This window comes from Pseudomonas sp. FW305-20 (genome assembly GCF_058788075.1).
The window spans coordinates 1-57,671 of the sequence record NZ_JBYTAJ010000010.1; the positions used below are offsets into that span (position 1 = coordinate 1).

Here is a 57,671-nt window from a genome sequence, read left to right on the forward strand (position 1 = left end):
TGCCTCTAGGGACGCTCCGCGTCCAGTGACGCGGAGCGTCACGGGCTGCATTCCCACGCAGAGCGTGGGAACGATCAGTGCTGAACTGATCCTTACTTATCCAGCTCATCGAGTGCTTCCTGCAATTCCTTGCGGGACTCGGCGAGTTTGTCTTTGCGCTTGTTGATCTTCTCGGCGTCGCCTTTCTTCATGGCCTTGTCCAGGTCAGCCTGACGCTGGTTGACTTCGTGCTTGGCGTCGAGCACCTTGTTCTCCCGTTCTTTCTTCAGGGAAGCATCGGTGCAATGAGCAGTGACTTCGCTCAAGGCTGTTTCAAGGCCTGCCTGCTGGTCGGCGTTACCGTGAGACTTGGCCAGTTCGATCTGATTGATGATGCCCTGCTTCTTTGCGGCGCAGCCGGTCAGGCCCGGAGCTTCTTCGGCGGCCATCAGCGGAGTGGCCAGCACGCTGCAAAGGGTCAACAGGGCGAGCGGTGAAAGAAATTTCATAAAAGCTCCGTGTGAAAAAGCGATCGGGTCGATATGGCGATGGGGTGTTTGAGCCCGGCGGTACCATTGGGTTCCCGGGGGCGGGCATCGCCGGCGGCTAAAATCCGTCAATCCCCGCAACCCGTAATGTTTCTCTCAAGGCCAGGACCTGCGGGTCGCGGAAAAATGCACTCAATTGCGCCGCGCGTCCTGGGCCGATGCCGGGTTCTGCCTGCCATTGTTCGATATCTCTTTGTGCCAGTTCCGGCCATGAATCGGCAAGCTGTGCCTGGCCGGTCGGCGGTAAACCCAGGGCCTTGAGCCAGCGCGGAAAAGGACGTTGTCGGGCGCTGTTGAAACTGTTCAAAAGGCGAGCGCTGCTGCGTTCGCCGAAGCCGGCAATGTTAGCAAGCTCTTGAGCATCGAGGGTCAACCAATCCAGCAGGCCATTCAGACGGCCTGTTTCGAAAAGTTTCTCCCAGGTGCCAGGGCCGACATGCGACAACGCGAGGCCCTGCTTGCCACTGAGCCAGGTCAGTCGGGCGAGGAATTGGCTTTCGCACCCTGGCGTCGGCTGCCAGCAGCTCAAATGATGAAAGTCCTCCGCCAGCGGAACGCTCAATTCAGCGCGTTCGGTACTGCGCAGCATGACGCTGTCTAACCTTGGAATGGTCAGGCCCGCCAAGCTGATGGCAACCTGGTCTCCGGGCCGGATATCCAGTGCTTCCCAGCGTTGCAGTGAGCTCACACTGACTCGCTTGATCTGCCGGTCGTCGAGCATGACCGGTGTCAGCTCCAGTACCGGGGTGATTCGTCCGGTTCGCCCTATCTTGAAGTGGACCTTGCGCACCTCGGCCAAGGCTTGGGCAAAAGGGTATTTCCAGGCGACGCTCCAATAAGGCGGTTTAGCCTGCCAGCGCTCGGCGGCTGGACGCTGATCCTGGCGTAGGACGATGCCATCACTGGTGAAGGGCAGGGGCGAGCGATACCAGTGATCGCGCCAACGTTCAGCGTCGGCAAATTCCTTGATCGAGTGACTGTAAGGGGCGGTGCTCGGAAAGCCCAGCTCATCCAGGGCTGCGATGCGCGCGGGCAAACTGGCCGGGCCTTGGGGCCAGTCCCAGACAAACAGGCCGATCCCCGCGGCTTGCTCCATGCTCAAGTTTTTGCGGGCCATCAAGCCGGCCACTGTGGCGCGTGCGTTGAGGCTGCCGGCGCGGGCCTGTACGTGATCGGTCAGGCGCCAATAGAGTTCGCCTTGCAGCAGCAGGTCCAGTGGCTGCGGCAGTTGTTGGGGGATGGCGGCGATCTGGCGCGCCGAAGCTGTCCAGTCCTGGCCATTTACGCCGTCACCGCGGCTGATGGCTTGAGTCAGCAGGCCTTTGCGGTAGATCAGCGTCACCGCCACGCCGTCGATCTTGGGCTGAATCCAGACATCGTTCCGTCCTTTTAGCCAGGCTTCGACGGCGCGACCATCGTGGAGTTTTTCCAGGCCTGTGTGGGCAATCGGATGAGGCATCGTGCCGCCCGCGGTGCGTAGCGGTTCTGCGGGTTGGCCCAGGTCGAAACAGGTGCGCCATTCGGTCAGCCGAGCACGGGACTGATCGTAGAGTTCATCGGCGACCAATGAACGGCCGCGCCGGTGATAGCTGTCGTCCCAGAGGTCGATTTGTTTCTGCAGTGACGTGATTTCGTCCAGGGCGCGCGCGGGTGGCCAGTCGGGACAATCGGTAGCGTTTGCGCTCAGGCAAGGAAAGGTCAGGAGAAAACAGAAAAACAGGCGCCGAAGCATCGTGAGCGTCCTTGCTCGGGGAGAATGCTTTCAAGGTTAGTCAGCTTTCGGGCGTCGTTAGCGAGGATGTTTTTCGGTGTGTTTCGATAGACAGGAAGATCAAGAGGTCGCAGCCTCGTTTCACTCGACAGCTGCTACACAAATCCCTGTAGCAGCTGTCGAGTGAAACGAGGCTGCGATCTTTCGATTTTCACGCAATAAAAAGCCCCGCACGGCGAACCGTGCAGGGCTTTTGGTACCGCCGGGGGAAGTCTTACAGGCCGGCAGCAGCGCGCAAGGATTCGGCGCGGTCGGTCTTTTCCCAGGTGAAGGTGGTGAAAGTGTCATCGCCCACAGTCTTGGTAGTCGGCGTGCGACCGAAGTGGCCGTACGCAGCGGTTTCCTGGTACATCGGGTGCAGCAGGTCGAGCATGGTGGTGATTGCGTATGGACGCAGGTCGAACACTTCGCGAACCAGCTTGACGATTTTTTCGTCGCTGATTTTGCCGGTGCCGAAGGTGTTCAGCGAGATCGACGTAGGCTGAGCAACACCGATGGCGTAGGAAACCTGAATCTCGCAGCGCTCGGCCAGGCCGGCCGCCACGATGTTCTTGGCCACGTAACGACCGGCGTAGGCGGCCGAACGGTCAACCTTTGATGGATCTTTACCGGAGAACGCGCCACCGCCGTGACGGGCCATGCCGCCGTAGCTGTCAACGATGATCTTGCGACCGGTCAGGCCGCAGTCGCCTACCGGGCCACCGATGATGAACTGGCCGGTCGGGTTGATGTGGAATTGGGTGTCCTTGGACAGCAGCTCGGCAGGCAGTACGTGCTTGACGATCAGCTCCATCACGCCTTCGCGCAGGTCTTTGTACGATACGTCAGGGTTGTGCTGGGTCGACAATACAACGGCGTCGATACCGACAACCTTGCCGCCTTCGTAACGGCAAGTCACTTGCGACTTGGCATCCGGGCGCAGCCAAGGCAGCAGGCCGGATTTACGGGCTTCGGCCTGACGCTGAACCAGCTGGTGCGAGAAGGTGATCGGTGCTGGCATCAGCACCTCGGTTTCGTTGCTGGCGTAGCCGAACATCAGGCCCTGGTCGCCGGCGCCCTGATCTTCAGGCTTGGCACGGTCGACACCCTGGTTGATGTCAGGAGACTGCTTGCCAATGATGTTCATCACGCCGCAAGTGGCGCCGTCGAAACCGACATCGGAGCTGTTGTAGCCGATGTCCAGAATCACGTTGCGCACGATTTCTTCCAGGTCGACCCAGGCCGACGTGGTGACTTCACCTGCGATGATTGCCACGCCGGTTTTTACCAGAGTCTCGACCGCTACACGGGCGAACTTGTCTTCAGCAATGATGGCGTCCAGCACAGCATCGGAAATCTGGTCGGCGATTTTGTCCGGGTGCCCTTCGGACACGGACTCGGAGGTGAAGAGGGAGTATTCGCTCATCTCGATTTTTTCCTGAATTTACCGATGGTGAGTGTCGCCAGCCGGTCGCTGAAAATGGCGGACCTGGATCTGGAAACCATTACGTAAGCCGATATAGAGGCTTTCCCCGGGAGCGAGTCCCGCAGCGGTGGCCCAACGGGCCAAATCGTCCTGTTCAAACCCCAACCATAGATCACCGCAGGCCTCCCTGGCCCAACTCTGGTTGTGGCTACATAACTCTGTCACGAGCAGACTGCCGCCCGGTTGCAGCAAGTTGGCCATGTGCTTGAGTGCTTCGGCCGGCGCGGCGAAATGGTGCAGCACCATGTTCAGTACAACGCAATCGGCCTGAAGGCTTACGCCATTCAATGCATCGGCCAGTTGCAGGCTGACGTTAGCCAGCGTTTCACGTTCGCAAACCTGGCGCGCCAGTTCGAGCATCGCCGGGCTGTTGTCCAGCGCTGTGACCTGGGTGAAGCGGCGCGCCAGTTCCGGCAGAAACGCACCGTCGCCGGGGCCGACTTCGATGGCTGTGGCGCCATCGCCGAAACTCAGCTTGTCGAGCAATGCCACCACGCTTTCGCGGTATTGCGGCAGGCCGGCGATCAAGTCTTGCTGGGCGCGAAACTTCTCCGCGACCCGTGAGAAAAAGTCCTGGCTGGCCGCCGCGCGTTGCCCATGGACCTGACCGATCCGCGACTGCACTTCGGCAGGCAGGGTCAGGTTGTCCACTTCTTCCAGTAGCGCGGCATGCAGCTTGCCGCCCAACAGGTCGGTGTGGGGCAGGGCGCGGCGGTAGAAAATCGCGTTGCCTTCACGGCGCGTCGCCACCAGATCGGCCTGGGCCAATACCTTGAGGTGGTGACTCATGCCGGACTGGCCGATGCCGAAGATCTGCGCCAGCTCCAGTACGCCAAACGAATCGTTGGCCAGCGCGCGCAATACATTCAGCCGCAGAGGATCGCCGCCGGCCTTGCACAGGGCCGCCAGCTCATCGCAATCGTCATGTCGAATGGAAGGCGCAGGTAAATTCATAAGGCCAGCAGTCTAGTGACGGTCAGAAAACACCGCAAGAGCAATATCAAAAAGTTTTGATATTGCTCGATAGATGGCACTTCTCAGGGAAAGGGTCACTCTACAAATCGTCAGCGGAAAGGTTTCATCAGGCGAATGCGACTTTATCCACCGGAAAAACGCCTTCAGATGACTATCTGTCATTGCCCCGAGGCGGGTGGGTGAGGGAAAATGCTCGCCTTTTTTCCGTTTCGTTTTATTCACTCTCGATTCAATATCCGCAGGAGAACAGCGATGCCCAGCCGTCGTGAGCGTGCCAACGCCATTCGTGCCCTCAGCATGGATGCCGTGCAAAAAGCCAACAGCGGCCATCCCGGTGCCCCTATGGGTATGGCGGATATCGCCGAAGTACTTTGGCGTGACTACCTGAAGCACAACCCGAGCAATCCATCGTTCGCCGACCGTGACCGCTTCGTGCTGTCCAACGGTCACGGCTCGATGTTGATCTACTCGCTGCTGCACCTGACCGGCTACGATCTGTCGATCGAAGACCTGAAGAACTTCCGCCAGCTGCACAGCCGTACCCCGGGTCACCCGGAATTCGGCTACACCCCAGGCGTTGAAACCACCACCGGTCCACTGGGCCAAGGCCTGGCCAACGCCGTGGGTTTTGCCCTGGCAGAAAAAGTCCTGGCGGCGCAGTTCAACCGTCCGGGCCACAACATTGTCGATCACCACACCTACGTGTTCCTGGGTGATGGCTGCATGATGGAAGGCATTTCCCACGAAGTCGGCTCCCTGGCCGGTACTTTGGGCTTGAACAAGCTGATCGCCTTCTACGACGACAACGGCATTTCCATCGACGGCGAAGTCGAAGGCTGGTTCACCGACGACACGCCCAAGCGTTTCGAAGCCTATAACTGGCTGGTGATCCGCAACGTCGACGGTCACGACCCTGAAGAGATCAAGATCGCGATCGAAACGGCGCGCAAAAGCGATCAGCCAACCCTGATCTGCTGCAAGACCACCATCGGTTTCGGTTCGCCGAACAAGCAAGGCAAGGAAGACTGCCACGGCGCCCCGTTGGGTGACGCGGAAATCGCTCTTACCCGTGCTGCGCTGAAATGGAATCACGGTCCGTTCGAAATCCCGGCCGATATCTACGCCGAGTGGGACGCCAAGGAAACCGGTCGCGCGGCCGAAGCCGAATGGGATCAGCGTTTCGCGGCCTACTCCGCTGCCTTCCCTGAACTGGCCAACGAGCTGATTCGTCGCCTGAGCGGCGAACTGCCGGAAGACTTCGCTGAACAAGCCGATGCTTATATTGCTGAAGTCGCCGCCAAGGGCGAAACCATCGCCAGCCGTAAGGCCAGCCAGAATGCATTGAATGCCTACGGCCCGCTGTTGCCTGAACTGCTGGGCGGCTCCGCTGACCTGGCCGGTTCCAACCTGACCCTGTGGAAAGGTTGCAAAGGTGTTACGGCTGAAGACGCCAGCGGCAACTACATGTACTACGGCGTTCGCGAGTTCGGCATGAGCGCGATCATGAACGGCGTGACCCTGCACGGCGGCCTGGTGCCTTACGGCGCGACCTTCCTGATGTTCATGGAATACGCCCGCAACGCCGTGCGCATGGCCTCGCTGATGAAGCAGCGTGTCGTGTTCGTCTACACCCACGACTCCATCGGTCTGGGCGAAGACGGCCCGACTCACCAGCCGATCGAGCAACTGACCAGCCTGCGCAGCACGCCGAACCTCGACACCTGGCGCCCAGCCGATGCCGTTGAATCGGCGGTGTGCTGGAAAATGGCGCTGGAACGCAAGGACGGCCCTTCGGCGCTGATCTTCTCGCGTCAGAACCTGCAGCACCAAACCCGCAATGCGTTCCAGATCGCCGACATCGCCCGTGGCGGTTACGTGTTGAAGGATTGCGAGGGCGAGCCTGAGCTGATCCTGATCTCCACCGGTTCGGAAGTCGGTCTGGCCGTTCAGGCCTACGACAAGCTGACTGAACAAGGTCGCAAAGTGCGGGTTGTTTCGATGCCTTGCACCAGCGTGTTCGATGCTCAGGACGCCGGTTACAAGCAAGCAGTCCTGCCGTTGCAAGTCAGCGCCCGTATCGCCATCGAAGCCGCCCACGCGGACTACTGGTACAAGTACGTGGGCCTGGAAGGCCGCGTGATCGGCATGACCACCTACGGCGAGTCGGCGCCTGCGCCAGCCTTGTTCGAAGAGTTCGGCTTCACCCTGGAAAACATCCTGGGTCAGGCTGAAGAGCTGCTGGAAGACTGATCCAGAAAATGTATCGTCTGATCTGACGCTATCGCGAGCAGGCTCGCTCCCACAGGGATCTACACCGTCCATGTGGGAGCGAGCCTGCTCGCGATCACGATGGAACATTCAACGCTGCAATGACGGATTCACCACGGTAATCGAGAACCCCATGCCTCAACCGCGTCCTTACAAAGTTGCACTCAACGGCTACGGCCGGATTGGTCGTTGCGTCTTGCGTGCGTTGTTTGAGCGAGGCGATAAGGCCGGGTTTGAAATTGTTGCGATCAACGATCTGGCGGACATGGCCAGCATCGAATACCTGACACGTTTCGACTCCACTCACGGGCGGTTTCCCGGGGAAGTGAGGGTCGAGGGCGATTGTCTGCATATTAATGGCGACTGCGTGAAGGTCTTGCGCAGTGCCACTCCTGAAGGCATCGATTGGGCGTCGCTGGGCGTCGATCTGGTGCTGGAATGCTCCGGCGCTTACCACACTCGCGAAGACGGCCAGCGTTTCCTCGACGCCGGTGCGCCGCGCGTGCTGTTTTCCCAGCCGATGGCCAGCGAAGCGGATGTCGACGCCACCATCGTCTACGGCGTGAATCAGGATTGCCTGACCGGCGACGAGTTGCTGGTGTCCAACGCGTCCTGCACCACCAATTGCGGCGTGCCGCTGTTGCGCCTGCTGGATCAGGCCATTGGTCTGGAATACGTGTCGATCACCACCATTCACTCGGCGATGAACGATCAGCCAGTGATCGATGCCTATCACCACGAAGACCTGCGCCGCACCCGTTCGGCGTTTCAGTCGGTAATTCCGGTGTCCACTGGTCTGGCGCGTGGCATCGAGCGCCTGTTGCCGGAACTTGCCGGCAGAATTCAGGCCAAAGCCGTGCGGGTGCCGACGGTTAACGTGTCTTGCCTCGACATTACGATGCAGACCGTAAGCGATACCGACGCCACCGAGGTCAACCGGATTCTGCGCGAGGCCGCCACCCATGGCCCGCTCAAAGGCCTTCTGGCCTACACCGAGTTGCCTCACGCCAGTTGTGATTTCAACCATGACCCACATTCGGCCATCGTCGATGCCAGTCAGACCCGAGTTTCCGGCCCACGGCTGGTGAACATCCTGGCCTGGTTCGACAACGAATGGGGTTTTGCCAACCGAATGCTGGATGTTGCAGAACATTATCTGCAAACAGCTGCCTCTCCAAAACAGTAGGAAATGCGACCCATGACCGTGTTGAAGATGACCGACCTCGATCTGCAAGGTAAGCGCGTACTGATCCGCGAAGACCTCAACGTCCCAGTCAAGGACGGTGTAGTCACCAGCGATGCGCGAATCCTGGCTTCGCTGCCGACCATCAAGCTGGCCCTGGAAAAAGGCGCGGCCGTGATGGTCTGCTCGCACCTTGGCCGTCCGACCGAAGGCGAGTTCTCGGCCGAGAACAGCCTCAAGCCAGTCGCTGACTACCTGAGCAAGGCTCTGGGGCGTGAAGTGCCACTGGTGGCCGATTACCTGAACGGCGTTGACGTGAAGGCCGGCGACATCGTGCTGTTCGAAAACGTGCGCTTCAACAAGGGCGAGAAAAAGAACGCTGACGAACTGGCCCAGCAATACGCCGCCCTGTGCGACGTGTTCGTGATGGATGCCTTCGGCACCGCTCACCGCGCCGAGGGTTCGACCCATGGCGTGGCCAAGTTCGCCAAAGTCGCCGCTGCTGGCCCATTGCTGGCTGCCGAACTGGACGCACTGGGCAAAGCCCTCGGCGCCCCGGCGCAGCCAATGGCGGCGATTGTTGCCGGCTCCAAGGTCTCGACCAAACTCGACGTGCTGAACAGCCTGAGCCAGATCTGCAACCAGCTGATCGTCGGCGGCGGCATTGCCAACACCTTCCTGGCCGCTGCCGGTCACCCGGTCGGCAAATCCCTGTACGAGCCGGACCTGCTGGACACCGCTCGCGCCATCGCCGCCAAGGTCAGCGTGCCGCTGCCGGTCGATGTCGTGGTTGCCAAGGAATTCGCTGAAACCGCCACCGCGACCGTCAAGCTGATTGCCGACGTGGCCGCAGACGACATGATCCTGGACATCGGCCCGCAGACCGCGGCGAATTTCGCCGAGTTGCTGAAGTCGTCCAAGACCATCCTGTGGAACGGCCCGGTGGGCGTGTTCGAATTCGACCAGTTCGGTAACGGCACCAAAGTCCTGGCCCAGGCCATCGCAGAAAGCTCGGCGTTCTCCATCGCTGGCGGCGGCGACACCCTGGCCGCCATCGATAAATATGGCGTTGCCGATCAGATCTCCTACATTTCTACCGGTGGCGGCGCGTTCCTCGAGTTCGTCGAAGGCAAGGTGCTGCCGGCCGTTGAAGTCCTGGAAAGCCGGGCCAAGGCCTGAGGCCGCCCATTTGACCAGGCAAAGGAGTGTTCAGATGGTCAAAACATTAGCGCTGTTGATGATCGCCGGGGCGCTGGCGGCTTGCGGGAGTAACCCGAAAGCCCCGAAGGTGCCCGAGACGCCTGAACAGGACAAAGGCTGCTACCAGGCCGACTGGCAGGCCGAAACCAATCCGGTGATCAACAAGCGTTCCGGGCCTGATGGCCTGGACAAATACGAGACACAGACCCCGGCCAAGGAACATGGCTGCCCTTGACGGGTCTGACACTTTACTCAGGGCTGGCGGCGTGCCGTCAGTCGAGGAACATGGATGAAAGGTTTTATCGCCGTTACGGCGCTGGCGCTGCTGGCAGGTTGCTCGAATTTCAATCTGTTCAAGCCTGCCGAATCGACGGACAGCTGGACCACCTGGACCTGCGACAGTCAGGCCAAAGTGCTCTGGCGCTACACCGACGAAAGCCGCAAGGAAGTCGACGTGCGCCTGGGCGGTGCCGATCAGGTCTATCGCTTGAAGCATGAGCCGGGCGCCGACGGTTCGCTGTACAGCAACGACATGCTGGCGTTTCACATAAAAGGTGAGGAAGGCCTGGTGTACTGGGTCGCCACCAATGATTTGATCGGCCGCGGTTGCAAAGCCGAGTAAGACGATTGATTTGATTCACAGAGATCCAAATGTGGGAGCGGGCTTTTGTGGCGAGGGGGCTTGCCCCCGTTGGAGTGCGAAGCGCTCCCGAGGCCAGCGGACGCGATGCTTCAATTAGACCGCGTCGCCCGATTTTGCGACTGCTTTGCAGCCGAACGGGGGCAAGCCCCCTCGCCACAAGGTTTCAGCGACACAGGTTTTTTGTTGTACCGAATTCGCAGCCCGGGCTGACCCCCGATCTGCAATAACTTGAATAGCCGCCGCCGCTACGGCAGGCTGGCACGATTAACGACCCTCAACCGGGAGATACACACACAATGGCACTTATCAGCATGCGCCAGATGCTGGACCACGCAGCCGAGTTCGGCTACGGCGTTCCAGCCTTCAACGTCAACAACCTTGAGCAGATGCGCGCCATCATGGAAGCCGCTGACAAGACTGACTCCCCGGTGATCGTCCAGGCTTCGGCCGGTGCTCGCAAATACGCCGGCGCACCGTTCCTGCGTCACCTGATCCTCGCGGCAATCGAAGAATTCCCGCACATCCCGGTGTGCATGCACCAGGATCACGGCACCAGTCCTGACGTCTGCCAGCGCTCCATTCAACTGGGCTTCAGCTCGGTGATGATGGACGGTTCCCTGGGCGAAGACGGCAAGACCCCGACCGACTACGACTACAACGTGCGTGTTACCCAACAAACCGTCGCCATGGCTCACGCCTGCGGCGTTTCGGTAGAAGGCGAGCTGGGCTGCCTGGGTTCGCTGGAAACCGGCATGGCCGGTGAAGAAGACGGCATTGGCGCCGAAGGCGTTCTGGATCACAGCCAAATGCTGACCGACCCGGAAGAAGCCGCTGACTTCGTCAAGCGCACCCAGGTCGACGCCTTGGCCATCGCCATCGGCACCAGCCACGGCGCGTACAAGTTCACCAAGCCGCCTACCGGCGACGTACTGGCCATCGACCGCATCAAAGAAATCCACAAACGCATCCCGAACACCCACCTGGTGATGCACGGTTCGTCTTCGGTTCCGCAAGAGTGGCTGGCGATCATCAACCAGTACGGCGGCGACATCAAAGAAACCTACGGCGTACCGGTTGAAGAAATCGTCGAAGGCATCAAGCACGGCGTACGCAAGGTCAACATCGACACCGACCTGCGCCTGGCATCCACCGGTGCGATGCGTCGCCTGATGGCCACCAACCCGAGCGAGTTTGATCCGCGTAAATTCTTCGGCGCGACTGTGACTGCCATGCGTGATGTGTGTATCGCACGTTATGAAGCGTTTGGTACTGCCGGTAATGCTTCGAAGATCAAGCCGATCTCGTTGGAAGGGATGTATCAGCGTTATTTGAAGGGTGAGTTGAACGCTAAGGTTAACTAAGCCGTAAGCGTTTGAGTTGCATTAAAAACCCGCCGTGAGGCGGGTTTTTTGTGGGTGGGACGTTTTGCATGAAATGCGCCGACATAAGGCGGATGGAATGTAACCTATAGCGGACATGTTTCTACCCAATCTGGAAAAAGTCCGTAATAGGTGACATCTTTATCCTGAGTGTTTATGGCTGATATTCCCTGTTTTATATGTTTTGCGCTCACCCAATCCGACCAAGCCCTACTTGTTGAGAGTACGAAATGCCGGTAGCTTCAGTGAAACTTCGGGTCCCATTCAGAGTGTTAAAGTCTGAAGTTGTAAGTGTCCAGTTTTCTGTGTTTCCACCCACCATCCCGCTGAGCGTAATAGTTGTGTAGTTTGCCCAGATGCTCTGCGTCCCGTTGATTGTTCCGGTTTGTCCATTAACATTCGCGGTCGCGTTAACCGGGCCTGCATAGTCATCACTGCTATGGACTGTCAGATAGACGTGATTTTCCGCAAGCGCACCATAAAAAGTTCCTACTAAAGCGCCCATACTTTATATCCTTATGATGTTGAAGATAAAAAATTAAAAAAGAACAGGGGGTATTTGTTTATGTGTCCTGTTCTTGTTTTTTTGTGTTTCGTCGATAAGGCTAGTTCTGTGAGGGTGCGCGGTCACCTGTAATAAGTGACAGTTTTTAATATCTTTTTGCTATAGGAAGACAGGTTTATTGCGGGGGACGTGAGGGGAAGGGGCAGATTTATTTAATCGTCCCCTTTTTCTCAAAGAACTTAGCTATTTGTTGGTTTATCAAGCCCGCGCTGCTCAATCACCCGAAACACATCGCTTACATCCTGGACCATGATCCGGGCGATGTTGGTGACGGTGTTGATGTCGTTCTCGGCATAGTCCGGCAGGCTGGTGCAGGCCATGAGGTGCAGGTATTTGAGGACGGCGCTGAGGCGTTCGCTGACGCAGTTGTGGAGTTCTTGGAGTGGGGCGTCGCTGTCGATGAGCAGGACGGGGTAGTCGGTGGCGAATTGGGACATGGGGGTGAAGCGGCGAGGCGGTTGTTAATTGCTCATGGAAATCCTTAACTCAAGAAAGAATTCGCCACCGTTTGCTGCGAAAAAAATGGGGTGGCAGCTGTGCGCGGGTTCGCAGACCGAGGAGTTAAGACCCGGCAGACCCGAAGGTCTCCCACGCACAGCCGCCATAAAGAACGAGTACGGGCATGCGCTGCCCGTGTCGTATTTTGACGGTTGTGGTTCTAACTCGGTAGGGCTGCGAAACCCTATCGCCGACTGCTGTCAGCGACGGGGCGAACTATAAGCGGCGACTTTGGTGGCTGCAACCGGGGTGTAGGATCGCGCTCGGTCATTGTGGCGAGGGGGCTTGCCCCCGTTCGGCGGCGCAGCCGTCGTAAAACCGGGCGCTATGGTGTGTCTGAGGAAATTGCGTAGCAGGGTTTGGGGCTGCTTCGCATCCCAACGGGGGCAAGCCCCCTCGCCACAGAGGGAGTGGTCCTACGAATTTTGCGGACGCTGGGATTTGTAGCCGCTGCCGGGCTTGCGAGGACGTTGTCCTCGGACGCAGCCTCGCAGGCTCGGCAGCTGCTACAGAGGTCAAGTTGTTCTTGGTGAGCGTCCCCGGCTGTATTCCCGGGTGAGAAAGTTACCTTTCGTGATCAATATCCAGCTTGCTGAACGTCACTTTTCCGCCTTCGGTGGTGTACCCGGTGTTGTCCTGTACATACGCCCCGGCCTTGAAGTACAACGGCTTGACGCTCCAGGTCCTGCTGATGTCGGTGTCCCACTGGTAGCCTGCCGCACTGATGCCCAACGCTCCGCCCGGGCTCAGGTGGATGAGGTAGGAAAACTCCCGATCCAGTTTCACCCCGGTAGCGATGGTGATTATCCGGGCGGTATCGTCATCAGGGCGCATACGGACCTTGGCGACGAGGTTGCCCGACTGTGTGCTGGTCGAGTACTGATACTCGAGCTTCACCATCGGTTTCTGGCTTTCATAGGCGTGGATCTGGCCAATGACGATCTTGCCCGAGGTCGGTACCTGATTTACCGCCAGGGTGGCGCGCAGGAAGTTGTCGGCGTCCGGGTAGAACCAGTTTTTCAGTGTGCCGTTGCTGTAGGTTTCGCGAAGCTCGGTGCGCGGATACTTGGCGTTTTCAGTGGTAGAACCGGTGACCGGCGTCCAGAAAAACAAAGTGCCGGTGTCGGAGTGGAAGTATTGGTCCTTGAAGCCATCCACCAGTTTTGACGTTTCAACGGTGTACGGCGGACTGCCGACGGGAACGCTGAGGTTCCAGGTTGCGAGATCGATCATAGACAAAAGCTTCCACGGTTTTTTTACTGCACGTACGTTCCAGAAGCTCTGGCGCGCGCCTTGGGGGCAGTCCTTATAATCGTAGAAGTTCAATTTGTTAATGCGTAATTGACAAACGGGTGGCGTCAAAATCCTGTTAAAAGGCCATCTTTCCCGGTTTTAGCGGGCTGTGGCGCCGACCGTTAGTCGGTAAATGGACGCATTGGTTAAATGATGGCGTACTGATAGCTTCTGCTTTTGCGGAACCCGGTCTAGAGTGAAGGCTTAGTATTTGTCCGGTTTTCACGAGAAACCGGCCTGACGTCCCGCATAAGAGAAGCAGCATGGAATGCGCGCAACCCACGCCAGCTGAAGGCAATTCAATTCTTTTAATCGTTGATGATTACCCTGAAAACCTGATCAGCATGCGCGCGTTGTTGCAGCGCCAGGACTGGCAGGTCATGACCGCCGCCTCGGGCTTCGAGGCGCTCAGCCTGTTACTCGAACACGATATCGACCTGGTGCTGCTGGATGTGCAGATGCCGGGCATGGACGGTTTTGAAGTGGCACGCCTGATGCGCGGCAGCCAACGAACCCGCCTCACGCCAATCATTTTCCTTACCGCCAACGAACAGTCCCAGGACGCCGTGATCAAGGGCTATGCCAGCGGTGCGGTGGATTACCTGTTCAAACCGTTCGACCCACAAATTCTCAAGCCCAAAGTCCAGGCGCTGCTCGAGCACCAACGCAATCGCCGTGCGTTGCAGCGCCTGAGTCGCGATCTGGAGGTCGCACGCGCGTTTAATGCCTCGGTGCTCGACAATGCCGCCGAAGGCATCCTGGTGGTCGGTGAGGAGGGTCTGATCCGCTATGCCAATCCGGCGATGTCGCGGTTGCTCAATGCCACGGTGCAAGACCTGCAAGGCAAAGAGTTCCTGGATTTCCTGCAAAAACCGCACATCCCGGTCTGGACCGACTCCGAATTTTTCACGGGTTACAAACGTGGTGAAACCTTGCGCCTACACGATGCCTTGCTGCGTACGGCGCCCGGCCAGCAGGTGCCCGTGGCGCTGTCCTGCGCACCGTTGCCCAGCGAACAAAACGCGATGGTGGTGACGGTGCTGGACATGTCGGTGGTGCGCCATCTGCATCAGCAACTGGAGTTTCAGGCCGTCACCGATCCATTGACCGGGCTGCTCAATCGTCGCGGCTTTTACCAGACGGCGGAAAACCTGCTGTTGCGTGGCGAGCGTTCCGACAGCGCCTGGGTGCTGCTGTATCTGGACCTCGACGGCTTCAAGCGGGTCAACGATTCCCTCGGTCACGATGCCGGCGACCGGGTGCTGCGGTGGGTGTCCGAGCAGTTGAAGGCCTGCCTGCGGCCCTTCGACATTCTGGCGCGCATGGGCGGTGATGAGTTCACCGCGTTGCTGGATCTGGAGTTCCCCGAGCAAGCGGCAAAGATTGCCGAGAAGCTGATCGAGCGGGTGTCGGTCTGTCAGCAGATCGATGGTCTGGATATCGCCTTGGGCGCCAGCATCGGCATTGCGACGTACCCGGATTGCGGTTCCAATCTTGACGGTTTGTTGCGTGCATCGGACATCGCGATGTACGAAGCCAAGCGCGCCGGTCGTCAGCAATATCGTTTCTACGATCATGAAATGAACGGCCGGGCACGCTCGCGGTTGATGCTCGAAGAAAGTGTGCACGCGGCGATCGAGAACCGTGATTTCAATTTGGTGTATCAACCCCAGGTGGCCATTGCCAGCGGGCAGATTCGTGGGTTCGAAGCGCTGATCCGCTGGCAGCACCCGAGCGTCGGCGATGTACCGCCGGGGCTGTTTTTACCCTTGCTGGAAGAGGCGCGGTTGATCAGTCGCCTGGGCAGCTGGATCTATCAACAAGGGGCGAGCCAGCGAAAAGCCTGGGAAACCCTGTTCGCCGACAACCTCGTGCTGGGCGTGAGTTTGAGCAGTACGCAATTCGGCATGCCCAATCTGGTCACCGAGTTGCGCCAGGTGCTCGAGCGCCATGGCTTGCAGGCGCACCATCTGGAAGTCGAGGTCACCGAAGAGGCCTTGATGCAAAACCCTGAGGAAACCCGTAAACAGCTGCGCCTGCTGCGAAACCTGGGTGTGCGGGTGGCCCTGGATGACTTTGGTTGCGGGCCGTGTTCGCTGTCTCATCTCCGGGATCTGGAGTTGGACACGCTCAAGTTCGACCGGCATTTGATTGCCCGGCTTCTGGAGTCCTCACGCGATGCGGCGCTGGTGCGCAATGTGATCGAGTTGTGCAAGGAGTACGGGATGCTGGTGATTGCCGAGGGGGTGGAAACCGTTGCGCAATATCGGTGGCTGCAAGCCAATGGTTGCGAGTACGTGCAAGGATTTCTGGTGGCACGGCCGATGATGGCCGAGGACGTCGGCGACTTTGTGCGGCCGTTCGACTGGAACACGCTGACCGGCTGAATTCGCTACACTGGCGACCTTTTGGTGAATCGTGTTGCCGCCCCAATGACCGCGTTGAAATACCTCCAGGCCTATCCTGCTGCTCTGCAGGACCAAGTGCGCCAGCTGATCGCCGACGGTCGGCTGGGCGATTACCTGAGCCAGCGTTACCCGGAAAAACACCGGATCCAGAGCGACAAGGCGTTGTACACCTATACGCTGGACCTTAAGCAGGAATACCTGCGTAACGCCCCGGCCATCGATAAGGTGTTGTTCGACAACCGCCTGGACCTGACCCACCGCGCCCTCGGATTGCACACCGCGATCTCCCGGGTACAGGGCGGCAAGCTCAAGGCCAAGAAAGAAATTCGTGTGGCTTCATTGTTCAAGGAAGCACCGGCCGAGTTTTTGAAGATGATCGTGGTGCATGAACTGGCGCACTTCAAAGAGTCGGATCACAACAAGGCGTTCTACAAGCTTTGCGATCACATGTTGCCGGGGTATCACCAGGTTGAGTTCGATGTGCGGGTGTACCTGACGTGGCGGGACATGCAATAAAAATCAAGATATCGCAGCCGGGAGTGTTTCGATGGATGTAAGCAAGACCAAAAGCAGCTTCTATCGTCGGTTGTACGTGGCGTACCTGATCGATAGCGGGTTGGCCAGTAGCGTCCCGGCGCTGACCGAAGTGACCGGCATGCCCCGGCGCACGGCTCAGGACACCATCGCGGCATTGGCGGATCTGGACATTGTTTGCGAGTTCCAGCAGGAAGAAGGCGCGCGCAATCATGCCGGGCGTTATCGGATTCGCGAGTGGGGGGCGATAGATCGGGGGTGGATCGAGCGCAATCTTCGGCAGATCAAAGCGGTGCTGGAATATCCCTGAACGCTCGACTCTGATCGTTCCCACGCTCTGCGTGGGAATGCCTCAATGGACGCTCTGCGTCCGCTTCGGCAGGGACGCTCTGCGTCCCGGGCTGCGTTCCCATGCAGAGCGTGGGAGCGCTCATTACGGGCGGCGCATCCCGATATGCGGAATGCCATCCTCAAGAAATTCCTCGCCCGCCACCACAAATCCGTATTTAGCGTAGTACCCCTGCAAATGCGCCTGGGCCGAGAGATAGATCGGTACTTCAGGCCAGCGCTTTTCAGCCTGCTTCAACGCCTGTGCCATCAACTCATGCCCAAGCCCTGTACCGCGCGCTTGAGGGGCAATGATCACTCGCCCGATGACCACGTCACCCCCCTGTAACTCTGGGTCGAGCAGCCGCAGGTACGCCACCAGCCGATCCCCGTCCCAGGCCATCAGATGGCAAGTGTCACCTTCCAGATCCTGGCCGTCGATGTCCTGATAGACGCATTTCTGCTCAACGACAAACACTTCTGCACGTAGCTGCAGAATGGCGTACAGCTGCTCTTTGCCCAGATCGCTGTGGTGTTTGCAGACCCAATCGATTGTCATCTTCACACTCCCTTGAACATCGTCGCTCCGATACTAAGCGTCCAGGCGAAAGATGTCTGTATGGCAAAGAAATCTGTGACATAGGCCAAAATGCCATCATTCATTTCGCGCGGCGTTGTCTTGTTTGTGTAATCTGGGCTGGAGTGCCCCGCCCGCTAAGGATTTCTAGCATGCCGCAATTGCATCGAGCCTTTGCTTTGATTGGATTGCTGTTGCTGACTCAAGGCGCAGCAGCGGAAAAGCTGCGATTGGTCGCCGATGCCTGGCCACCCTTTACCGACGCCACGCTGGTCAACGGTGGGTTGGCCACGGACATCGTCAGCACAGCCCTGGCCCGGGCCGGTTATGCCAGCGACTTTGAACAAGTGCCTTGGGCGCGTGCCTTGATGGGGGTTGGCGAGGGGCGGTACGACGTGTTGGTCAACGCCTGGTACACCGACGATCGTACGAAGCTTGGCCAGTTTTCCGGCGAATACCTGCTCAATCGAGTGCGCTTTCTCAAGCGCAAAGACACGCCGATCGAATACAACAACCTGCATCAACTGCATACCTACCCAATAGCGGTGGTGCGCGGTTACGCCTATTCGTCGGCGTTCGATGACGACGTATCACTGCAGAAAGTCCCGGTGCACAGCTTTTCCATGGCTGTGCGCATGGTCGCCGCCGACCGGGTCAAGTTGACGCTGGAAGACGAGTACGTTGCGCGTTATTACCTGGCCAGGGAATCAGCCAAGGTGCGCAATGCGGTGGAGTTTTTGCCCAAGCCATTGAGCGAGAACAGCCTGCACATCCTGGTCAGCCTGAAGAACCCCAGGCATGAACAGATCGTCGCCGGTTTCGACCGCGAGATCGCGGCGATGAAAGTGGATGGGAGTTATCAGCGGTTGATGAAGCAGCATGGGATGTGAGGTTTGTGGTGGGGCTGATGGCCTCATCGCGAGCAGGCTCGCTCCTACATTAGATCTCTGCCGTACACAAAATCTGCACCCACAGCAGATCCACTGTGGGAGCGAGCCTGCTCGCGATGAGGCCGGCCCAGCCGCCACACCTCTCAATCCTTACTCGTTTCCTTGATAAGGTGCGCCGCCAACGTGCGCAATGGCCCAAGCTGACGGCAGATCAAGGCCAACTGCGTCTGCACCAGTCGCTGCCCTTCATCGATTTCGTCCGGCATCTGTTCAAGCTCATTGGCCAGCGCCTCTTCCTCATCGCTCTGAATCGCAATCGGCAGTTTGCTTGCCAGCCCTTGGGCAATTTCATCGATGCTGGCGGCCAGTCTCACCCCGGCACCGTCGATCAAATGCTCGCGCACGTCGGGCGGTAGCTGGGTTTCCCGGTGTGCGCCCAGTCCGGACAAATAACTGAGCAAGGTGTGCGAGAGCACCAGAAAGCGGAACCCGACATCCGCTTCCTTACGGAAATGCCCCGGTTCCATCAGCATGTTGGCGAGCGTCGTCGACAGGGCCGCGTCGGCGTTGTGCGCATTGCGTCGGGCCAGCCGATACGCCAGGTCGTCGCTTTTGCCGGCGGCGTATTGCTGCATGATCTGGCGCAGGTAAATGCTGTTGCACGTGAGGGTGTTGGCCAGCACTTTGTTCAGGCGTCGACCCTGCCAGTCCGGCAGGAAAAGGAACACCGCCAGCCCGGCGATCAGGCTGCCGAGCAAGGTATCGAACAGCCGTGGCAGGAACAACCCGTAACCATCCCCGACCTGGTTGAAGCAGAACAGCACCATCAAGGTGATCGCGGCCGTCGCCAAGGTGTAGCGGGTGGTGCGGTTGATAAAGAACACCACCCCGGCGGCGATCGCGAAGCACGATTGGACCAAGGGATTCGGAAACAGATCGAACAGCGCCCAGGCCACGGTCAGGCCGATGGCGGTGCCGATGATCCGCTGGCCGAGTTTGCGGCGGGTGGCGCCGTAGTTCGGTTGGCAGACAAACAGCGTGGTGAGGATGATCCAGTAACCCTGGGACGGGTGGATCAAATGCACCATCCCGTAGCCGATGCTCAAGGCCAGGGGCAAACGCAGTGCGTGACGGAACAGCAATGACGTTGGTGTCAGCTGCGTGCGTAACCGAATCCACACATCCTTGAGGTTGCGGGGCGAACGGTCGAGCAGGCTGCTGTCGGTGGCGTCCGCCAGGGCATCGGGGTTGCTGGCGTCGCTGAGCAAGCGGTCGAGCGTGCCGAGGTTGGCCGCCAGTGCCCGCAACGACCGCAACAGTCCGCGCCAGGCCGGGTTGCTCTGGATGCGCAGGTGTTCGAGGGAGGCGTGCAGGTCGCTCAGGGCTTCGGCGAAGTTGGCGTCATAGACGAACGGCTGGCGCATCTGGATTGACTCGGCCAGCGCCCGGCAGGCTTTGCCTTGCTGGCGCAGCAAGCGTTGGCAGCGGAACATTACGTCGCTATGAAAGAATGCATCGGCGAGGGCGTTGTAAGGGTAGTGCGAGGAACTGGCGCGTTCGTGGATGTCCTGGGCGAGGAAGTACAGCTTCAGGTAACGGCTGAGTTTCGAGCCCGGCCGGCCGTTGCCGACCCGGTGCAGGATGATTTCCTTGGCAGCGTTCAGTGCGGCCACGACACGGCCGTTTTGCTGCGCCAGTTCCAGTCGGCGCGCTTCCACGTCCATCTGCCGGATCGGCTCGAACAGCGACGATTTCAGCTTCAGGTACAAACCCAGTTCGCGGAACAATCGCGCCAGGCTTTGCTGCACCGGCTGATTGGAAAACATCGCCTGCCACAGCACCGAGAGCAAACCGTACCAGGCGGCGCCGGCCACCAGCAGCACCGGTTCGTGCCAGAAATCGATGACTTCGCCGCCGCGCTGGTCCACGCCGATCATGGTGTAGACCGACAGGATCAACGTCGCCGAGGCAATCGCGCCATAGCGTTCGCCCAAGGCGCCGAGCATGGTCAGGCCGAAACTGGCCAGGGCCAGGGCGATGACAAAAACGACGGGGTAGGGGAAGAGCAGTTCAACGGAGAGGGCGGCGACGCTGAAGCACACCAGCGTCACGGCCAGTGCGTTCAGGCGGCCTTGCCAACTGTCGTCGGTCTCGGCCAGGGCGCTGGCGATGATCCCGAGGAACAGCGGGATCAGCAGCCCCATTTCATCCTTGTACCAACACAGCGCCATGCTGCCGGTCAGGGCGATGAACACCCGCACGCTGTAGCTGAATTTATCCAGCGCCCAGAGGCGACGCAGAGACTGATTGAAGGGGGTCGATGACATGAAGTGCGAGGGCCTTCCGAGGCAATGACGCTAAATTGAGCCAGTAATGACGTCGACGCAATGGCGCCGATCACATCTGACAGCAAAATCTGTTCCTTACTGCTGGAGGTGTCAGGTCTGCATTGAATCCTGTGGCGAGGGAGCTTGCTCCCGCTCGGCGGCGCAGCCGTCGTAAATCCAGTGCATGGGTGTGTCAGACAAACGGTGATGGCAGGTTTTTGGCCTGCTGCGCAGGCCCGCGGGAGCAAGCTCCCTCGCCACAAAAGCTAGTCCCACATCGAGAAATGTCAGACGTACTGCGCAGCCGCGTAACCGGAGGCCCACGCCCACTGGAAGTTGAAACCGCCCAGATGCCCGGTGACGTCGAGCACTTCGCCAATGAAATACAGGCCGGGGCTTTTCAGCGATTCCATAGTCTTGGATGACACCTCGTTGGTATCGACGCCGCCCAATGTCACTTCAGCGGTGCGATAACCTTCAGTGCCGGCCGGCACCACTTTCCAACTCGCCAGTTTTTCGGCGATGTCGGCAATTTCCGCGTGAGTGTATTGCTTCATCGGTTTGGAGACGAACCAGTTGTCCGCCAGCAGGTTGGCCATCTTCTTGGTGAAGATTTCCCCCAGAAGGGTTTTCAGCTCGCTGTTCGGCCGTTCGGCTTGCTGCTGTTGCAGCCAGGTCGGCACGTCGTGGTCCGGCATCAGGTTGATCTCAACCGTGTCGCCGGATTCCCAGAACGATGAAATCTGCAAAATCGCCGGACCACTGAGGCCGCGGTGAGTGAACAGGATGTTCTCGCGGAAACTCTGGTCGTTGCAGCTCACCAGGCAATCCACCGACGTACCGGAGAGCTCGGTGCAAAGCTCCTTGAGCTGATCGGTGATGGTGAACGGCACCAGCCCGGCGCGGGTCGGCAGCAAGTCGTGGCCGAATTGTTTGGCCACCTGATAGCCGAAACCAGTGGCGCCCAGCGTCGGGATCGACAAGCCTCCCGTGGCGATCACCAGCGATTCGCAGGTGATCTGATCGAGGGTGGTTTGCAGCAGGTAGCCGCTTTCCATTTTCTCGATGTGCTGGATCGAGGTGTCCAGGTGCAGGCTGACGCCGACCTGATCGCACTCGTTGAGGAGCATGTCGAGGATGTCGCTGGATTTGTTATCGCAGAACAGTTGGCCGAGTTTCTTCTCGTGGTACGGCACGCCGTGCTTGGCGACCATGCCGATGAAATCCCACTGGGTATAGCGCGCCAGGGCGGATTTGCAGAAGTGTTCGTTTTGCGAGAGGAAATTGCCCGGTTCGGTGTACATGTTGGTGAAATTGCAGCGGCCACCGCCCGACATCAGGATTTTCTTGCCGGCCTTGTTGGCATGGTCGAGCAACATCACCTTGCGCCCGCGCCCGGCGGCGGTCAGCGCACACATCAAACCTGCGGCGCCAGCGCCAATGATCACGACTTCGGTAGAGCGCAAAACGGTGTCCTCACACAATGATCGTTCCCACGCTCTGCGTGGGAATGCCGCCATGGACGCTCTGCGTCCGCCGTTATGTGACGCGGAGCGTCACGGGATGCATTCCCACGCAGAGCGTGGGAACGATCATGATCAGAGGATACGAACGCGCAGCGAACGGCCTTTGATCTTGCCGTCATTCAGGCGCTGCAAGGCTTGCTTGGCGATCCCGCGTTCCACCGCCACATAGGCCTGGAAGTCGAAAATCGCGATCTTGCCAACCTGAGCGCCCGGAATACCGGCATCACCGGTCAGTGCGCCCAGAATGTCGCCCGGACGCACCTTGTCTTTACGGCCAGCGCCGATGACCAGCGTGCTCATCACCGGCAGCAGCGGTGCGCCGCCCTGGGATTTGAGGTTGTCCAGTTGATCCCAGCTCAACGGCGACTTCTGCAGTAGCTCGATGGCTTGGGCGCGGTGCGCTTCGGACGGTGCGACCAGGCTGATCGCAATCCCTTTCTCACCGGCACGACCGGTACGGCCAACACGGTGGATGTGGATTTCCGAATCACGGGCAAGTTCGACGTTGATCACCATGTCCAGCGCATCGATGTCCAGGCCGCGAGCGGCGACGTCGGTAGCGACCAGCACCGAGGTGCTGCGGTTGGCGAACATGGCCAGTACCTGGTCGCGGTCACGCTGTTCCAGGTCGCCGTGCAGGCCGACGGCAGAGATGCCTTTGGAGGTCAGGTGATCGACGGTTTCCTGAACCTGCTGCTTGGTGAAGCAGAAGGCGACACACGATGCCGGACGATGATGCGCGAGGACTTTGACCACGGCGTCCATGCGCTCTTCCGGGGAAATCTCGTAGAAACGCTGTTCGATCTGCGTGTCGTCGTGGAACGCCTCGGCCTTCACGATCTGAGGCGTGCGCATGAATTTCGCCGCCAACTGCTTGATACCCGTCGGGTACGTGGCGGAGAACAGCAGGGTCTGGCGACGCGCTGGGGTCTGGGCAATGATTTCTTCGATGGAGTCGTAGAAACCCATGTCGAGCATGCGATCGGCTTCGTCGAGGATCAGCGTGTTCAGGCCATGGAGCACCAGCGAACCTTTGCGCAAATGCTGCTGAAGGCGACCCGGGGTGCCGACGATGATGTGCGCGCCATGTTCCAGGGAGCCGATCTGCGGGCCGAAGGACACGCCGCCACACAGGGTCAGGACCTTGATGTTGTCTTCGGCACGGGCCAGGCGACGGATTTCCTTGGCGACCTGGTCAGCCAACTCGCGAGTCGGGCAGATGACCAGCGCCTGGCAACCGAAGAAGCGCGGATTGATCGGGTTCAACAGGCCGATACCGAAGGCGGCGGTCTTGCCGCTGCCGGTCTTGGCCTGGGCGATCAGGTCCATCCCCTTGAGGATCACCGGCAAGCTTTGCGCCTGGATCGGCGTCATCTCGGCATAACCCAAAGAGTCGAGGTTAGCCAGCATGGCGGCGGACAGCGGCAAAGTATTAAAAGCGGTGGCGATGGTGGTCACGGGACTGGCCTGCAAAACAAAATGTCGCGCAGTGTATCAGTCTCCGGCTCTGCACCTGCAATTTCTGGACGAGTAGCCGTAGCAACTGCCGAGGCACGAGGCTGCGTTGCGTGTCCGCAGGACCGCCCCAAGGGGTCGCTGCGCAGCCCAACGCAGCCTCGTGCCTCGGCAGCTGCTACAAGTCAGTGCTCTATATCGTGCTCGCGACTGACCGTCCGTCGGCCATCCTTGGGTGAAAGCTGGGAGAAGATGGTTGCCGCCAGCATCGCCATGATCCCGACCGTCACAAAGGTCAGCTGGAAGGCGACCAATACCGTGTCCGCGCCATCGTTGCCGACTTCTGCGGTGAAGCCGCCGAGCAAGGCGCCGGCACAGGCAACACCAAGGCTCAGGGACAATTGCGCGACTACCGACAGCAGGCTGTTGCCGCTACTGGCGCTGGCGTCGTCGAGGTCGATCAGGGTGACGGTGTTCATTGCGGTGAACTGCAAGGAGTTGATCGCCCCGAGAATCGATAGCATCACCAACAGCAGCCAGTACGGCGTTTGTTCGCTGACCAGCCCCATGCTCGCCAGCATCAGCCCCAGCGCCAATGTGTTGCCGGTCAGCACGATGCGATAGCCCAGGCGTTCGATCAGCGGTCGCGCCACCGACTTGGCGACCATCGCAGCCGCCGCCAGCGGCAGCATGCTCATCCCGGCCTGGGACGGCGAATAGCCCAGCGCCACTTGCAACAGTAATGGCACGAGAAACGGCAGGGCGCCGCTGCCCAGGCGGGCGAACAGGTTGCCGAGGATGCCTACGGCAAACGTCCGGGTCTTGAACAGTGACGGCGCGAACAGCGGATTATCGATGTGCCCGGCCCGCAACCAGTACGCCGCCAGACACGCCATGCCGCCGAACAGCAGCAACATCACCCGCAAGTGCGGCAGGTGCAATTCGCCCAGACCTTCCATGGCAACGGTGATCAGCACCATCGCCGCGCCGAACAGCAAAAAGCCCAGGCTGTCAAAGCGGGTGCGTTCGGTGCCGCGCAGGTCGGGGATGAATTTCCACACGGCGTAACAACCGACAGCGCCGACTGGCAGGTTGATCAGGAAGATCCAGTGCCAGGTCAGGTATTCGACCATCCAGCCGCCCATGGTCGGGCCGATCAATGGGCCGAGCAATCCGGGGATGGTGATGAAGCCCATGATCCGCACCAGCTCCGAGCGCGGGTAGGCGCGCAACACCACCAGTCGTCCCACCGGCAACATCAGCGCACCGCCCAGCCCCTGAATCACCCGCGCGCCAATCAACTGGCTCAGGGTGCTCGACAGGGCGCAGAGCAACGAGCCGAGGCTGAACAGCAGGATCGCGCTGAAGAAGATTTTCCGGGTGCCGAAACGGTCGGCGATCCAGCCCGAGGCGGGGATCAGCAAGGCGACGGTGAGCATGTAGGCGATGATCACGCCTTGCATGCGCAGCGGGTCTTCGGCCAGGTCTCGGGCCATGGCGGGCAGGGCGGTGTTGAGGATGGTCCCGTCGAGCGATTGCATGAAGAACGCAATGGCGACAACCCACGGCACCCAGCGGGCGGTGACAGCGTCGAGAGGCGGGCGGTTGGGCATGGGACCTCATTTGATTTAAACGACGACGATGATCGTTCCCACGCTCCGCGTGGGAATGCAGCCCGGGACGCTCCGCGTCCCTGCCGAAGCGGACGCGGAGCGTCCATTGAGGCATTCCCACGCAGAGCGTGGGAACGATCAGGGTCAGAGGGTCAAGGTCAATTTGCTGATCAGCGCCCCCGGCAACAACGCCGACGCCGTGGCCCGCTGGCTGTAGGTACTGGCCGACAACATCAGCTCGCGCTCCTCGGTCAATGCTTCCAGCTGCGATCCCAGCAAACTGTAGGCGCTGTCATCAAAACGCATGGTGCTCACCGGCGCCTGAATCTCGCCGTTCTCGACCCAGAAGGTCGCAAACCGTGTCATGCCGGTCAGGCGTGCCGCCGGCTGATCGGAGTAGTTCAAGTACCACAGGTTGCTGATGTACAAGCCCGTGCCCAATTGCTTGAGAATCTCTGCATCAGGCAACGTACCGGCGGCCATGTTCACTGCGCTTGGCATTTCACCGCCGCTGGCGCCGTTGGCGGTCAGGCCGTACTCGGCCGCACTGCGTGAACTGACCATCTGTGCGCCGGCCTTGCCGTTGATAATCAACCCCAGATCGCTGCGCGGATAACCTTCGCCGGAGAACGCCGGGCTCAACGAACCGCTGACCTTTTCATCCACCGACACCAACGGACTGAACGCACTGTCGCCCGCGTAAAGTTTTTGCAGCGGGCTGTTTTTGCTGGCAATCGACTGCGCCGAGAAACCGCCCCAGCCCAGCATGTCCATGATTTCCCCCAGGGCTGCCGGTGCCAGATAGGCGCGATACTGACCCGGCGCCAGGGTGTGTTGCGGTCTGCCGAGAAACGCCAACTGCTCGCGTGCCTGCGCAAAGCGCTTGGCAAAACCTTCGCTGTTCCAGTCGTGCCCGGCGTAACTGGCTTTCACCGCCTGGCCGTTTTCATGGACCAGACTGAAATCAAAGTTGAAGCTGTTGGCCTGATGCCAGCCGAACGCGCCCGAAGAACTGGCGAAACCACGGCTGATCGGGCCGGCGGCGTAGAAACCCACCAAATCCAGTCCTTCGGCGGCCTGAGTGATTTCAGAAACCACTTGCTCGGTGTCCGGCAGCGGATGCTCCTGCACATTCTTGCTCTGCCAGCCGTTGTGGTTGAGCAGCAGGTACGGATCCTGCGGCAACAGTGGCAAGGTTTCGCGCAACTGTTGCAGGCCTTCGGCCAGGCGCTGCACATCGACTTCGGCATCACCCGACAGCGTGATGTTCAGGTCGGCGTGGCGCCCCTCGTTGATCAGTTTGAAACCGACGCTCGCCTGCTGCACCTGCCCGGCCTGACGGACCTTGGCGTGGTTGAAGCGCACGAAGGCCGAGGACTCGGCGGCATAGCTGAGGGTGAATTGTTCCGGCTCGTGAATCGCATCGCGCAGCCAATCGACCAAGGCCTTGAATGCATCGGCCTGGTTTTTTGGGACGCTTTTAAAGTCAGTCATCAGGCAGCTCCCCCAAACACATCAACGTTGCTGAACACGCAGGCCGGCGAGGCATGGCCGACGCGGATCACCTGGTTCGGCTCGCCTTTGCCGCAGTTCGGCGTGCCCAGGACCTTGACGGAGTTGGCATCGCCGACGGCGCTGAGGCTTTTCCAGAACTGCGCGGAAATCGCCCGGTAGTTCGGGTTCTTGACCACGCCTTTGAGTTCGCCGTTTTCGATCAGCTGGCCCCATTCACAGCCGAACTGGAACTTGTTGCGGGCATCGTCGATGGACCACGAGCGGTTGGTGCTCATCAAGATGCCGTGCTCGATGTTGCCGATCATCTGCTCCAGCGGTTGATCGCCGGCCTCGATGTTCAGGTTGGCCATGCGATCGATTGGCGGACGGTTCCAGCTGCAGGCGCGGCTGTTGGCCACGCCCTCCATGCCCGCGCGAAACTGCGACAGCGCGCCGCCCAATGGACGCAGCAGCAAGCCTTCTTTAATCAGGAATTGTTTGCTCGCGGCCGTGCCGTCGTCGTCATGCCCGTAGCTGGCGAGCTGCTCGGGGATGTCCGGGTCGAAGGTTACGTTGAGCAGTTTGGAGCCGTATTGTAGGCGGCCAAAGTCTTCGGCCTTGACGAAACTGGTGCCGGCGTAATTGCGCTCGTCACCGAGGATGCGGTCCAGTTCCAGCGGGTGACCGATGGACTCGTGGATCTGCAGCATCATCTGGTCCGGCATCAACAGCAGGTCACGCGGGCCTTTCGGGGTGTTTGGCGCCAACAGCAATTGCAGCGCCTGATCGGCGATTTTCGGACCGGCGCCGACCAGGCCACAGCGGCTGATCACATCAAAACCGCCCTGTTGACCGAAGTTCTCGCGGCCCAGGGTTCGGGTCTGGCTGTCGTTGCCGTCGTAGGCGGTGACTTCCAGGCTCGGGTAGACGAACCGCTGGGCCTGGCGCAGTTCGGCGCCGGCGTTGCTAAGGTAGATCTGCTCGACGTTGGTGATGCCGATGCTCACTTCCCAGTTCACCAATCGTTCGTCCTTGGGCACGGCGGCGGACTCGGCGCCGAGCAGTTGGTAGCAATCGCTCAGGGACGGGAAGGGCTGGTCGAGGTTCGGCGAAAAGTAGTCGGCGCGGTCGCTGGAGACCACTTGCGCGCTCAGGTCGAGCAGGGCGTGGGGCTTGAGTCGGCGGGCTTGTTGCTCAGCCTTCTCCAGTGCGGCTTGCAGGCCGGATTGCGACAGGTCGTTGGTCGCGGCGTAGGCTTCGACGCCGTTGACCCGAACGGTCAGCATCGCGCCTTCGTCACGGCTCAGGCTCGGAGGTTCGGCGACATTCTTGCGCACCGACAGGTACTGGCCGGACTCGCGCACATAACGCAGCGAAAAGAATTCAGCGCCCGTGCGCAAGGCAGCAAAACGCTGCTTGAGCTGGGGATGGAAATCGAACATTCGGGAACCTCCTTGGTATGGAGTGGCGGTGTATCGATGTCGCGAGGGGGGTGAAACGTTTGCGTGGCGCTAGATTAGGCCGGTGCGGGGGGTAGGATCAAGCGCGGAGCGGTGTAGGAAAGGATTACCGAGAGATGTGTGGTGTTTGTCAGGGCCCCATCGCGAGCAGGCTCGCTCCCACATGGGTTTTTGGTTTGATCGCACATTTGCAATCCAACCCGAAACCTGTGGGAGCGAGCCTGCTCGCGATTGGCCGTGACGCGGTTTTACTGAGCAGTCAGGCTCACATCCCGCAACGGCTTGCCACGCACCGGCGCATCGCCAGCCACGAAGTAGACAGCCTTGCTACGTGGCAGCGGCTTGCGACCACGGATCTTGTCGGCGATTTTCTCGGCGATCATGATCGTCGGCGCGTTCAGGTTGCCGGTGGTGATGATCGGCATGATCGAGGCATCGACCACGCGCAGGGCTTGCATGCCATGCACACGACCTTCGCCATCGACCACGGCCATTTCGTCGGTGCCCATCTTGCACGAGCAGGACGGGTGGAACGCGGTTTCGGCGTGTTCGCGGATGAACTTGTCGAGCTGTTCATCGGTTTGCACGTCGATGCCCGGGCTGATTTCGCGGCCACGGAAAGCGTCCAGTGCAGGCTGTTGCATGATTTCACGGGTCAGGCGGATGCCGTCGCGGAATTCCTGCCAGTCCTGCTCGGTGGCCATGTAGTTGAACAGGATGCTCGGGTACTCGCGCGGGTCCTTCGACTTGGCTTGGACCCGACCGCGGCTCGGCGAACGCATGGAACCCATGTGCGCCTGGAAACCGTGCTCTTTCACACCGTTGCTGCCGTTGTAGTTAATCGCGACCGGCAGGAAGTGGTACTGGATGTTCGGCCAATCGAATTCCGGACGGGTACGGATGAAACCGCCGGCTTCGAACTGGTTGCTGGCGCCGATGCCGGTGCCGTTGAACAGCCACTCGGCACCGATGGCCGGCTGGTTGTACCAGAGCAGCGACGGGTACAGCGAGACCGGTTGGGTGCAGGCGTATTGCAGGTACAACTCGAGGTGATCCTGCAGGTTCTCACCCACGCCCGGCAGATCGTGGACCACCGGGATGTCGAGTTTTTTCAGCAGTTCGGCCGGGCCGACGCCGGAGCGTTGCAGGATCTGCGGCGAAGCGATGGCGCCGGAGCACAGCAGCACTTCTTTGCGGGCGCGGGCTTCAACGCGCTCTTCAGCGGCGCCGATCAGGTAACGCACGCCGACCGCACGCTTGCCTTCGAACAGGATCTTGTCGGTCAGGGCGTGGGTGACGATGGTCAGGGTCGAGCGCTTCTTGGCGATGTCCAGGTAACCGCGAGCGGTGCTGGCGCGACGGCCGTTCGGCGTCACGGTGCGGTCCATCGGGCCGAAGCCTTCTTGCTGGTAGCCGTTCAGGTCTTCGGTACGCGGGTAACCGGCCTGCACGCCTGCTTCAACCATCGCATGGAACAGCGGGTTGTTGCCGGCTTTGGGCGTGGTCACGCTGACCGGACCGTCGCCACCGTGGTAGTCGTTCGGGCCGATGTCGCGGGTTTCGGCCTTGCGGAAATACGGCAGGCAGTTCAGGTAGTCCCAGTCTTCCAGGCCTGGCAGTTTGGCCCAATTGTCGTAGTCCATCGCGTTGCCGCGGATGTAGCACATGCCGTTGATCAGCGAAGAACCACCCAGGCCCTTGCCGCGACCGCATTCCATCCGGCGACCGTCCATGTGTGGCTCTGGATCGGTTTCGTAGGCCCAGTTGTAGCGACGGCCTTGCAGCGGGAACGCCAGGGCGGCCGGCATTTGCGTGCGGAAATCCATGCGGTAGTCAGGGCCGCCTGCTTCGAGCAACAGGACGGTGACGCCTTCGTCTTCAGTCAGACGGGTCGCCAGGGTGTTACCGGCCGAGCCGGCACCGATGATGATGTAATCGAATTCTTGGGACATTGAATGCACCCTCTTTGAAGTTGGTCAGGTCGCGGTCGCCGATGCACCACTTGATTGTGGCGAGGGAGCTTGCTCCCGCTCGGCTGCGCAGCAGTCGCAAGTCAGCGACCGTGTTCTGTCTGAATGAGCGCGGTGTCTGAAGTTGGGGCCGCCTCGCAGCCCAGCGGGAGCAAGCTCCCTCGCCACAAAAGGCCCCAGCCTCAGGTTCCGCGTCAGATCAGAAAACCGAGGCGTAATCGCCCAGTTCGACCTGTACCGATTTGATGCGTGTGAAGTTGTTCAGCGAGCTGATGCCGTTCTCACGGCCCACGCCCGACTGCTTGTAGCCGCCGACCGGCATCTTGGCGTCGGACTCGCCCCAGGCGTTGATCCAGCAGATACCGGCTTCCAGTTGATGAATCACGCGGTGAGCGCGGTTCAGGTCCTTGGTGACGACGCCGGCGGCCAGGCCGAACTCGGTGTCGTTGGCGCGACGGATCACTTCTTCTTCGGTTTCGTAGGTCAGGATGCTCATCACCGGGCCGAAGATTTCTTCGCGAACGATGGTCATCTCGTCGGTGCAGTCGGTGAACACGGTCGGAGCCACGAACGCGCCTTTGGCGAACTCGCCTTCGGTCAGACGGCTGCCGCCGCACAGGACGCGAGCGCCTTCTTCCTTACCTTTGGCGATGTAACCCAGCACGCTTTCCATGTGGGCGAAGCTGACCAGCGGGCCGAAGTTGGTGTTCTCGTCTTCCGGGTTGCCGACACGAATGCGCGCAACGCGCTCAACGATCTTGGCTTCGAACGCAGCTTTCAGGTGGCTCGGCACGAACACGCGAGTGCCGTTGGTGCAAACCTGACCGGAGCTGTAGAAGTTGGCCATCATGGCGGTGTCGGCGGCGCGATCGAGGTCGGCGTCGTCGAAAATGATCAGCGGGGATTTGCCGCCCAGTTCCATGGTCACGTCTTTGAGCGACGAGGCGGAAGCGCTGGCCATGACCTTCTTGCCGGTGTCGGTGCCGCCGGTGAAGGAGATCTTTTCGATGCGTGGGTGTTCGGTCAACCAGGTGCCGACTTCACGGCCGCTGCCGGTCAGTACGTTGAACACGCCAGCCGGAACGCCGGCTTCGGTGTAGATCTCGGCCAGTTTCAGCGTGGTCAGGGAAGTGACTTCGCTTGGCTTGAAAATCATCGCGTTACCGGCCGCCAGGGCAGGTGCGGATTTCCACAGGGCGATCTGGATCGGGTAGTTCCACGCGCCGATACCGGCGACAACACCGAGCGGCTCGCGACGGGTGTAGACGAACGAAGTGGTGCGCAGCGGGATTTGTTCGCCTTCGATAGCCGGCACCAGACCTGCGTAGTACTCCAGCACGTCAGCGCCGGTGACGATGTCGACGTACTTGGTTTCGGAGAACGCCTTGCCGGTGTCCAGGGTTTCCAGGGCGGCCAGTTCATCGTTGCGCTCACGCAGGATGTCGACGGCACGACGCAGGATGCGCGAACGCTCCATGGCGGTCATCGCAGCCCAGATTTTCTGGCCCTTTTCGGCGCTGACTACAGCGCGTTCAACGTCTGACTGGGTCGCACGCTGTACGGTTGCGAGGACTTCACCGTTAGCCGGGTTGATGGCTTCGAAAGTGGCGTCGCTGCTGGCGTCACTGTAGCCGCCATCGATGTAGAGTTTTTGCAGTTCGAAACGGGCCATAAAGTCCTCGCAAGTGCATAAGTGGTTGGCGTTGGTCTCCGGGCGTGCCGTGTCGCATTGGCGGCGCTGGTCGGTGACGGTTCAGGTGCCGAGCGGTTCTGTGTGCTCTAACTCACCTGCTTGGCCAGTTGGAAATCCATGTATTCGTAAGCGATCTGGTGCGCCTGCCCGGTGTCGAAAGCATCTCCCGACAGCGCGCCGCGCAACCACAAACCGTCAATGAGGGCTGCCAGGCCGCGGGCTGCACTGCGCGCATCATCGAGCGGCAACACACGGCGGAACTGGCAGCACAGGTTGGAATACAGACGGTGATCGTTGATCCGCTGCAACCTGTGCAAAGACGGGTGGTGCATGCTGGTGGCCCAGAAGGCCAGCCAGGTTTTCATTGCCGGGCCATTGACCTGGCTGGCGTCGAAGTTGCCTTCGATAATCACCTGAAGGTGCGCCCGCGGGCTGCTGTCTTCCAGCGCCTGGCGACGCGCGGTGACGTTCTCGCTGAGGACACTCATCAGATACTGCGCGGTGGCCGCGATCAGGCCGTTCTTGTCCTGAAAATAGTGACTGATGATGCCATTCGAGACACCGGCCAAACGGGCGATCAGCGCAATGCTGGCGTCCCCCATGCCGACCTGATCGACCGCCTGTAGCGTGGCTTCGATCAACTGCTGGCGGCGGATGGGTTGCATACCGACCTTGGGCATCTTGCACATCTCCTTAGGCCTTCCGGCAGACGCGAAACGTCTATCGGTTTGAAGGCCAGTCTATTTTGTTTTGATTGAACGTTCAATCAACAAAGAATAAGATCTGCGACAATTCGTCGCTACCTACAGGTTTTTCCTACATGTAGTTGGCGGAAAAACGACATCTGAAAATGCTCGAAACCCACACGCTCACGCGTTCAGGGGTTTCGGGCTTTTTTCGGGCTGTCTTTATATCACCCGCTGGTCGGCTGCCAACTAACCGAATGGTCGGGTAACGCGTTGCCTTGTGTTTTTCTCTCGCACTGCCTGGAGCATCTGTGCCATGAGTTCCGCCTCTCTAATAAAGACCCCACCCGAGAAGGTGACGGTCAACGGTTGGGTGTTCTACACCTCTACCGCGTTGATCCTGTTGTTGACCGCCATTCTGATCATCGCCCCGCAAGAGGCCGGCAGAATGCTCGGCATTGCCCAGGCCTGGTTGTCCCGCAGCTTCGGCTGGTACTACATGGTGGTGATCGCCGCGTACCTGGTTTTTGTGGTCGGCCTGGCGTTTTCGTCCTACGGCAAGCTCAAGCTGGGCAGCAAGGACGATACCCCGGATTTCAGCTACGGCGCCTGGGCGGGGATGCTGTTCTCGTCGGGTATCGGCATCTCGCTGCTGTACTTCGGCGCTTCCGAGCCGCTGGACCACTACTTCAATCCGCCGGAAGGCGTGGCCGGTAGCAACTTGGCTGCACGTCAGGCCGTTCAGCTGACGTTCCTGCACTGGGGCCTGCACGGCTGGGCGATCTATGCATTGGTCGGCCTGGCCGTTGCTTACTTTGCTTACCGTCACAACCAGCCGCTGGCATTGCGTTCGGCGCTGTATCCGCTGGTGGGCGAGCGTTGGGTCAAAGGCGCCGCCGGTCACGCGGTGGACGGCTTCGGCATGTTCGTGACCCTGCTGGGTCTGGTGACGAACCTGGGGATTGGTTCGCTGCAAGTGTCGTCGGGGCTTGAAAACCTGTTCGGCATGGAACACAGCAACACCAACCTGCTGATCGTGATCATCGTGATGAGCACCGTAGCGACCATCGCGGCGGTGTCTGGCGTGGAAAACGGCATTCGCCGCCTGTCTAACCTGAACATCGTGCTGTTCAGCGGTCTGCTGATTTTCGTGCTGTTGTTCGGCCCGACCCTGCACCTGCTCAACGGCTTCGTGCAAAACATCGGCGACTACCTGAACGGCGTGGTGCTGAAGACCTTCGACCTCTATGTGTACGAAGGCGACAGCGAGAAGTCTGACCGCTGGTTGGGCCTGTGGACTTTGTTCTACTGGGCCTGGTGGATTTCCTGGGCCCCATTCGTGGGTATGTTCATCGCGCGTATTTCCCGTGGGCGCACGGTGCGTGAACTGGTCGCCGGTGTGTTGCTGATTCCTCTGGGTTTCACCCTGGCATGGCTGTCGATCTTCGGTAACTCGGCCCTGGACCTGGTGATGAACCATGGGGCGGTGGAACTCGGCAAGACGGCGCTGGAACAGCCGTCGATGGCGATTTACCAACTGCTTGAGCATTACCCGGCGTCGAAGATTGTGATCGGCGTGTCGATCTTTGTCGGCTTCGTGCTGTTCCTGACCCCGGCGGATTCCGGTGCGGTGATGATGGCCAATCTTTCGTGCAAGGGCGGTAACGTCGACGAAGATGCGCCGCATTGGCTGCGGATCTTCTGGTCGGCGGTGATCACGCTGGTGACCATCGGCCTGCTGTTCGCCGGTAACTTCGAAGCCATGCAAACCATGGTGGTGCTGGCGGGGCTGCCGTTCTCGGTAGTGCTGGTGTTCTTCATGTTCGGCTTGCACAAGGCCATGCGCCAGGACGTGCAGATCGAACAGGAACAAGCGGAACTGGCGGCGCGTGGTCGTCGTGGTTTCAGCGAGCGTCTGACCCAGCTGGATCTGCAACCGAACCAGTCGATCGTTCAGCGTTTCATGGACAAGCGCGTCAGCCCGGCGCTGGAAGACGCGGCTGTGCAATTGCGTGCTCAGGGCCTGGATGTGCAGACGTTGCTTGGCAAGGCCAAGCGCTGCATGGGCGTGCGGATCGAGATGGAAGAGGGCAACCCTTTTGTCTACGAAGTAAGCCTGGACGGCTATCTGGCGGCGGCGAGTGACACGGTGTCGGCTGAAAGTGCCGATGAACCGCGCGCACGTTACTACCGCGCCGAGGTGTACCTGCACAACGGCAGCCAGGATTACGATCTGATGGGCTTCACTCAGGATCAGATCACCCGCGACGTGCTCGACCAGTTTGAAAGCCATCGGCAGCTGCTTGGCCGGGTTTATAGCTGAGGTGTGATTCAAGATCGTTCCCACGCTCTGCGTGGGAATGCCTCCTGTGTCGCTCCGCGTCACGCGGCTAGGGACGCAGAGCGTCCCGGGCTGCATTCCCACGCAGAGCGTGGGAACGATCAATACCCCAATATCCCGCAAACAAAAACGCCGCGATCTCTCGCGGCGTTTTTGTGTCTGCTGTTTCTTACCCCAGGTTCTTGCCGAGCAGTGCGTGATACAGCTCGCTGTCGCCAAGAATCCCGACAACCTTGTTGTTGTCGTGCAGCACCAGCTTGTTACCCGTCTGATAACGAATCTGCAGCGCGTCGCGCATGCCGATGTTCGAATCCACCAGCGTCGGCCGACGGCCCAGCCCTTCAACGGCTTGCCCAGGGATCCAGTTCTGCAGGTCCAGACTCGCGCCGTTCTGGCGTGCGCCTTTGATGGTGTTGCCTTCAGCCAGGTCCAGCCAGGAATCGCCACCCGGATCCAGGCATACCGAACCGTTGATACGTTTGCAGTTGTCCAGGGTGCGCATCAGGCTGCGACCGCACAGTACGTTCAGCGGATTGGTGTGGGCGACGAAGGTGCGCACGTAATCGTCCGCAGGGTTCAGCACGATTTCTTCCGGCTTGCTGTACTGAATGATCCGACCGTCTTTCATGATCGCGATACGGCTGCCGAGCTTCAGGGCTTCATCGAGGTCGTGACTCACGAAAACGATGGTCTTGCTCAGCTTGCGTTGCAGTTCCAGCAGTTCGTCTTGCAGGCCTTGGCGGATCAGTGGGTCGAGTGCCGAGAACGGTTCGTCCATCAGCAGGATGTCGGCGTCCATCGCCAGGGCACGGGCCAGGCCCACGCGTTGTTGCATACCACCTGACAGCTCGTTGGGTTTCTTGTTACGCCATTGGGTCAGGCCCACCAGCTCAAGTTTTTCATCGACCAGTTTTTTCCGCTCTTTCTCCGGACGACCCTGCATTTCCAGACCGAAGCTGATGTTCTCGCGAACGGTCAGCCAAGGCATCAGGGCGAACTTCTGGAACACCATCGCAATGCGCTTGGTGCGCATCATTTTCAGTTCTGCCGGGGTGCAGGACGCGATGTCGATCTGCTTGCCTTCGTGCTCGACGAACAACTTGCCGCGGCTGACGGTGTTGAGGCCGTTGATGCAACGCAGCAAGCTGGACTTGCCGGAGCCGGACAGGCCCATCAGTACGCAGATTTCACCTTTTTCGACATCCAGGCTGGCCTTTTCGACGCCAACGATCTGCCCGGTCTTTTTCAGGATCTCGTTACGGGTCATGCCTTGGTCGAGGAGTTTCAAGGCCTCGCGCGGGTCTTTGGAGAAGATTACGTCGACGTCTTCGAAGCGAATAATGCTCATGCGTCACCCCCTACTTTGGCTTCGGGTTGTTTGCAGATACGGTCGAGCATGATCGCCAGCAGTACGATCGCCAGGCCTGCTTCGAAGCCCAGAGCGATATCAGCAGTGTTCAGTGCGTTGACCACGGGTTTGCCCAGGCCATCGGCGCCCACCAGTGCCGCAATCACCACCATCGACAACGACAGCATGATGCACTGGGTGATACCGGCCGCGATGCTTGGCATGGCGTGGGGCAGTTCGATTCGCGAGAGCAGCTGACGTCGCGAGCAGCCAAAGGCCTTGCCAGCGTCCATCAATTCTTCCGGGACATCGCGAATACCCAGGTAAGTCAGGCGGATAGGTGCGGCAATCGCGAACACCACCGTAGAAATCAGACCCGGGACCACACCCAGACCGAAGAGGGTCAGGGTAGGAATGAGGTACACGAAGGTCGGCACGGTCTGCATCAGATCGAGCACCGGCCGCATCACTGTGTAGAACATCGGTTTGTGCGCAGCGACGATGCCCAACGGCACGCCGATCAATACGCACACCAGGGTGGCGAACAACACCTGGGCGAGGGTTTCCATGGTTTCCTGCCAGTACCCCAGATTGAGGATCAGCAGGAAGGAGGCGACGACAAAAACGGTCAGGCCCCATTTGCGTTGAATGAAGTGTGCCAGTAACGCGATAAGGCCGATCAATGCCAGCGGGTTGAACCAGGTCAGCGCGAAAGTCACGCCGTGGATCATCGTTTCCAGTGACACGGCGATTGCGTCGAAGGTGTTGGCGCCGTTTTGCGTCAACCATTCAACGAAGCCCGCAATGTACTGGCCTAAAGGTATTTTCTGATCAATCAGCATGGTAGTGAACGTCCGCATGCAAGGAAATAAACAGCCCGGGCGAGCGAACTCGCCCGGCGTAAGCGATGCTTCCTAATTCAAGGCTGCGCGAGCTTGGTTTTCACGGCCTCCAGGCCTGGTTTACCGTCAATGGTGGTTACGCCAGCGAGCCAGGTATCGAGCACCTGTGGATTCTTTTTCAGCCAGGCCTTGGCGGCCGCGTCAGGCTTCATTTTGTCGTCCAGGACGTTGCCCATTAGCGTGCTTTCCATGTCGAGGGTGAACACCAGGTTTTTCAGCAACTGTCCAACGTTGCTGCATTCCTGTGCGTAGCCCTTGCGGGTGTTGGTGAAGATGGTTGCCTGGCCGAAGTTCGGGCCGAAAAAGTCGTCGCCGCCGGTCAGGTACTTCATCTTGAAACGCGTGTTCATCGGGTGTGGTTCCCAGCCCAGGAACACCACGGCGGTGTTGCGGCGCTGGGCGCGATCGACTTGCGAGAGCATGCCTGCCTCGCTGGATTCGACCACCTTGAAGCCGGCGTCTTTCAAGCCGAAGGCGTTCTTGTCGATCATGCTCTGGATCAGGCGGTTACCGTCGTTGCCTGGTTCGATACCGTAGATCTTGCCGTCGAGTTCTTTCTTGAACTTGGCGATGTCGGCGAAATCTTTCAGACCTTTGTTATACAACTCTTCGGGGACGGCGAGTGTGTATTTTGCGTTTTCCAGATTAGCGCGCACTGTCTCCACGGTACCGGCATCGCGGTAGGCCTTGATGTCGTTTTCCATGGTCGGCATCCAGTTACCCAGGAACACGTCCATGTTCTTGCCATCGGCCAGGGACTTGTAGGTCACCGGAACGGAAATCATCGTGGTTTTGGTCTTGTAGCCAAGGGCCTCGAGAACGACGCTGGTAGTGGCGGTGGTGACGGTAATGTCAGTCCAGCCGACATCTGAGAAGTTTACGGTGCTGCATTGGGCCGGTTCTGCGGCTTGAGCCAGAAACGGCAGACTCAGCATGGCGGCCAACAACAACGACGGGGAACCTTTCATAAAGGGCGACTCCTTGGTGTTTTTTTTGGCAGTGTTCCGACTGGACCACCGCACTTATAGGTTGCGGTTGGATGGCGTTTTGGAGACATCTCTACCACGGCGCCTTGCAATCGAGTCGATACGATCATGTACCAGTGAAAATCTGACGCCTACAGGGTGCGTCGTAACCAGTACAGGGATGGTCGCATCCAGTGTCGGTGACGTCGTTTACAGCTTTTTTCAGCCCACTTTGCCTCTCTGATCTGCAAAAAAACGGCGAAAACGTAGCGTCCGCGCCTCGCGGCGTTTGTGGGCATGAGTGCGTCGGTGTGAGACGTCGAACGACATGACAAAAGCCTGATGATGCGGCCATCTCGGCGGATTGCAGCTTGAGCGTAGCAGCTCCGTCACTGGGCGCTTTTGGCGTCTGGAGTTGGCACATCCAGGAGTTCGGCAGTAATGGCTATCAGTGTTTTCGACCTGTTCAAAATCGGCATCGGCCCTTCCAGTTCGCACACCGTGGGGCCGATGCGGGCCGCGGCGTTGTTCGTGCAAGGTTTGCGTGAGCAGGGGCTTTTGGAACAAGTACGGCGCGTCGAGGTTCAGCTTTATGGTTCGTTGTCGGCCACCGGCATCGGCCACGGCAGCGACAACGCGGTGATCATGGGCCTGATGGGCGAATGGCCGGACGCGATCGATCCGTCGCAAATCGGCATTCGCATCGAAACCCTGCGCGAAACCCAAACGCTGTTGCTCGACAGTCGTTTGCCGGTGCCGTTCATCTGGGCCCGCGACATGCGCCTGATCGACGAGAACCTGCCGTTCCACCCTAACGCCATGACGCTGATCGTCGAAGGGGATGACGGCGAACTGCATCGCGACACCTACTATTCCATCGGCGGCGGTTTTGTCGTCGATGAGGCACAGGCTTCCAGCGGCGTGGTCGATCTGGATCGCACCGTGTTGCCGTACGACTTCTCCAGTGCCGTCGAGCTGCTCAGTCTCTGCAAGCAGCACAACCTGCGCGTTGCAGAGTTGATGCTGGCCAACGAGAAAGTCTGGCGCAGCGAGGAAGAAATTCGCGCTGGCCTGATGACACTCTGGCGCGCCATGCAAGATTGCGTCGAACAAGGCCTCAAGCACGAAGGCATCCTGCCCGGTGGCCTGAATGTGCGTCGTCGCGCGGCCAAATTGCACCGCAGCCTGCAAGAGTTGAACAAGCCCAATGTGATCGGCTCGACCTTGAGCGCCATGGAGTGGGTGAATTTGTTCGCCTTGGCCGTCAACGAGGAAAACGCTGCCGGCGGGCGCATGGTCACGGCGCCGACCAATGGCGCGGCGGGGATCATTCCGGCGGTGCTGCACTACTTTATGAAGTTCAGCGAAGTGGTGACCGAGGCCAACGTAGTCGACTATTTCCTCAGTGCGGCGGCGGTCGGGATTCTGTGCAAGAAGAACGCTTCGATTTCCGGTGCCGAAGTCGGTTGCCAGGGCGAAGTCGGTTCGGCCTGCGCCATGGCGGCAGCCGGGCTGGCGGAGATTCTGGGGGCGACACCGGAGCAGCTGTGCAACGCGGCGGAAATCGGTCTGGAACACAACCTCGGCCTGACCTGCGATCCGGTGGGCGGGCTGGTGCAAGTGCCGTGCATCGAGCGCAATGCGATTGCCGCGGTGAAAGCCATCAACGCAGCGCAGATGGCGCTGCGTGGCGACGGTCAGCACTTTATCTCGCTGGATCGGGTGATCCGCACGATGCGTGATACCGGTGCCGACATGCATGACAAATACAAAGAGACATCGCGCGGTGGGTTGGCGGTTAGCGCGGTTGAGTGCTGAGACCCTTTAACTCTCTGGTGGAATGAGTATCTGTGGCGAGGGAGCTTGCTCCCGCTGGGGCGCGAAGCGGCCCTAAAATCTTTACGACTGCTACGCAGCCGAGCGGGAGCAAGCTCCCTCGCCACAGAAAGCTAATTACCCATGAAGACCAGTCAAAACTGCGCACAAAGTGAACACCCGATTCAAAACGCGCCACGTTTTGGAGCGTCGCTTACAGATAAGCCCCTTTCCCGATCCGGGATCCAAGTTGGCCATTACCGCCTGTCACCTGTGCTTGCGGTGACACTCTTCTCCAGGTCGCTGTAGCCCTGTTCCCACAAGTGCTACCGATTTGCTCACGCCCAACGGGGCAGAGCCTCTCCCGCCGATAATGGCACTTATAACCCCTACTCGCGACGCGGCTTATATAGACGCGGTGCGACGTCGTTTTCAGGAGTTATTGAACAGCCATTCAATTTTAGGCATGGCAATTGCTCTGTCATTACAAAGCCCGTCTCCCACGCGAGAACGATGGCAATAAAAAGAGCCTCCGCCTGAGGCCATCACCCGCTTTGTGTGAGGAGATACCGCGATGACGACGTTCAACTCCGGGGCCCAACCCCAGAACCGTGCGCCTCAATCCATCGGCTTTTTGCTGCTGGACAATTTCACGCTTATTTCTCTGGCCTCCGCAGTAGAACCCCTGCGCATGGCCAACCAACTGTCCGGCCGCGAGCTGTATCGCTGGACCACACTGACCGTCGACGGTGGCCAGGTCTGGGCCAGTGACGGTCTGCAGATCACTCCCGACTGCTCCATGCACAAAGCGCCTCCGATGGACACCATCATTGTCTGTGGCGGTATCGGCATCCAGCGCACTGTCACCCGTGAACACGTGTCATGGCTGCAAAGCCAGGCGCGTCAGTCCAAGCGTCTGGGCGCAGTCTGCACCGGTAGCTGGGCCCTGGCCTGCGCCGGCTTGCTGGACGGTTTTGATTGCAGCGTGCACTGGGAATGCCTGGCCGCCATGCAGGAAGCGTTTCCGCGTGTGGCCATGAGCACCCGGTTGTTCACCCTCGACCGTAACCGTTTCACCAGCTCCGGCGGTACTGCGCCGCTGGACATGATGCTGCACCTGATCAGCCGCGATCACGGCCGTGAACTGTCCGCCGCGATTTCGGAGATGTTTGTCTACGAACGCATCCGCAACGAGCAGGATCACCAGCGTGTGCCGCTCAAGCACATGCTCGGCACCAACCAGCCGAAGTTGCAGGAAATCGTCGCGCTGATGGAGGCCAACCTCGAAGAGCCGATCGACCTCGACGAACTGGCGGTGTATGTCGCCGTGTCGCGTCGTCAGCTGGAGCGGCTGTTCCAGAAATACCTGCACTGCTCGCCGTCGCGTTACTACCTCAAGCTGCGCTTGATCCGCGCACGGCAGTTGCTCAAGCAAACGCCGATGTCGATCATCGAAGTGGCGTCGGTGTGTGGCTTCGTGTCCACGCCGCACTTCTCCAAGTGCTACCGCGAATACTTCGGCATTCCGCCACGTGACGAGCGCGTGGGTTCCAACACCACGCAACAAGTGGCGATGATGCCGCTGCCGCAAGCACTGGTGCTGTCGCCGTTGTCCGGGCCGTTGTCGGCGCTGAGCCAGGCGCGTAACGAGTCGACGTTCGCCAGCGTAAGGCTTTGATGCTCTGATCGTTCCCACGCTCTGCGTGGGAATGCCTCAATGGACGCTCTGCGTCCGCTTCGGCAGGGACGCGGAGCGTCCCGGGCTGCATTCCCACGCAGAGCGTGGGAACGATCACTACCCTGGAAATCAGGCGCTACGGCTTTGCTGATACTCCGCCAACGCCGGCAGCAGTTGTTTGTCGATGGCCTGTCGCACGGCCGGCAGGATGGTCGCGCTGCTGGTGTACATCTGCTTGACCATGGTCCGCAGCGTCATCGCCCGTTCATCGTTCAAGCCTCGCACTGCGCATTCACAAGCTTGCGCAGCTGTAGAGCCACTCGGTACTTGAAAACCCAACGATTTCAGCTGGCCCAACAGGTCTTCCTGGTCAATCAAATCGGCGTGCATCATGACGCAATCCTTCTTCAGGGAACGGTGTCGTGGTTCGATTCTCATAGGGGTACGGAGTGGCGGCAAGGACGATTTGTCGCAATGGCCGCAATACCTATGAACAGGTCGTTTTCGGCTAACTTGCTATGGCTGGGAGTGGGCACACTGGGATCAGCTGGCTTCACGAAGGTTTGGTCACCCTCGCGCAAACGGCTCCTCAACAGTACCCACCTCTGCCCCGATCCTGTCACGGCTTGATCGGGGTTTTTTTTGCCTGTGAATCAGGAAGGGATGGGGTGTCTGGGCTGATGCCATCGCGAGCAGGCTCACTCCCACAGGAATTGCGAACAACCTGTGGGAGCGTGGCTTGCCCGCGATGAACGATAACGCGGTCTACCGTTGCAGCACCAAAATCCGCGACAACAACTCATCCCGATCCACATAACAACCCTGAAAATGCCGGGCGCCAGTAGCAGGGTCGAAGGCGTTGCGGGCATGGAGGGTGCGGCGGTTGTCGAAACACCACATTTCGCCTGGGTTTAACCGCGTCATCACGCGGAATCGCGCCTCGCGGGTCATCGCAATAAAGCGGCGGTAGGCGTGATAGAGCGCGGGCATCTGCTCGACCGACGCATCGAACGGACCGCGCAGAAAGTTCGCCATGCGAATTTCCGAAACCTGCCCAAAGGCATCCAGCGCGATGATCGGCGCGAGACAGCGGTAGTCGCTGTGACGGTCTTTGTTGCGAAACTCCACCGGGATTTCGCAAAGGCTTTTGAACGCCTCGGGATCTTCATCGCGCAAGGCTTCGGCAATGGCAAAACCGTCGACGAAAATACTCTCGCCCCCTTCGGCGTCATTCACCAGGCAATGCAGAAATTGCAGCCCCGGTTGCAACTCCCGGGTCGGCAGGTCGCTGTGCAGCGGCAGGTTGAAAGCGGTGTAGGCATTGCTGTCGGCATCGGCCCTGGATTGCACGTTGAACAGCACGCCAAAATTGCTCTCGCGAATGAAGGAAATCCGCTGGGCAATCAACTTCAACGAGCCCGGCTCGGTGGGCACGCCGCGGACCTGAGTCAGGCCGGTATCGCGCACCGCCAGCAGCCATTGCAGCAAGGCGTCGTTGTCGTTCATCAACGCCGGGTAGTCGAACACTGGCAGCGTCAGGTTGCTGTGCCAGAGCTGGCTTTTGGGCTTCGCGGCCCGGCGCTCGGCACGGGACTCGTCGTCGTAGGCGTGGGCTCGTAGCCAGCCTGGATCGAAGCGGCTGAGATGGCCGTCCTGCCAATCGACACGCAGGCAGCCTTCGGCATCAACGCTGACGTTCGAGGGCTTCAGGTTTTCGGCGACGTCGACGATTTCCAGCACTTGCTCGCGGGTTACGGTGTAGACGCACCGCGGGCACGGGCAGTTGTCCCGCAGCCACTGATGATGAAACGGGCTGACACGGTCATCGGCCCACTTCACTTGAATTCGGTCTGCCAGGGTGTGAACGGCGGTCAACGCGCTGATCAACGGGTAGGTGCGGAAGTCGGCAAAAGCGGCGGCGGTGTTCAATGGCGATCTCCTTGTTATTTTTTAGGGGGTAACGCGATCACTCGGCCAATGTAGTCGGGGGCGGGAAGTTCGGTTTGCTCGGCGACGATGGCTTGCAGCTTGCTCAAGGTGTCTTCGCTGAACGGTGCGGAGCGCGGCCCGGCAAGATCGACGTGCAGCAGCATTTGTTCGTTGCCCGCCAGTTCCTTGTCGTCGCCCACCCGATGCAGGCTGTGATAGAGGTGCAGGCGTTTGCTGTCGTGGCCGATGATTTGGGTGTGCACTTCGACGTCGGCGTCGAGCTTCACTTCGTGCAGGTAATTGAGGTGCAGTTCGAGGGTGAACAGCGAGTTGCCGCTGGCTTCGCGGTTGGTGCTGTCCATGCCCAGACGATCCATCAGCGCATCGGTGGCATAGCTGAAAATCAGCAGGTAGAAAGCGTCGCGCAAGTGGCCGTTGTAGTCGACCCAGTCGGGGATGATTTTGGTTTGGTAGGTGGTGAGGGTGGGCATGATTCTCTCCAGGCATGATCGGGGTTGATCGTTCCCACGCTCCGCGTGGGAATGCCTCAATGGACGCTCTGCGTCCGCTTTTGGGACGCGGAGCGTCCCGGGCTGCATTCCCACGCAGAGCGTGGGAACGATCAGTGGGGAGGGTTACTCACTGAACGCCATCCCATGCTTCTCTTTGGTGGTCTTCACCGCTTCCAGCACCGCCAGCAAGCAATCATCACGATAGCGCTCCAGCGCGGAAATGCTGTGCGTGCCCAACTGATCGCTGGTGCCATCCACCACATCATCAATCAATTTGTCCGTCAGCTCCGGCGCCGGCAGATACGTCCACGGCAATTGCAACGCCGGCCCGAATTGCGCCATGAAATGCCGCATGCCCGCATCGCCACCCGCCAGGGTGTACGTCAAAAACGTGCCCATGAACGACCAGCGCAACCCCGCGCCAAAGCGAATCGCATCATCGATTTCGCCGGTGGTCGCCACACCGTCGTTAACCAGGTGCAGCGCCTCACGCCAGAGCGCTTCGAGCAAACGGTCGGCGATAAAACCGGGTACTTCCTTGCGCACGTGCAGCGGACGCATGCCCAAGGATTCATAGACTTTCATGGCCGCTTGAACCGCTTCCGGGGCGGTGTTTTTGCCGCCCACCACTTCCACCAGCGGCAGCAAGTAAACCGGGTTGAACGGGTGGCCGACGACGCAGCGTTCCGGGTGCGTCGAGCTCTCGTAGAACTCGCTCGGCAACAGGCCGGAAGTACTGGAACCGATCAAGGCATTGGGCTTGGCCGCCGCGCTGATTTTGGCGTGCAGTTCCAGTTTCAGGTCCAGACGCTCGGGGGCGCTTTCCTGAATAAAATCCGCATCGCGAACGCATTCTTCGATAGTGGCGACAAAGCGCAACCGATCCTGCGATGCGCCTGGCGCAAGGCCCTGTTTCTCCAACGCGCCCCAGGCATTGGCGACGCGTTTGCGCAGCGCGGCTTCAGCGCCGGGCGCCGGGTCCCAGGCCACCACGTCGAGGCCGTGGGCGAGGGCGCGGGATACCCAACCGCTGCCGATGACACCGCTGCCCAGGGCGGCGAAGGTTTTGATTTCAGTGATAAAGCTCATGGTCACTTCCTGAATTTGGCTCGGAAAAAACTGTGGGAGCGAGCCTGCTCGCGATGGCGTCGGTACATCCGATGCATCAATTGAGGCAGGTAAACCGCTATCGCGAGCAGGCTCACTCCCACAGGGGGAAAGTGTGTAAGGGTCAACCGCGCTTGGTCAGGCCCATTTTTGCCCGGCCTTCCGCCGGGGTCAGGACACGGGCGCCGAGGCGGCTGAGGATTTCCGAGGCGCGTTCGACCAGTTGGCCGTTGGTCGCCAGGACGCCCTTGTCCAGCCAGATGTTGTCTTCCAGGCCGACCCGCACGTTGCCGCCGAGTAGCACCGCTTGGGCCGCCATCGGCATCTGCATGCGACCGATGCCGAAGCCGGCCCAGACCGCATTGGCGGGCAGGTTGTCGACCATGGCTTTCATGGTGGTGGTATCAGCCGGCGCACCCCACGGAATGCCCAGGCAGAGTTGGAACAGCGGGTCGTCGAGCAGGCCTTCTTTAATCAACTGTTTGGCGAACCACAGGTGACCGGTATCGAAAATTTCCAGCTCGGCCTTTACTCCCAGCTCTTGAATGCGTTTGGCGCCAGCGCGTAGCTGGGCCGGGGTGGACACGTAAATGGTGTCGCCGTCGCCGAAGTTCAGGGTGCCGCAATCGAGGGTGCAGATTTCCGGCAGCAGTGCTTCAACGTGGGCCAGACGGGTCAGCGGGCCGACCAGGTCGGTGTTCGGGCCGAACTCCATCGGGTTCTCGCCCGCACCGATTTCCAGGTCGCCGCCCATGCCGGCGGTGAGGTTGACGATGATGTCCACGTCCGCCTCGCGGATGCGCTCCATCACTTCGCGATACAGCGCGACATCACGGCTGAATTTTCCGGTTTCGGGGTTACGAACGTGGCAGTGAACGACCGTGGCGCCAGCCTTGGCGGCTTCCACGGCGGCTGCGGCGATTTGTTTCGGGGTGACCGGCACGTGTGGGCTCTTGCTGGTCGTGTCGCCAGCACCGGTGAGTGCGCAGGTGATGATGACGTCGTGGTTCATGAGGCGGGTTCCTTGCAGGCGTGATGATTCCGTTCGCAGCCCGGTCGGGCTGCGAGTCGGTGGTTCAATCGGGTTTATTTACTGGTCAGTTTCAGGTTTTCAGCGGCGGGTTTGCCATCGAAGGTGGTTACGCCTTCGAGCCAGCGTTGCTTGTCTTGCGGGTGATCCTTGAGCCATTGCTTGGCCGACTCGAAAGCGTCCTTGTGATCCAGCAATGGCTGCATCATCCGGCTCTCGTCTTCGGCGGTGTAGGTCAGGTTGCTCAGCAAACGACCGATGTTCGGGCATTGTTCGGCGTATTTCGGCGCGGTGACGGTCCAGACCGTGGCCATGCCTTCGTTCGGGCCGAGGGCGTCTTCGCTGCCAGTGAGGTAAGTCATTTGCACGTTGACGTTCATCGGGTGCGGCGCCCAGCCGAAGAACACCACGGCCTCCTTGCGTCGCACGGCGCGATCCACCGCCGCGAGCATGCCGGCCTCACTGGACTCGACCAACTGGAACTTGCCAAGGCCAAACTGGTTCTTGGCGATCATTGCCTTGATCTGGGTATTGGCGCCCGAGCCAGGCTCGATGCCGTAGATTTTGCCGCCCAGTTCCTTTTCAAACTTGGCGATGTCGGCAAAGGTTTTCAGGCCTTTGTCGGCGAGGTAAGTCGGCACGGCGAGGGTGGCGCGAGCATCCTTGAGGCTCGGTGCTTCCAGCACTTCGACTTGCTTGGCATCGACGAACGGGGTGATGGTCTGGGTCATTAGCGGGTTCCAGTAACCGAGGAACAAGTCCAGGCGCTGGTCGCGGATCCCGGCGAAGATGATTTGCTGGGATGCGCTGGTTTGTTTGGTGTTGTAGCCGAGGCCATCGAGCAGGACTTGGGTCATGGCACTGGTGGCGATCACGTCGGTCCAGTTCACCACGCCCATGCGCACGTTCTGGCATGAAGCAGGTTCGGCCGCCATGACGCTGGCGCTCAGGAAAGCGGTACCGCTGAGTGCAAGAACACAGCTGCTGATCAGTCGTTTCATGTCGGGTTCCTCGGCAGACGTTATTGTGGGTTCCGGCATCTTTGTGTGCCGGTGATGCCAAGTTACGCAGCTAAGGCCCTGTGAAAACGCACTGCGGCGACCAGCTCTTGCACTGCGGCGACCTGCGCTCTTGAATGCCGCGTGCAAGTGGCGTATCAACGTCCACACGGTACCCGCCTCTCGTTACCTGGCCTCTTTTTACCTGCTAAGCGAGTGCGCTCCATGTCCCAGGATTTCTACTTCTTGTTGATGCCGGGTTTCTCGGCGATTGGATTTATCTCGGCCATCGAGCCGCTGCGGGTCGCCAATCGCTTTCGTGGCGAGCTCTACCGCTGGCACGTGCTGAGTGCCGACGGCGGGGCGGTATTGGCCAGCAACGGCATGTCGGTCAACGCCGATGCGGCGCTGGAACCGCTAAAGAAAGGCGCAACCTTGCTGGTAATCGCCGGATTCGAACCGCTGAAGTTCACCACCCCGGCCCTGGAGCACTGGTTACGCCGCCTGGATAACGAAGGCGTGACCCTCGGCGCCATCGACACCGGCAGTTTCATCCTCGCCGAAGCCGGCCTGCTCGACGGCCATCGCCTGACCCTGCACTGGGAAGCCATCGACGCCTTCAAGGAGTCTTATCCACAGCTGAGCGTCACCCAGGAGTTGTTCGAGATCGACCGCCGACGCATCACCTCTGCCGGCGGCACCGCGTCCATCGACCTGATGCTCGACCTTATCGCCCAGGCCCACGGACCGGAACTGGCGATTCAGGTCAGCGAACAATTCGTACTCGGCCGTATCCGCCCGCGCAAAGACCACCAGCGCATGGAAGTCGCCACGCGTTATGGCATCAGCAACAAGAAACTTGTTCACGTGATTGGGGAGATGGAACAGCACAGCGAGCCGCCGCTCAGTACGCTGGAGCTGGCGGAATCGATCAAGGTCACCCGACGGCAACTGGAGCGATTGTTTCGCCTGCACCTGAACGACACACCGAGCAATTTCTACCTGCGCTTGCGGCTGGAGAAGGCCCGGCAGCTGTTGCGCCAGACCGATATGAGCGTGCTGGAAGTAAGTATCGCCTGCGGGTTTGAATCGCCGTCGTATTTCACCCGCAGCTATCGGGCGCGGTTTGAGCGGTGTCCGCGCGAAGACCGCCGGCGGCTCGGGGATGGGCGGGAGCTGGTCTGAATTCAAGTTTTGACAACACCAGAGAAGAACCCTGTGGGAGCGAGCCTGCTCGCGATGGCGGTCTGTCATTCAAGTTGATGTCGACTGATCCACCGCTATCGCGAGCAAGCCCGCTCCCACAGTTTTGATCTGCTGTGAACGTTACTTCTTCATCAGCGCCGAACAGGCCGCTTTAAACGCTTCATGCTGATACTTGTTCAGCGTAGCCGGCAGTTCAAAGTCGAATTTCTTGTTCTGCGCATTGATCGTCTGTGGCGACAGCAGCGTAACCTCGCAATTTTCCAGCAACTGGAAAACACCCTCGATCTTGAACGTGGTCGGCCCACCGGCAAACTCGCCTTTCTTGCTGCGCTTCTTGATCGCGATCCGATCAATGGAGTTCTCGCGTACAAACGACGCCACTTGAGCGGCAAAGACTTTGACGTTCGCGGCTTCATCGTCATCGTCGAGGGCGATTTTCTTGGTGGTCAGGGCGACATGGCTCAAGACCTGATCGTCGAGGGAGGCCACGGCGATGATGGCTTCGCTGCCTTTGATTTCGATGCCGCAGATTTTCATTTGAATCCCTTTACTGGCTGAAGATGTTCAGCTTACAGGTCTGGTTGGCAGGGGTTTGTACTTACTCCTGCCCAATCGACTCCAAAAACTCCGACCGCTCGTCACTCATCCGCGCCACACAGTCATTCTGCGCAATGGTGAACGCCTTGCTACCGCTCGTCGCCGGAAACGCTTCGACTGCGCAATCCGCATCCCGGGTCTTCAGCCACTGCTGTTGAGCCGCCTTGAGCTTGGCGGTGATGTCGGTGAGTTGCGCCGGGTTCTTTTCGTAGAGCATTTGCATGCGATCGGCCAGGCTTTTGTAGTTTTCGCTCAGCAGGTCTTCGGCGGCGGTTCTGCTGTAGACCGAGCATTCCAGGGTCTGGACCTCGTTTTCGACTTTGTCGCAGGGGTTGTCGTCGGCTTCTTCAGCCGCGTGTACGCCGGTCGCTATCAGTGCCAAAGCCAGGAAGATCGATTTCATTGCGCCGCCGCCCCTTTTTCCAGTGAAGCATCCAGTAATGGCGCGAATTCTGGCTCATGCGCAGGCCCTTGAACAGGTGGCCCATGTCGTCTGTCGACGACCCTTTGTCGCGGATTGACGCTTTCGGCAAACCCCCTGTCGTTTTTGCACCCGGCTGCCCCCTCCCTCAGGCATATGCTGGCCCCAAAGCGCCGGCACACGATTCGGCGCATGAATCGCTAATAGGGGACAGCCTGATGAGCCCAGCCGAATTGCACGCCGACAGCATCGTTATCGACGGTCTGATTATTGCCAAGTGGAACCGTGAGCTGTTCGAAGACATGCGCAAGGGCGGTCTGACCGCGGCCAACTGCACCGTGTCGGTGTGGGAGGGCTTCCAGGCCACCGTCAACAATATCGCCGCCAGCCAGAAGCTGATCCGCGAAAACAGCGACCTGGTGATTCCAGTGCGCACCACCGCCGATATCCGCAAGGCTAAAGAGCAGGGCAAGACCGGCATCCTGTTCGGCTTCCAGAATGCTCACGCCTTTGAAGACCAGATCGGCTATGTCGAGGTGTTCAAGCAGCTGGGCGTCGGTATCGTGCAGATGTGCTACAACACCCAGAACCTGGTTGGCACCGGTTGCTACGAGCGTGATGGCGGGCTGTCGGGTTTCGGTCGTGAAATCGTCGCCGAGATGAACCGCGTCGGCGTCATGTGCGACCTGTCCCACGTCGGCTCGAAGACCTCCGAAGAAGTCATCCTCGAATCGAAGAAGCCGGTCTGCTACTCCCATTGCCTGCCGTCGGGCCTGAAAGTCCACCCGCGCAACAAGTCCGATGAAGAACTGAAGTTCATCGCCGATCACGGCGGTTTCGTCGGCGTGACCATGTTCGCGCCGTTCCTGGCCAAGGGCATCGATTCGACCATCGACGACTACGCCGAAGCCATCGAATACACCATGAACATCGTCGGCGAAGACGCCATCGGCATCGGCACCGACTTCACCCAGGGCCATGGCCAGGACTTCTTCGAATACCTGACCCATGACAAGGGCTACGCCCGCCGCCTGACCAGCTTCGGCAAGATCATCAACCCGCTGGGCATCCGCACCGTCGGCGAGTTCCCGAACCTGACCGAAACCCTGCTCAAGCGCGGCCATTCAGAGCGCGTGGTGCGCAAGATCATGGGCGAGAACTGGGTCAACGTCTTGAAGGACGTCTGGGGCGAGTAAGCCACAGCACCTCTGAATCCTTTCCCCCGGCCGTCCGAGCCGGGGGCAACACCAAAATTTTTCTGGAGTTAAGTTTCCATGGCCAAGATCGCCCCGCAATTGCCAATCGAAGTCGACAGCGAAACCGGTGTCTGGACCTCCGACGCCCTGCCAATGCTGTACGTACCGCGTCACTTCTTCGTTAACAACCACATGGGCATCGAGGAAGTGCTGGGCGCCGACGCCTACGCCGAAATCCTCTACAAGGCCGGCTACAAGTCCGCCTGGCACTGGTGTGAAAAAGAAGCTGAATGCCACGGCCTGGAAGGCGTTGCGGTATTCGAGCATTACATGAAGCGTCTGTCGCAGCGCGGCTGGGGCCTGTTCAAGATCCAGGACATCGACCTCGACAAAGGCACCGCCAGCGTCAAGCTCGAACACTCTGCATTTGTCTATGTGTACGGCAAGGTCGGGCGCAAGGTCGACTACATGTTCACCGGTTGGTTTGCCGGTGCCATGGACCAGATCCTGCAAGCCCGCGGCAGCAAAATCCGCACCGTTGCCGAACAGGTTTACGGTGGCTCCGAAGAAGGCCACGACGACGGCCTGTTCACCGTCAAGCCGTTGTAAGTCGAGGAACCCGCCATGGCTTTCGAAGCAATGTTCCAGCCGATCCAGATCGGTAAACTGACCATCCGTAACCGCGTGCTCAGCACCGCGCACGCCGAGGTTTATGCCACCGACGGCGGCATGACCACCGACCGGTACGTCAAGTATTACGAAGAGAAAGCCAAGGGCGGGATCGGCCTGGCGATTTGCGGCGGTTCCTCCAGTGTGGCCATCGACAGCCCGCAAGGCTGGTGGAAGTCGGTCAACCTGGCCGACGACCGGATCATTCCGCACTTCCAGAACCTGGCCGATGCCATGCACAAGCATGGCGCCAAGATCATGATCCAGATTACCCACATGGGCCGTCGCTCGCGTTGGGACGGTGAGCATTGGCCAACCCTGCTGTCGCCGTCGGGCATCCGTGAGCCGGTACACCGTGCGACCTGCAAAACCATCGAGCCGGAAGAAATCTGGCGGGTGATCGGCAACTACGCCAGCGCCGCGGCGCGGGCCAAGGCCGGTGGCCTGGATGGCGTCGAGCTGTCCGCCGTGCACCAGCACATGATCGACCAGTTCTGGAGCCCGCGAGTCAACAAGCGTACCGACGAATGGGGCGGCAGCTTCGAGAACCGTATGCGTTTCGGCCTGGAAGTGATCAAGGCTGTGCGCAAGGAAGTCGGTCCGGATTTCTGCGTCGGCATTCGTCTGTGCGGTGATGAATTCCACCCGGACGGCTTGTCCCACGAAGACATGAAGCAGATCGCCAAGTACTACGACGACACCGGCATGATCGACTTCATCGGCGTGGTGGGTTCGGGTTGCGACACCCACAACACCCTGGCCAACGTTATTCCGAACATGAGTTATCCACCGGAGCCCTTCCTGCATTTGGCCGCCGGTATCAAGGAAGTGGTGAAGGCCCCGGTGCTGCACGCGCAGAACATCAAGGACCCGAACCAGGCGACCCGGATTCTGGAAGGCGGCTACGTCGACATGGTCGGCATGACCCGCGCCCACATCGCTGACCCGCACCTGATCGCCAAGATCAAAATGGGCCAGGTCGACCAGATCAAACAATGCGTCGGCGCCAACTACTGCATCGACCGTCAGTACCAGGGCCTGGACGTCTTGTGCATCCAGAACGCCGCGACCTCCCGTGAATACATGGGCGTGCCACACATCATCGAGAAGTCGACCGGTGTGAAGCGCAAAGTCGTGGTGGTTGGTGCCGGCCCTGCCGGGATGGAAGCGGCTCGCGTGTCGGCCGAACGTGGCCACGACGTGACCCTGTTCGAAAAGAAAGAATTCATCGGCGGGCAAATCACTACCGCGTCGAAAGCTCCACAACGGGACCAGATCGCCGGTATCACTCGTTGGTTCCAGCTGGAACTGGCGCGTTTGAAAGTCGACCTGCGCCTGGGCGTGGCGGCCGATGCGGCAACCATTCTCGACCTGCGGCCGGACGTGGTGGTGCTCGCCGTCGGCGGTCATCCATTCCTGGAGCAGAACGAGCACTGGGGCGCGGCTGAAGGCCTGGTGGTCAGCAGCTGGGACATCCTCGACGGCAAGGTTGCGCCGGGCAAGAACGTGCTGGTCTACGACACCATCTGCGAGTTCACCGGGATGTCGACGGCTGACTTCCTCGCCGACAAGGGCAGCCAGGTCGAGATCGTCACCGACGACATCAAACCGGGCGTGGCCATCGGCGGTACGTCGTTCCCGACGTACTACCGCAGCATGTACCCGAAAGAAGTGATCATGACCGGCGACATGATGCTGGAGAAGGTCTACCGCGAAGGTGACAAGCTGGTGGCGGTGCTGGAAAACGAATACACCGGCGCCAAAGAGGAGCGGGTGGTGGACCAGGTCGTCGTCGAAAACGGTGTGCGTCCAGACGAAGAAATCTACTACGCGCTGAAGGAAGGCTCGCGCAACAAAGGCCAGATGGACATCGAAGCTTTGTTCGCGATCAAGCCGCAACCTTCGTTGAGCCAGGCGGGCGACGGCTACTTGCTGTTCCGCATCGGCGACTGCGTGGCCCAGCGCAACACCCACGCGGCGATCTATGACGCGTTGCGGTTGTGCAAAGACTTCTAACGGCTTGCACATGACCTTGTGGGAGCGGGCTTGCCCGCGATAGCGGTGGGTCAGTCAATGCAGATGTGACTGACAAAATGCAATCGCGGGCAAGCCCGCTCCCACAGGAACCGAGTCAGGCATCTCGACCTGCAAGACCCTGCGGTCTTTGGGAGCTCCACCATGTTGAACACCCTTCTTCCAATCCTGTTGTTCGCCGCCCTGGGCCTTGCCGTCCTCGGCGCGTTGCGGCGGGTGGCTATGTGGCGCCGAGGCCGGGCTTCGAAAGTCGACCTGATCGGCGGCCTGTTCGCCATGCCCAAGCGCTATATGGTCGATTTGCACCATGTCGTCGCGCGGGACAAATACATCGCCAACACTCACGTCGCCACGGCTGGTGGTGCGGTGGCGTCCATTGTGCTGGCGATCCTGGTTCATGGTTTCGGCCTGCATAACCGCATCCTCGGTTATGCACTGCTGCTGATGTCGGCGGTGATGTTTGTCGGCGCGATCTTTATGTTCCTGCGCCGTCGCAATCCTCCAGCCCGCTTGTCCAAAGGCCCATGGATGCGCCTGCCGAAAAGCCTGATGGCGTTCTCGGCGTCGTTCTTCCTGTTGACCCTGCCGGTCGCTGGCATCCTCCCGGAAAACTTCGGTGGCTGGGTCGTGGCTGCGATCCTTGGCGTCGGTGTGCTGTGGGGCGTTAGCGAACTGTTCTTCGGCATGACTTGGGGCGGGCCGATGAAGCACGCCTTCGCCGGTGCCTTGCACCTGGCCTGGCACCGTCGCGCCGAGCGTTTTGGCGGCGGTCGTTCCACCGGTTTGAAACCGCTGGACCTGAACGACCCAACCGCGCCACTGGGCGTGGAAAAACCCAAGGATTTCACTTGGAACCAACTGCTCGGCTTTGACGCCTGCGTGCAGTGCGGTAAGTGCGAAGCCGCATGCCCGGCGTTCGCTGCCGGCCAGCCGCTGAACCCGAAAAAGCTGATTCAGGACATGGTCGTTGGCCTGGCCGGTGGCACCGACGCCAAATTCGCTGGCAGCCCTTATCCGGGCAAGGCCATCGGCGAACACGCCGGCAACCCGCATCAACCGATCGTCAACGGTCTGGTGGACGCCGAAACCTTGTGGTCCTGCACCACTTGCCGCGCCTGCGTCGAGGAGTGCCCGATGATGATCGAGCACGTTGACGCCATCGTCGACATGCGCCGCCATCTGACCCTGGAAAAAGGCGCGACCCCGAACAAGGGCGCCGAAGTCCTGGAAAACCTGATCGCCACCGACAACCCTGGCGGTTTCGCCCCGGGTGGGCGGATGAACTGGGCAGCGGATTTGAACCTCAATCTGTTGAGCGAGAAGAAGTCGGTCGACGTGCTGTTCTGGGTCGGCGACGGTGCCTTCGACATGCGCAACCAGCGCACCCTGCGCGCCTTCGTCAAAGTGCTGAAAGCGGCCAAGGTCGACTTCGCGGTACTGGGCCTCGAAGAGCGCGACAGCGGTGACGTAGCCCGACGTCTGGGCGACGAAGCGACCTTCCAGCTGTTGGCCAAACGCAACATCCAGACCCTGGCCAAGTACAATTTCAACCGCATCGTCACCTGCGACCCCCACAGCTTCCACGTGCTGAAAAACGAGTACGGCGCCTTCGACGGCAACTACCTCGTGCAGCACCACAGCACCTACATGGCGGAAATCATCGGCGCTGGCGCCCTGAACCTCGGCCAGCACAAAGGCAGCAGCGTGACTTATCACGACCCTTGCTACCTGGGCCGCTACAACGGCGAATACGAGGCGCCGCGTGAAGTGCTGCGCGCCCTGGGGATCGAGATCAAGGAAATGCAACGCTCCGGTTTCCGCTCACGCTGCTGCGGCGGCGGTGGCGGTGCGCCGATCACCGACATCCCGGGCAAGCAACGGATCCCCGACATGCGCATGGAAGACATCCGCGAAACTGGCGCCGAACTGGTGGCCGTGGGTTGTCCACAGTGCACCGCGATGCTCGAAGGCGTGGTCGAACCTCGGCCGCTGATCAAGGACATCGCCGAACTGGTGGCGGACGCGTTGCTCGAAGACGCGGCCCCGAGCAAGCCGACCAAACCGGCCCAACGTGAACCTGCGGAGGCCCACTGATGAGCGACATTATCCGCCGCGATCCACGCGCCGAATGGATCGCCCGTAACCGTCTGCACCCGCTGCACGCGGCCATGCAACCGGCGCAACACAGCTGGATGGGGCCTAACGGCGTCATCCGCAAGAATCCCCATGGCATCGGTTTTATCGGTCCCAACGGGATCAAGCGGATCGACCGCAGCGGCGCACAACAAGGCGGGGCGACTAAACGCTCGGCCGCGGTTGAAGTGCAATTGCCGCTGCATCAAGTGCCACAACCGGCGTTCTACATCAGCGTGGTGCCGGATATGGTTGGCGGCCGCTTGAGCAGCCACGACCGCGACTTGCTCGGCCTGGCTCATCAGTTGGCCGGTAACGACGGCGCGGTACTGGCCGTGGTCTTCGGCGAGCACAAGGAAAATGCCTTCGCCACCGCTGGCGTTGATCGCTTGCTGGTGCTCGATGGCGAAGAATTTAGCGGTTATGCACCGGAACAACGGGTCCAGGGCCTGCGGGCTGTGGATAACCAGTTCAGCCCGCGTCACTGGCTGCTACCGGACAGCCGCAGTGGCGGTGGTGAATTGGGTCGACGCTTTGCCGCCGCGCTGGGCGAACGCCCGGCCACGCGGGTCTGGCAGGTCAAGGATCAGGAATGCATCGGCCGCGCCGGTGCCGGTTTGCAAGACCTTGCGCGCCCGGTGGCACGCTTGATTCTGGCCGCTGTCGAGTGCGCAGAACCGGTCAGCGAAACCCGTCACGAAGCCTTGCCGGTGGAGTTATCCACAGCCGTGGCGCGCAGCTTGTCGCGCATCGAGGATTTGGGCGCGGTGGCGGTGGACCCGGCAGCGATTCCGATGGCCGAAGCCGAGTTCATCTTCTCCGGCGGCAATGGGGTCAAGGACTGGGGACTTTTCCACAGGACCGCCGAAGCGTTGGGTGCTACCGAAGGCGCGTCCCGCGTGGCGGTGGACGATGGCTTCATGGCGCGCGACCGTCAGGTCGGTGCGTCCGGCACCTGGGTCACCGCTCGGGTTTACGTGGCCGTGGGGATTTCCGGGGCGATCCAGCACCTGCAAGGCATCGGTGCCTGCGACAAGGTGGTGGCGATCAACCTCGATCCTGGTTGCGACATGATCAAACGGGCCGACTTGTCGGTGATCGGCGAGAGTGCCGAGATTCTTCAAGCCTTGATCGATGCGGTAGCGGCTTACCGCAACGAAGCCAAGCGCGATGCGGCTTAAGGAAAGGAAAGGGTTATGAGCACGAAAATCATCAGCCTGGTGTCCATCGGCGCCCACCCGACTTCCGGCCGGCCACGTCGCGCGGAGCAAGATGCGCGGGCGGTGGAGCTGGGCTTGCAACTGGCTGGGGATAACCTGCACGTGCTGCATGCCGGCGACGTTGCCGAACCTGCATTGCGCGCCTATTTGGGTATGGGCCTGGAACAGCTGCACGTGCTGGAGCAGCCGGAAGGCGCCGATGCGCTGCCGGCATTGACTGCGTATTTGCGTGATGCCGGGGCGCAGGTCGTGCTGACCGGCAGCCAGGCGGAAACCGGTGAAGGCTCGGGCATGTTGCCGTTTTTGCTGGCCGAAAGCCTGGGCTGGCCGCTGGTGGTGGGGTTGGCGCAAGTCGAATCGATCGACGGTGGTTCGGCGCTCGTACTGCAGGCCTTGCCTCGCGGTCAGCGCCGTCGGTTGAAAGTGCGCCTGCCGTTTCTCGCCACTGTGGATAACGCGGCACCGAAGCCTCGGCAGAGCGCCTACGGCCCGGCCCGACGCGGGGTGTTGCAGGCGGATGAAGTCGAAGTCATCGACGATGAACTGCTGGCGGTCGCCACCCTGCAACCCGCCAAGCCCCGGCCTAAACGGTTGAAGGTGATCAAGGCCAAGAGCGGCGCGGACCGGATGAAAGCCGCAACGGCCAAGGCCAGCGGTGGCGGCGGGCAGGTGCTCAAAGGCGTGACGGCGCAAGCCGGTGCCGAAGCGATCCTCAAGTTGCTGATCGAAGAAGGCGTGGTCCGCTAACAGCTATCAACACCCATCTAATGTGGGAGCGAGCCTGCTCGCGAAAGGGGCGCAGTCAACATCTCCGGCGACTGATCCACCGCATTTCGCGAGCAG

48 protein-coding genes are annotated in these 57,671 nt (G+C 60.1%); 20 read left to right on the forward strand and 28 right to left on the reverse strand.

The features are described from left to right. Positions 1-92 precede the first annotated feature (92 nt). From AC3WP4_RS10950 to AC3WP4_RS10965, 4 genes are all read right to left on the reverse strand, one after another. Positions 93-488, reverse strand: a complete 396-nt coding sequence (locus AC3WP4_RS10950; RefSeq protein WP_102614918.1) for a DUF1090 domain-containing protein — start codon at positions 486-488, stop codon at positions 93-95. A 97-nt stretch (positions 489-585) separates the two neighbouring features. Next, entirely contained in the window at positions 586-2,259 is a 1,674-nt protein-coding gene (gene ligB / locus AC3WP4_RS10955; protein WP_102614917.1) for an NAD-dependent DNA ligase LigB, read from the reverse strand. 253 nt (positions 2,260-2,512) lie between these two features. Further along, entirely contained in the window at positions 2,513-3,703 is a 1,191-nt protein-coding gene (gene metK, locus AC3WP4_RS10960) for a methionine adenosyltransferase (RefSeq protein ID WP_102614916.1), read from the reverse strand. A gap of 18 nt (positions 3,704-3,721) precedes the next feature. Next, on the reverse strand, positions 3,722-4,717 hold the full coding sequence (locus tag AC3WP4_RS10965) for an ArsR/SmtB family transcription factor (protein WP_102614915.1): 996 nt from the start codon (positions 4,715-4,717) through the stop codon (positions 3,722-3,724). Between the two features lie 273 nt (positions 4,718-4,990). On the opposite strand from AC3WP4_RS10965, the gene tkt reads away from it, so the two are divergent. The 6 genes from tkt to fba all read left to right on the forward strand — a co-directional run bounded on the left by tkt (position 4,991) and on the right by fba (position 11,393). Then, a complete protein-coding gene (tkt, locus tag AC3WP4_RS10970) occupies positions 4,991-6,988 on the forward strand; it encodes a transketolase (RefSeq protein WP_074871572.1) in 1,998 nt (665 codons plus the stop codon). A gap of 151 nt (positions 6,989-7,139) precedes the next feature. Next, positions 7,140-8,192 (forward strand): erythrose-4-phosphate dehydrogenase, encoded by a 1,053-nt coding sequence (epd, locus tag AC3WP4_RS10975; RefSeq protein ID WP_102614914.1) that lies wholly within the window; start codon positions 7,140-7,142, stop codon positions 8,190-8,192. Between the two features lie 12 nt (positions 8,193-8,204). Next, positions 8,205-9,368 carry a phosphoglycerate kinase gene (locus tag AC3WP4_RS10980; protein ID WP_074871570.1) on the forward strand — a complete coding sequence of 388 codons (1,164 nt, stop codon included), beginning with the start codon at positions 8,205-8,207 and terminating at the stop codon, positions 9,366-9,368. A gap of 34 nt (positions 9,369-9,402) precedes the next feature. After that, positions 9,403-9,624: a hypothetical protein gene (locus AC3WP4_RS10985; RefSeq protein ID WP_074871568.1), complete on the forward strand. Its 222-nt coding sequence runs from the start codon at positions 9,403-9,405 to the stop codon at positions 9,622-9,624. Between the two features lie 54 nt (positions 9,625-9,678). Further along, a complete protein-coding gene (locus AC3WP4_RS10990) occupies positions 9,679-10,011 on the forward strand; it encodes an MliC family protein (protein WP_102614913.1) in 333 nt (110 codons plus the stop codon). A gap of 317 nt (positions 10,012-10,328) precedes the next feature. Continuing rightward, positions 10,329-11,393, forward strand: coding sequence for a class II fructose-bisphosphate aldolase (gene fba, locus AC3WP4_RS10995; protein WP_007975467.1), 1,065 nt, complete (start codon positions 10,329-10,331; stop codon positions 11,391-11,393). A gap of 208 nt (positions 11,394-11,601) precedes the next feature. Here the strand turns inward: fba and AC3WP4_RS11000 are convergent, their stop codons facing one another. From AC3WP4_RS11000 to AC3WP4_RS11010, 3 genes are all read right to left on the reverse strand, one after another. Next, positions 11,602-11,916, reverse strand: a complete 315-nt coding sequence (locus tag AC3WP4_RS11000; protein WP_139273352.1) for a hypothetical protein — start codon at positions 11,914-11,916, stop codon at positions 11,602-11,604. 239 nt (positions 11,917-12,155) lie between these two features. Next, a complete protein-coding gene (locus tag AC3WP4_RS11005; RefSeq protein ID WP_102614912.1) occupies positions 12,156-12,413 on the reverse strand; it encodes a fructose-bisphosphate aldolase in 258 nt (85 codons plus the stop codon). A 625-nt stretch (positions 12,414-13,038) separates the two neighbouring features. Further along, positions 13,039-13,707: a polysaccharide lyase family 7 protein gene (locus tag AC3WP4_RS11010; RefSeq protein ID WP_074871564.1), complete on the reverse strand. Its 669-nt coding sequence runs from the start codon at positions 13,705-13,707 to the stop codon at positions 13,039-13,041. A 323-nt stretch (positions 13,708-14,030) separates the two neighbouring features. Here AC3WP4_RS11010 and AC3WP4_RS11015 point away from each other — a divergent pair, with 323 nt between their 5' ends. From AC3WP4_RS11015 to AC3WP4_RS11025, 3 genes are read left to right on the forward strand one after another with little or no spacing between them, the layout of a single operon-like run. Next, entirely contained in the window at positions 14,031-16,154 is a 2,124-nt protein-coding gene (locus AC3WP4_RS11015; RefSeq protein WP_102614911.1) for a putative bifunctional diguanylate cyclase/phosphodiesterase, read from the forward strand. Between the two features lie 45 nt (positions 16,155-16,199). Further along, the gene (locus AC3WP4_RS11020; RefSeq protein WP_074871559.1) at positions 16,200-16,691 is read left to right on the forward strand and encodes a M48 metallopeptidase family protein; all 492 of its coding nucleotides are present in this window, start codon (positions 16,200-16,202) and stop codon (positions 16,689-16,691) included. A gap of 31 nt (positions 16,692-16,722) precedes the next feature. Then, positions 16,723-17,019, forward strand: coding sequence for a winged helix-turn-helix domain-containing protein (locus AC3WP4_RS11025; protein WP_008151963.1), 297 nt, complete (start codon positions 16,723-16,725; stop codon positions 17,017-17,019). A gap of 123 nt (positions 17,020-17,142) precedes the next feature. On the opposite strand, the gene AC3WP4_RS11030 is transcribed toward AC3WP4_RS11025, so the two are convergent. After that, the gene (locus AC3WP4_RS11030; protein ID WP_074871556.1) at positions 17,143-17,595 is read right to left on the reverse strand and encodes a GNAT family N-acetyltransferase; all 453 of its coding nucleotides are present in this window, start codon (positions 17,593-17,595) and stop codon (positions 17,143-17,145) included. 170 nt (positions 17,596-17,765) lie between these two features. Here AC3WP4_RS11030 and AC3WP4_RS11035 point away from each other — a divergent pair, with 170 nt between their 5' ends. Then, entirely contained in the window at positions 17,766-18,503 is a 738-nt protein-coding gene (locus tag AC3WP4_RS11035) for a substrate-binding periplasmic protein (RefSeq protein WP_074871553.1), read from the forward strand. A 143-nt stretch (positions 18,504-18,646) separates the two neighbouring features. On the opposite strand, the gene yccS is transcribed toward AC3WP4_RS11035, so the two are convergent. The 9 genes from yccS to betI all read right to left on the reverse strand — a co-directional run bounded on the left by yccS (position 18,647) and on the right by betI (position 32,721). Further along, positions 18,647-20,830, reverse strand: a complete 2,184-nt coding sequence (gene yccS, locus AC3WP4_RS11040) for a YccS family putative transporter (protein ID WP_074871552.1) — start codon at positions 20,828-20,830, stop codon at positions 18,647-18,649. A 287-nt stretch (positions 20,831-21,117) separates the two neighbouring features. Then, a complete protein-coding gene (locus AC3WP4_RS11045; RefSeq protein ID WP_074871549.1) occupies positions 21,118-22,296 on the reverse strand; it encodes a BaiN/RdsA family NAD(P)/FAD-dependent oxidoreductase in 1,179 nt (392 codons plus the stop codon). Between the two features lie 132 nt (positions 22,297-22,428). Further along, positions 22,429-23,766, reverse strand: a complete 1,338-nt coding sequence (dbpA, locus tag AC3WP4_RS11050) for an ATP-dependent RNA helicase DbpA (RefSeq protein ID WP_232252256.1) — start codon at positions 23,764-23,766, stop codon at positions 22,429-22,431. Between the two features lie 230 nt (positions 23,767-23,996). Next, positions 23,997-25,424: a multidrug transporter subunit MdtD gene (gene mdtD, locus AC3WP4_RS11055; protein WP_102614910.1), complete on the reverse strand. Its 1,428-nt coding sequence runs from the start codon at positions 25,422-25,424 to the stop codon at positions 23,997-23,999. A 144-nt stretch (positions 25,425-25,568) separates the two neighbouring features. Then, entirely contained in the window at positions 25,569-26,918 is a 1,350-nt protein-coding gene (locus AC3WP4_RS11060; RefSeq protein WP_102614909.1) for a TldD/PmbA family protein, read from the reverse strand. Next, a complete protein-coding gene (locus tag AC3WP4_RS11065; RefSeq protein ID WP_074871540.1) occupies positions 26,918-28,360 on the reverse strand; it encodes a TldD/PmbA family protein in 1,443 nt (480 codons plus the stop codon). The genes AC3WP4_RS11060 and AC3WP4_RS11065 overlap by 1 nt, the downstream gene beginning before the upstream one ends. A 266-nt stretch (positions 28,361-28,626) precedes the next feature. Beyond that, positions 28,627-30,330 carry a choline dehydrogenase gene (gene betA / locus AC3WP4_RS11070; protein ID WP_102614908.1) on the reverse strand — a complete coding sequence of 568 codons (1,704 nt, stop codon included), beginning with the start codon at positions 30,328-30,330 and terminating at the stop codon, positions 28,627-28,629. Positions 30,331-30,547: 217 nt separating this feature from the next. Further along, positions 30,548-32,020 (reverse strand): betaine-aldehyde dehydrogenase, encoded by a 1,473-nt coding sequence (gene betB / locus AC3WP4_RS11075; protein ID WP_074871536.1) that lies wholly within the window; start codon positions 32,018-32,020, stop codon positions 30,548-30,550. Positions 32,021-32,127: 107 nt separating this feature from the next. Beyond that, a complete protein-coding gene (gene betI, locus AC3WP4_RS11080; RefSeq protein WP_033060362.1) occupies positions 32,128-32,721 on the reverse strand; it encodes a transcriptional regulator BetI in 594 nt (197 codons plus the stop codon). Positions 32,722-33,100: 379 nt separating this feature from the next. On the opposite strand from betI, the gene AC3WP4_RS11085 reads away from it, so the two are divergent. Then, on the forward strand, positions 33,101-35,050 hold the full coding sequence (locus AC3WP4_RS11085; protein ID WP_229768770.1) for a BCCT family transporter: 1,950 nt from the start codon (positions 33,101-33,103) through the stop codon (positions 35,048-35,050). Between the two features lie 187 nt (positions 35,051-35,237). Here AC3WP4_RS11085 and choV read toward each other — a convergent pair whose 3' ends face one another. The 3 genes from choV to AC3WP4_RS11100 form a co-directional block, all read right to left on the reverse strand. Beyond that, positions 35,238-36,416, reverse strand: coding sequence for a choline ABC transporter ATP-binding protein (gene choV, locus AC3WP4_RS11090; RefSeq protein WP_074871534.1), 1,179 nt, complete (start codon positions 36,414-36,416; stop codon positions 35,238-35,240). Beyond that, complete coding sequence (gene choW / locus AC3WP4_RS11095; RefSeq protein ID WP_074871533.1) at positions 36,413-37,258, reverse strand: choline ABC transporter permease subunit; 846 nt, start codon at positions 37,256-37,258, stop codon at positions 36,413-36,415. The genes choV and choW overlap by 4 nt, the downstream gene beginning before the upstream one ends. A gap of 77 nt (positions 37,259-37,335) precedes the next feature. Further along, a complete protein-coding gene (locus AC3WP4_RS11100; protein WP_076029477.1) occupies positions 37,336-38,286 on the reverse strand; it encodes a choline ABC transporter substrate-binding protein in 951 nt (316 codons plus the stop codon). Positions 38,287-38,724: 438 nt separating this feature from the next. Here AC3WP4_RS11100 and AC3WP4_RS11105 point away from each other — a divergent pair, with 438 nt between their 5' ends. Beyond that, a complete protein-coding gene (locus tag AC3WP4_RS11105) occupies positions 38,725-40,101 on the forward strand; it encodes an L-serine ammonia-lyase (RefSeq protein WP_076029478.1) in 1,377 nt (458 codons plus the stop codon). Positions 40,102-40,672: 571 nt separating this feature from the next. Then, a complete protein-coding gene (gbdR, locus tag AC3WP4_RS11110) occupies positions 40,673-41,776 on the forward strand; it encodes a choline metabolism transcriptional regulator GbdR (protein ID WP_074871528.1) in 1,104 nt (367 codons plus the stop codon). Between the two features lie 129 nt (positions 41,777-41,905). Here the strand turns inward: gbdR and AC3WP4_RS11115 are convergent, their stop codons facing one another. From AC3WP4_RS11115 to AC3WP4_RS11140, 6 genes are all read right to left on the reverse strand, one after another. Then, a complete protein-coding gene (locus AC3WP4_RS11115) occupies positions 41,906-42,169 on the reverse strand; it encodes a hypothetical protein (protein WP_074871527.1) in 264 nt (87 codons plus the stop codon). 372 nt (positions 42,170-42,541) lie between these two features. Beyond that, positions 42,542-43,705 carry a gamma-butyrobetaine dioxygenase gene (locus tag AC3WP4_RS11120; RefSeq protein ID WP_102614907.1) on the reverse strand — a complete coding sequence of 388 codons (1,164 nt, stop codon included), beginning with the start codon at positions 43,703-43,705 and terminating at the stop codon, positions 42,542-42,544. A 14-nt stretch (positions 43,706-43,719) separates the two neighbouring features. Further along, positions 43,720-44,196, reverse strand: coding sequence for a thioesterase family protein (locus tag AC3WP4_RS11125; RefSeq protein ID WP_102614906.1), 477 nt, complete (start codon positions 44,194-44,196; stop codon positions 43,720-43,722). Between the two features lie 144 nt (positions 44,197-44,340). Continuing rightward, the gene (locus AC3WP4_RS11130) at positions 44,341-45,306 is read right to left on the reverse strand and encodes an L-carnitine dehydrogenase (RefSeq protein ID WP_102614905.1); all 966 of its coding nucleotides are present in this window, start codon (positions 45,304-45,306) and stop codon (positions 44,341-44,343) included. 142 nt (positions 45,307-45,448) lie between these two features. Further along, positions 45,449-46,336 (reverse strand): 3-dehydrocarnitine:acetyl-CoA trimethylamine transferase CdhC, encoded by an 888-nt coding sequence (gene cdhC / locus AC3WP4_RS11135; protein WP_008151915.1) that lies wholly within the window; start codon positions 46,334-46,336, stop codon positions 45,449-45,451. 74 nt (positions 46,337-46,410) lie between these two features. After that, positions 46,411-47,355 carry a choline ABC transporter substrate-binding protein gene (locus AC3WP4_RS11140; protein WP_007907536.1) on the reverse strand — a complete coding sequence of 315 codons (945 nt, stop codon included), beginning with the start codon at positions 47,353-47,355 and terminating at the stop codon, positions 46,411-46,413. Between the two features lie 222 nt (positions 47,356-47,577). Between AC3WP4_RS11140 and AC3WP4_RS11145 the strand changes: the two genes are divergently transcribed. Then, a complete protein-coding gene (locus AC3WP4_RS11145) occupies positions 47,578-48,537 on the forward strand; it encodes a GlxA family transcriptional regulator (protein WP_074871520.1) in 960 nt (319 codons plus the stop codon). Between the two features lie 141 nt (positions 48,538-48,678). On the opposite strand, the gene AC3WP4_RS11150 is transcribed toward AC3WP4_RS11145, so the two are convergent. Further along, a complete protein-coding gene (locus AC3WP4_RS11150; RefSeq protein ID WP_102614904.1) occupies positions 48,679-49,095 on the reverse strand; it encodes a DUF3010 family protein in 417 nt (138 codons plus the stop codon). A gap of 61 nt (positions 49,096-49,156) precedes the next feature. Then, positions 49,157-49,558 carry a lysozyme inhibitor LprI family protein gene (locus tag AC3WP4_RS11155; protein WP_102614903.1) on the reverse strand — a complete coding sequence of 134 codons (402 nt, stop codon included), beginning with the start codon at positions 49,556-49,558 and terminating at the stop codon, positions 49,157-49,159. 236 nt (positions 49,559-49,794) lie between these two features. Between AC3WP4_RS11155 and AC3WP4_RS11160 the strand changes: the two genes are divergently transcribed. The 6 genes from AC3WP4_RS11160 to etfB all read left to right on the forward strand — a co-directional run bounded on the left by AC3WP4_RS11160 (position 49,795) and on the right by etfB (position 57,575). Then, the gene (locus AC3WP4_RS11160) at positions 49,795-50,772 is read left to right on the forward strand and encodes a dipeptidase (protein ID WP_007907542.1); all 978 of its coding nucleotides are present in this window, start codon (positions 49,795-49,797) and stop codon (positions 50,770-50,772) included. A 78-nt stretch (positions 50,773-50,850) separates the two neighbouring features. Beyond that, the gene (locus tag AC3WP4_RS11165; RefSeq protein ID WP_008033249.1) at positions 50,851-51,381 is read left to right on the forward strand and encodes a DUF5943 domain-containing protein; all 531 of its coding nucleotides are present in this window, start codon (positions 50,851-50,853) and stop codon (positions 51,379-51,381) included. Between the two features lie 15 nt (positions 51,382-51,396). After that, positions 51,397-53,457, forward strand: a complete 2,061-nt coding sequence (gene dgcA, locus AC3WP4_RS11170) for a dimethylglycine demethylation protein DgcA (RefSeq protein WP_008008115.1) — start codon at positions 51,397-51,399, stop codon at positions 53,455-53,457. Positions 53,458-53,619: 162 nt separating this feature from the next. After that, positions 53,620-55,569 (forward strand): dimethylglycine demethylation protein DgcB, encoded by a 1,950-nt coding sequence (dgcB, locus tag AC3WP4_RS11175; protein ID WP_102614902.1) that lies wholly within the window; start codon positions 53,620-53,622, stop codon positions 55,567-55,569. Further along, positions 55,569-56,789, forward strand: coding sequence for an electron transfer flavoprotein subunit alpha (gene etfA, locus AC3WP4_RS11180; protein ID WP_102614901.1), 1,221 nt, complete (start codon positions 55,569-55,571; stop codon positions 56,787-56,789). The genes dgcB and etfA overlap by 1 nt, the downstream gene beginning before the upstream one ends. A 15-nt stretch (positions 56,790-56,804) precedes the next feature. Next, positions 56,805-57,575 (forward strand): electron transfer flavoprotein subunit beta, encoded by a 771-nt coding sequence (etfB, locus tag AC3WP4_RS11185; RefSeq protein ID WP_102614900.1) that lies wholly within the window; start codon positions 56,805-56,807, stop codon positions 57,573-57,575. Positions 57,576-57,671: the final 96 nt, after the last annotated feature.

Bases quoted from the DNA above. Each gene is read 5' to 3' on its own strand.
- AC3WP4_RS10950 (WP_102614918.1), bottom strand. From the start codon at position 488: ATGAAATTTCTTTCACCGCTCGCCCTGTTGACCCTTTGCAGCGTGCTG.
- ligB (WP_102614917.1), bottom strand. From the start codon at position 2,259: ATGCTTCGGCGCCTGTTTTTCTGTTTTCTCCTGACCTTTCCTTGCCTG.
- metK (WP_102614916.1), bottom strand. From the start codon at position 3,703: ATGAGCGAATACTCCCTCTTCACCTCCGAGTCCGTGTCCGAAGGGCAC.
- AC3WP4_RS10965 (WP_102614915.1), bottom strand. From the start codon at position 4,717: ATGAATTTACCTGCGCCTTCCATTCGACATGACGATTGCGATGAGCTG.
- tkt (WP_074871572.1), top strand. From the start codon at position 4,991: ATGCCCAGCCGTCGTGAGCGTGCCAACGCCATTCGTGCCCTCAGCATG.
- epd (WP_102614914.1), top strand. From the start codon at position 7,140: ATGCCTCAACCGCGTCCTTACAAAGTTGCACTCAACGGCTACGGCCGG.
- AC3WP4_RS10980 (WP_074871570.1), top strand. From the start codon at position 8,205: ATGACCGTGTTGAAGATGACCGACCTCGATCTGCAAGGTAAGCGCGTA.
- AC3WP4_RS10985 (WP_074871568.1), top strand. From the start codon at position 9,403: ATGGTCAAAACATTAGCGCTGTTGATGATCGCCGGGGCGCTGGCGGCT.
- AC3WP4_RS10990 (WP_102614913.1), top strand. From the start codon at position 9,679: ATGAAAGGTTTTATCGCCGTTACGGCGCTGGCGCTGCTGGCAGGTTGC.
- fba (WP_007975467.1), top strand. From the start codon at position 10,329: ATGGCACTTATCAGCATGCGCCAGATGCTGGACCACGCAGCCGAGTTC.
- AC3WP4_RS11000 (WP_139273352.1), bottom strand. From the start codon at position 11,916: ATGGGCGCTTTAGTAGGAACTTTTTATGGTGCGCTTGCGGAAAATCAC.
- AC3WP4_RS11005 (WP_102614912.1), bottom strand. From the start codon at position 12,413: ATGTCCCAATTCGCCACCGACTACCCCGTCCTGCTCATCGACAGCGAC.
- AC3WP4_RS11010 (WP_074871564.1), bottom strand. From the start codon at position 13,707: ATGATCGATCTCGCAACCTGGAACCTCAGCGTTCCCGTCGGCAGTCCG.
- AC3WP4_RS11015 (WP_102614911.1), top strand. From the start codon at position 14,031: ATGGAATGCGCGCAACCCACGCCAGCTGAAGGCAATTCAATTCTTTTA.
- AC3WP4_RS11020 (WP_074871559.1), top strand. From the start codon at position 16,200: ATGACCGCGTTGAAATACCTCCAGGCCTATCCTGCTGCTCTGCAGGAC.
- AC3WP4_RS11025 (WP_008151963.1), top strand. From the start codon at position 16,723: ATGGATGTAAGCAAGACCAAAAGCAGCTTCTATCGTCGGTTGTACGTG.
- AC3WP4_RS11030 (WP_074871556.1), bottom strand. From the start codon at position 17,595: ATGACAATCGATTGGGTCTGCAAACACCACAGCGATCTGGGCAAAGAG.
- AC3WP4_RS11035 (WP_074871553.1), top strand. From the start codon at position 17,766: ATGCCGCAATTGCATCGAGCCTTTGCTTTGATTGGATTGCTGTTGCTG.
- yccS (WP_074871552.1), bottom strand. From the start codon at position 20,830: ATGTCATCGACCCCCTTCAATCAGTCTCTGCGTCGCCTCTGGGCGCTG.
- dbpA (WP_232252256.1), bottom strand. From the start codon at position 23,766: ATGCTGGCTAACCTCGACTCTTTGGGTTATGCCGAGATGACGCCGATC.
- mdtD (WP_102614910.1), bottom strand. From the start codon at position 25,424: ATGCCCAACCGCCCGCCTCTCGACGCTGTCACCGCCCGCTGGGTGCCG.
- AC3WP4_RS11060 (WP_102614909.1), bottom strand. From the start codon at position 26,918: ATGACTGACTTTAAAAGCGTCCCAAAAAACCAGGCCGATGCATTCAAG.
- AC3WP4_RS11065 (WP_074871540.1), bottom strand. From the start codon at position 28,360: ATGTTCGATTTCCATCCCCAGCTCAAGCAGCGTTTTGCTGCCTTGCGC.
- betA (WP_102614908.1), bottom strand. From the start codon at position 30,330: ATGTCCCAAGAATTCGATTACATCATCATCGGTGCCGGCTCGGCCGGT.
- betB (WP_074871536.1), bottom strand. From the start codon at position 32,020: ATGGCCCGTTTCGAACTGCAAAAACTCTACATCGATGGCGGCTACAGT.
- betI (WP_033060362.1), bottom strand. From the start codon at position 32,721: ATGCCCAAGGTCGGTATGCAACCCATCCGCCGCCAGCAGTTGATCGAA.
- choV (WP_074871534.1), bottom strand. From the start codon at position 36,416: ATGAGCATTATTCGCTTCGAAGACGTCGACGTAATCTTCTCCAAAGAC.
- choW (WP_074871533.1), bottom strand. From the start codon at position 37,258: ATGCTGATTGATCAGAAAATACCTTTAGGCCAGTACATTGCGGGCTTC.
- AC3WP4_RS11100 (WP_076029477.1), bottom strand. From the start codon at position 38,286: ATGAAAGGTTCCCCGTCGTTGTTGTTGGCCGCCATGCTGAGTCTGCCG.
- AC3WP4_RS11105 (WP_076029478.1), top strand. From the start codon at position 38,725: ATGGCTATCAGTGTTTTCGACCTGTTCAAAATCGGCATCGGCCCTTCC.
- gbdR (WP_074871528.1), top strand. From the start codon at position 40,673: ATGACGACGTTCAACTCCGGGGCCCAACCCCAGAACCGTGCGCCTCAA.
- AC3WP4_RS11115 (WP_074871527.1), bottom strand. From the start codon at position 42,169: ATGATGCACGCCGATTTGATTGACCAGGAAGACCTGTTGGGCCAGCTG.
- AC3WP4_RS11125 (WP_102614906.1), bottom strand. From the start codon at position 44,196: ATGCCCACCCTCACCACCTACCAAACCAAAATCATCCCCGACTGGGTC.
- AC3WP4_RS11130 (WP_102614905.1), bottom strand. From the start codon at position 45,306: ATGAGCTTTATCACTGAAATCAAAACCTTCGCCGCCCTGGGCAGCGGT.
- cdhC (WP_008151915.1), bottom strand. From the start codon at position 46,336: ATGAACCACGACGTCATCATCACCTGCGCACTCACCGGTGCTGGCGAC.
- AC3WP4_RS11140 (WP_007907536.1), bottom strand. From the start codon at position 47,355: ATGAAACGACTGATCAGCAGCTGTGTTCTTGCACTCAGCGGTACCGCT.
- AC3WP4_RS11145 (WP_074871520.1), top strand. From the start codon at position 47,578: ATGTCCCAGGATTTCTACTTCTTGTTGATGCCGGGTTTCTCGGCGATT.
- AC3WP4_RS11150 (WP_102614904.1), bottom strand. From the start codon at position 49,095: ATGAAAATCTGCGGCATCGAAATCAAAGGCAGCGAAGCCATCATCGCC.
- AC3WP4_RS11155 (WP_102614903.1), bottom strand. From the start codon at position 49,558: ATGAAATCGATCTTCCTGGCTTTGGCACTGATAGCGACCGGCGTACAC.
- AC3WP4_RS11160 (WP_007907542.1), top strand. From the start codon at position 49,795: ATGAGCCCAGCCGAATTGCACGCCGACAGCATCGTTATCGACGGTCTG.
- AC3WP4_RS11165 (WP_008033249.1), top strand. From the start codon at position 50,851: ATGGCCAAGATCGCCCCGCAATTGCCAATCGAAGTCGACAGCGAAACC.
- dgcA (WP_008008115.1), top strand. From the start codon at position 51,397: ATGGCTTTCGAAGCAATGTTCCAGCCGATCCAGATCGGTAAACTGACC.
- dgcB (WP_102614902.1), top strand. From the start codon at position 53,620: ATGTTGAACACCCTTCTTCCAATCCTGTTGTTCGCCGCCCTGGGCCTT.
- etfA (WP_102614901.1), top strand. From the start codon at position 55,569: ATGAGCGACATTATCCGCCGCGATCCACGCGCCGAATGGATCGCCCGT.
- etfB (WP_102614900.1), top strand. From the start codon at position 56,805: ATGAGCACGAAAATCATCAGCCTGGTGTCCATCGGCGCCCACCCGACT.